This is a genomic window from Marinomonas sp. CT5 (assembly GCF_018336975.1).
In the GTDB taxonomy this organism is placed as follows: domain Bacteria; phylum Pseudomonadota; class Gammaproteobacteria; order Pseudomonadales; family Marinomonadaceae; genus Marinomonas.
In genome coordinates this window covers 3,946,965-4,004,635 of sequence record NZ_CP025572.1, presented here as the reverse complement: position 1 = coordinate 4,004,635, position 57,671 = coordinate 3,946,965, and the positions used below count along the sequence as shown (strand labels likewise).

53 protein-coding genes and 1 pseudogene (1 of these 54 only partly in view) are annotated in these 57,671 nt (G+C 42.6%); 31 read left to right on the top strand and 23 right to left on the bottom strand.

Features of this window, described 5'->3' with window-relative positions:
• Positions 1-794, bottom strand: the 5' portion of a protein-coding gene (locus C0J08_RS19110) for a DctP family TRAP transporter solute-binding subunit (protein ID WP_212653486.1). It extends 220 nt beyond the left edge of the window; only the first 794 of its 1,014 coding nucleotides appear in the window; its start codon is at positions 792-794; its stop codon lies beyond the left edge, outside the window.
• Positions 795-1,453: 659 nt separating this feature from the next.
• Between C0J08_RS19110 and C0J08_RS19105 the strand changes: the two genes are divergently transcribed.
• The 6 genes from C0J08_RS19105 (at position 1,454) to C0J08_RS19080 (ending at position 6,461) form a co-directional block, all read left to right on the top strand.
• Entirely contained in the window at positions 1,454-2,461 is a 1,008-nt protein-coding gene (locus C0J08_RS19105) for an amidohydrolase family protein (protein ID WP_212653485.1), read from the top strand.
• A gap of 29 nt (positions 2,462-2,490) precedes the next feature.
• Entirely contained in the window at positions 2,491-3,168 is a 678-nt protein-coding gene (locus tag C0J08_RS19100; protein ID WP_212653484.1) for a 4-carboxy-4-hydroxy-2-oxoadipate aldolase/oxaloacetate decarboxylase, read from the top strand.
• Positions 3,161-4,249, top strand: a complete 1,089-nt coding sequence (locus C0J08_RS19095; protein WP_212653483.1) for a 4-oxalomesaconate tautomerase — start codon at positions 3,161-3,163, stop codon at positions 4,247-4,249. Before C0J08_RS19100 ends, C0J08_RS19095 begins: the two co-directional genes overlap by 8 nt.
• An 82-nt stretch (positions 4,250-4,331) precedes the next feature.
• Positions 4,332-5,204 (top strand): amidohydrolase family protein, encoded by an 873-nt coding sequence (locus tag C0J08_RS19090; protein WP_212653482.1) that lies wholly within the window; start codon positions 4,332-4,334, stop codon positions 5,202-5,204.
• A gap of 46 nt (positions 5,205-5,250) precedes the next feature.
• Entirely contained in the window at positions 5,251-5,613 is a 363-nt protein-coding gene (locus C0J08_RS19085) for a protocatechuate 4,5-dioxygenase subunit alpha (protein WP_212653481.1), read from the top strand.
• Positions 5,613-6,461, top strand: a complete 849-nt coding sequence (locus C0J08_RS19080) for a class III extradiol dioxygenase family protein (RefSeq protein WP_212653480.1) — start codon at positions 5,613-5,615, stop codon at positions 6,459-6,461. The genes C0J08_RS19085 and C0J08_RS19080 overlap by 1 nt, the downstream gene beginning before the upstream one ends.
• Before the next feature lie 85 nt (positions 6,462-6,546).
• Here the strand turns inward: C0J08_RS19080 and C0J08_RS19075 are convergent, their stop codons facing one another.
• The 6 genes and pseudogenes from C0J08_RS19075 to C0J08_RS19055 form a co-directional block, all read right to left on the bottom strand.
• The gene (locus tag C0J08_RS19075) at positions 6,547-6,708 is read right to left on the bottom strand and encodes a hypothetical protein (protein WP_212653479.1); all 162 of its coding nucleotides are present in this window, start codon (positions 6,706-6,708) and stop codon (positions 6,547-6,549) included.
• A 6-nt stretch (positions 6,709-6,714) separates the two neighbouring features.
• Entirely contained in the window at positions 6,715-7,419 is a 705-nt protein-coding gene (locus C0J08_RS22935; RefSeq protein WP_502711635.1) for a methyl-accepting chemotaxis protein, read from the bottom strand.
• A pseudogene (locus C0J08_RS22930) lies at positions 7,417-8,184 on the bottom strand (MCP four helix bundle domain-containing protein); the annotation flags it as partial. The gene C0J08_RS22935 and the pseudogene C0J08_RS22930, both read right to left, overlap by 3 nt.
• A gap of 217 nt (positions 8,185-8,401) precedes the next feature.
• Complete coding sequence (locus C0J08_RS19065; RefSeq protein ID WP_212653477.1) at positions 8,402-9,703, bottom strand: methyl-accepting chemotaxis protein; 1,302 nt, start codon at positions 9,701-9,703, stop codon at positions 8,402-8,404.
• A 146-nt stretch (positions 9,704-9,849) separates the two neighbouring features.
• Entirely contained in the window at positions 9,850-11,154 is a 1,305-nt protein-coding gene (locus tag C0J08_RS19060; RefSeq protein ID WP_212653476.1) for a methyl-accepting chemotaxis protein, read from the bottom strand.
• 246 nt (positions 11,155-11,400) lie between these two features.
• A complete protein-coding gene (locus C0J08_RS19055; protein WP_212653475.1) occupies positions 11,401-12,363 on the bottom strand; it encodes a LysR family transcriptional regulator in 963 nt (320 codons plus the stop codon).
• 172 nt (positions 12,364-12,535) lie between these two features.
• Here C0J08_RS19055 and C0J08_RS19050 point away from each other — a divergent pair, with 172 nt between their 5' ends.
• Both C0J08_RS19050 and oadA read left to right on the top strand, forming a co-directional pair.
• The gene (locus C0J08_RS19050) at positions 12,536-13,951 is read left to right on the top strand and encodes an acetyl-CoA carboxylase biotin carboxylase subunit (RefSeq protein WP_212653474.1); all 1,416 of its coding nucleotides are present in this window, start codon (positions 12,536-12,538) and stop codon (positions 13,949-13,951) included.
• Between the two features lie 17 nt (positions 13,952-13,968).
• Entirely contained in the window at positions 13,969-15,777 is a 1,809-nt protein-coding gene (gene oadA / locus C0J08_RS19045) for a sodium-extruding oxaloacetate decarboxylase subunit alpha (protein WP_212653473.1), read from the top strand.
• A 90-nt stretch (positions 15,778-15,867) separates the two neighbouring features.
• Here oadA and C0J08_RS19040 read toward each other — a convergent pair whose 3' ends face one another.
• The 3 genes from C0J08_RS19040 to C0J08_RS19030 all read right to left on the bottom strand — a co-directional run bounded on the left by C0J08_RS19040 (position 15,868) and on the right by C0J08_RS19030 (position 19,238).
• On the bottom strand, positions 15,868-16,848 hold the full coding sequence (locus tag C0J08_RS19040; RefSeq protein ID WP_212653472.1) for an aldo/keto reductase: 981 nt from the start codon (positions 16,846-16,848) through the stop codon (positions 15,868-15,870).
• Positions 16,849-16,924: 76 nt separating this feature from the next.
• Positions 16,925-17,872 carry a Gfo/Idh/MocA family oxidoreductase gene (locus C0J08_RS19035; RefSeq protein ID WP_212653471.1) on the bottom strand — a complete coding sequence of 316 codons (948 nt, stop codon included), beginning with the start codon at positions 17,870-17,872 and terminating at the stop codon, positions 16,925-16,927.
• 151 nt (positions 17,873-18,023) lie between these two features.
• Positions 18,024-19,238, bottom strand: a complete 1,215-nt coding sequence (locus tag C0J08_RS19030) for a LysR family transcriptional regulator (RefSeq protein WP_212653470.1) — start codon at positions 19,236-19,238, stop codon at positions 18,024-18,026.
• A 491-nt stretch (positions 19,239-19,729) separates the two neighbouring features.
• On the opposite strand from C0J08_RS19030, the gene C0J08_RS19025 reads away from it, so the two are divergent.
• The 4 genes from C0J08_RS19025 to aroQ all read left to right on the top strand — a co-directional run bounded on the left by C0J08_RS19025 (position 19,730) and on the right by aroQ (position 22,957).
• Complete coding sequence (locus C0J08_RS19025) at positions 19,730-20,584, top strand: shikimate dehydrogenase family protein (RefSeq protein ID WP_212653469.1); 855 nt, start codon at positions 19,730-19,732, stop codon at positions 20,582-20,584.
• A gap of 136 nt (positions 20,585-20,720) precedes the next feature.
• Positions 20,721-21,428, top strand: a complete 708-nt coding sequence (locus C0J08_RS19020; RefSeq protein WP_212653468.1) for a GntR family transcriptional regulator — start codon at positions 20,721-20,723, stop codon at positions 21,426-21,428.
• A gap of 86 nt (positions 21,429-21,514) precedes the next feature.
• Positions 21,515-22,447 (top strand): AEC family transporter, encoded by a 933-nt coding sequence (locus tag C0J08_RS19015; RefSeq protein WP_212653467.1) that lies wholly within the window; start codon positions 21,515-21,517, stop codon positions 22,445-22,447.
• 57 nt (positions 22,448-22,504) lie between these two features.
• Positions 22,505-22,957: a type II 3-dehydroquinate dehydratase gene (gene aroQ, locus C0J08_RS19010; protein ID WP_212653466.1), complete on the top strand. Its 453-nt coding sequence runs from the start codon at positions 22,505-22,507 to the stop codon at positions 22,955-22,957.
• Positions 22,958-23,027: 70 nt separating this feature from the next.
• Here the strand turns inward: aroQ and pcaQ are convergent, their stop codons facing one another.
• Positions 23,028-23,990 (bottom strand): pca operon transcription factor PcaQ, encoded by a 963-nt coding sequence (pcaQ, locus tag C0J08_RS19005; RefSeq protein WP_212653465.1) that lies wholly within the window; start codon positions 23,988-23,990, stop codon positions 23,028-23,030.
• A 313-nt stretch (positions 23,991-24,303) separates the two neighbouring features.
• Between pcaQ and C0J08_RS19000 the strand changes: the two genes are divergently transcribed.
• Positions 24,304-26,157 (top strand): bifunctional sugar phosphate isomerase/epimerase/4-hydroxyphenylpyruvate dioxygenase family protein, encoded by a 1,854-nt coding sequence (locus C0J08_RS19000; protein ID WP_212653464.1) that lies wholly within the window; start codon positions 24,304-24,306, stop codon positions 26,155-26,157.
• Positions 26,158-26,274: 117 nt separating this feature from the next.
• Here C0J08_RS19000 and C0J08_RS18995 read toward each other — a convergent pair whose 3' ends face one another.
• The 4 genes from C0J08_RS18995 to C0J08_RS18980 all read right to left on the bottom strand — a co-directional run bounded on the left by C0J08_RS18995 (position 26,275) and on the right by C0J08_RS18980 (position 31,608).
• Positions 26,275-28,416: a methyl-accepting chemotaxis protein gene (locus C0J08_RS18995; protein WP_212653463.1), complete on the bottom strand. Its 2,142-nt coding sequence runs from the start codon at positions 28,414-28,416 to the stop codon at positions 26,275-26,277.
• 493 nt (positions 28,417-28,909) lie between these two features.
• Positions 28,910-30,199, bottom strand: a complete 1,290-nt coding sequence (gene pepQ, locus C0J08_RS18990; protein WP_249344382.1) for a Xaa-Pro dipeptidase — start codon at positions 30,197-30,199, stop codon at positions 28,910-28,912.
• A gap of 113 nt (positions 30,200-30,312) precedes the next feature.
• Positions 30,313-30,510: a hypothetical protein gene (locus tag C0J08_RS18985; RefSeq protein ID WP_212653461.1), complete on the bottom strand. Its 198-nt coding sequence runs from the start codon at positions 30,508-30,510 to the stop codon at positions 30,313-30,315.
• 66 nt (positions 30,511-30,576) lie between these two features.
• Positions 30,577-31,608 (bottom strand): AraC family transcriptional regulator, encoded by a 1,032-nt coding sequence (locus C0J08_RS18980; RefSeq protein ID WP_212653460.1) that lies wholly within the window; start codon positions 31,606-31,608, stop codon positions 30,577-30,579.
• Between the two features lie 235 nt (positions 31,609-31,843).
• On the opposite strand from C0J08_RS18980, the gene C0J08_RS18975 reads away from it, so the two are divergent.
• Positions 31,844-32,503 carry a cytochrome b/b6 domain-containing protein gene (locus C0J08_RS18975; RefSeq protein WP_212653459.1) on the top strand — a complete coding sequence of 220 codons (660 nt, stop codon included), beginning with the start codon at positions 31,844-31,846 and terminating at the stop codon, positions 32,501-32,503.
• A gap of 92 nt (positions 32,504-32,595) precedes the next feature.
• The gene (gene hutC, locus C0J08_RS18970; RefSeq protein WP_249344381.1) at positions 32,596-33,351 is read left to right on the top strand and encodes a histidine utilization transcriptional repressor HutC; all 756 of its coding nucleotides are present in this window, start codon (positions 32,596-32,598) and stop codon (positions 33,349-33,351) included.
• On the opposite strand, the gene C0J08_RS18965 is transcribed toward hutC, so the two are convergent.
• Entirely contained in the window at positions 33,348-33,929 is a 582-nt protein-coding gene (locus C0J08_RS18965; RefSeq protein ID WP_212653457.1) for a HutD/Ves family protein, read from the bottom strand. The genes hutC and C0J08_RS18965 overlap by 4 nt on opposite strands.
• A complete protein-coding gene (locus C0J08_RS18960) occupies positions 33,922-35,322 on the bottom strand; it encodes a formimidoylglutamate deiminase (protein ID WP_212653456.1) in 1,401 nt (466 codons plus the stop codon). Before C0J08_RS18960 ends, C0J08_RS18965 begins: the two co-directional genes overlap by 8 nt.
• Before the next feature lie 292 nt (positions 35,323-35,614).
• On the opposite strand from C0J08_RS18960, the gene hutU reads away from it, so the two are divergent.
• From hutU to C0J08_RS18910, 10 genes are all read left to right on the top strand, one after another.
• The gene (gene hutU, locus C0J08_RS18955) at positions 35,615-37,312 is read left to right on the top strand and encodes a urocanate hydratase (RefSeq protein ID WP_212653455.1); all 1,698 of its coding nucleotides are present in this window, start codon (positions 35,615-35,617) and stop codon (positions 37,310-37,312) included.
• A 97-nt stretch (positions 37,313-37,409) separates the two neighbouring features.
• Positions 37,410-38,945 (top strand): histidine ammonia-lyase, encoded by a 1,536-nt coding sequence (gene hutH / locus C0J08_RS18950; protein WP_212653454.1) that lies wholly within the window; start codon positions 37,410-37,412, stop codon positions 38,943-38,945.
• Between the two features lie 86 nt (positions 38,946-39,031).
• Positions 39,032-40,252 (top strand): imidazolonepropionase, encoded by a 1,221-nt coding sequence (gene hutI, locus C0J08_RS18945; RefSeq protein ID WP_212653453.1) that lies wholly within the window; start codon positions 39,032-39,034, stop codon positions 40,250-40,252.
• Positions 40,253-40,265: 13 nt separating this feature from the next.
• Positions 40,266-41,081 (top strand): N-formylglutamate deformylase, encoded by an 816-nt coding sequence (gene hutG, locus C0J08_RS18940; protein ID WP_212653452.1) that lies wholly within the window; start codon positions 40,266-40,268, stop codon positions 41,079-41,081.
• 245 nt (positions 41,082-41,326) lie between these two features.
• Positions 41,327-41,644, top strand: a complete 318-nt coding sequence (locus C0J08_RS18935; RefSeq protein WP_212653451.1) for a hypothetical protein — start codon at positions 41,327-41,329, stop codon at positions 41,642-41,644.
• Positions 41,641-41,931: a NadS family protein gene (gene nadS / locus C0J08_RS18930; protein ID WP_212653450.1), complete on the top strand. Its 291-nt coding sequence runs from the start codon at positions 41,641-41,643 to the stop codon at positions 41,929-41,931. The genes C0J08_RS18935 and nadS overlap by 4 nt, the downstream gene beginning before the upstream one ends.
• Before the next feature lie 77 nt (positions 41,932-42,008).
• Positions 42,009-42,545 carry a DUF924 family protein gene (locus C0J08_RS18925; protein WP_212653449.1) on the top strand — a complete coding sequence of 179 codons (537 nt, stop codon included), beginning with the start codon at positions 42,009-42,011 and terminating at the stop codon, positions 42,543-42,545.
• A gap of 149 nt (positions 42,546-42,694) precedes the next feature.
• Positions 42,695-43,801: a polysaccharide lyase family 20 protein gene (locus C0J08_RS18920; protein WP_212653448.1), complete on the top strand. Its 1,107-nt coding sequence runs from the start codon at positions 42,695-42,697 to the stop codon at positions 43,799-43,801.
• A 68-nt stretch (positions 43,802-43,869) separates the two neighbouring features.
• Entirely contained in the window at positions 43,870-44,409 is a 540-nt protein-coding gene (locus C0J08_RS18915) for a cysteine hydrolase family protein (RefSeq protein WP_212653447.1), read from the top strand.
• 287 nt (positions 44,410-44,696) lie between these two features.
• The gene (locus C0J08_RS18910; RefSeq protein WP_212653446.1) at positions 44,697-45,764 is read left to right on the top strand and encodes a GGDEF domain-containing protein; all 1,068 of its coding nucleotides are present in this window, start codon (positions 44,697-44,699) and stop codon (positions 45,762-45,764) included.
• 159 nt (positions 45,765-45,923) lie between these two features.
• Here the strand turns inward: C0J08_RS18910 and C0J08_RS18905 are convergent, their stop codons facing one another.
• On the bottom strand, positions 45,924-46,580 hold the full coding sequence (locus tag C0J08_RS18905) for a nitroreductase family protein (protein WP_212653445.1): 657 nt from the start codon (positions 46,578-46,580) through the stop codon (positions 45,924-45,926).
• A gap of 340 nt (positions 46,581-46,920) precedes the next feature.
• Here C0J08_RS18905 and C0J08_RS18900 point away from each other — a divergent pair, with 340 nt between their 5' ends.
• The 3 genes from C0J08_RS18900 to C0J08_RS18890 all read left to right on the top strand — a co-directional run bounded on the left by C0J08_RS18900 (position 46,921) and on the right by C0J08_RS18890 (position 50,372).
• Complete coding sequence (locus C0J08_RS18900) at positions 46,921-47,403, top strand: Hsp20 family protein (RefSeq protein WP_212653444.1); 483 nt, start codon at positions 46,921-46,923, stop codon at positions 47,401-47,403.
• A 168-nt stretch (positions 47,404-47,571) separates the two neighbouring features.
• Positions 47,572-48,810: an NAD(P)/FAD-dependent oxidoreductase gene (locus C0J08_RS18895; RefSeq protein ID WP_212653443.1), complete on the top strand. Its 1,239-nt coding sequence runs from the start codon at positions 47,572-47,574 to the stop codon at positions 48,808-48,810.
• A 113-nt stretch (positions 48,811-48,923) separates the two neighbouring features.
• The gene (locus C0J08_RS18890) at positions 48,924-50,372 is read left to right on the top strand and encodes a cache domain-containing protein (RefSeq protein WP_212653442.1); all 1,449 of its coding nucleotides are present in this window, start codon (positions 48,924-48,926) and stop codon (positions 50,370-50,372) included.
• On the opposite strand, the gene C0J08_RS18885 is transcribed toward C0J08_RS18890, so the two are convergent.
• The 5 genes from C0J08_RS18885 to msrA all read right to left on the bottom strand — a co-directional run bounded on the left by C0J08_RS18885 (position 50,369) and on the right by msrA (position 55,162).
• Positions 50,369-51,865: an EAL domain-containing protein gene (locus tag C0J08_RS18885; RefSeq protein ID WP_212653441.1), complete on the bottom strand. Its 1,497-nt coding sequence runs from the start codon at positions 51,863-51,865 to the stop codon at positions 50,369-50,371. The genes C0J08_RS18890 and C0J08_RS18885 overlap by 4 nt on opposite strands.
• A gap of 362 nt (positions 51,866-52,227) precedes the next feature.
• Positions 52,228-52,752: a peroxiredoxin gene (locus C0J08_RS18880; protein WP_212653440.1), complete on the bottom strand. Its 525-nt coding sequence runs from the start codon at positions 52,750-52,752 to the stop codon at positions 52,228-52,230.
• Between the two features lie 45 nt (positions 52,753-52,797).
• Entirely contained in the window at positions 52,798-53,535 is a 738-nt protein-coding gene (gene nfsA / locus C0J08_RS18875; RefSeq protein ID WP_249344379.1) for an oxygen-insensitive NADPH nitroreductase, read from the bottom strand.
• A gap of 144 nt (positions 53,536-53,679) precedes the next feature.
• Complete coding sequence (locus C0J08_RS18870) at positions 53,680-54,249, bottom strand: porin family protein (protein WP_212653438.1); 570 nt, start codon at positions 54,247-54,249, stop codon at positions 53,680-53,682.
• A gap of 289 nt (positions 54,250-54,538) precedes the next feature.
• On the bottom strand, positions 54,539-55,162 hold the full coding sequence (gene msrA / locus C0J08_RS18865) for a peptide-methionine (S)-S-oxide reductase MsrA (RefSeq protein ID WP_212653437.1): 624 nt from the start codon (positions 55,160-55,162) through the stop codon (positions 54,539-54,541).
• A 455-nt stretch (positions 55,163-55,617) separates the two neighbouring features.
• Here msrA and C0J08_RS18860 point away from each other — a divergent pair, with 455 nt between their 5' ends.
• From C0J08_RS18860 to C0J08_RS18850, 3 genes are all read left to right on the top strand, one after another.
• Positions 55,618-56,394: a ferredoxin--NADP reductase gene (locus tag C0J08_RS18860; protein WP_212653436.1), complete on the top strand. Its 777-nt coding sequence runs from the start codon at positions 55,618-55,620 to the stop codon at positions 56,392-56,394.
• Between the two features lie 43 nt (positions 56,395-56,437).
• Positions 56,438-57,301: a glutathione-dependent disulfide-bond oxidoreductase gene (gene yghU, locus C0J08_RS18855; protein ID WP_212653435.1), complete on the top strand. Its 864-nt coding sequence runs from the start codon at positions 56,438-56,440 to the stop codon at positions 57,299-57,301.
• A 120-nt stretch (positions 57,302-57,421) separates the two neighbouring features.
• On the top strand, positions 57,422-57,671 hold a 250-nt coding region (locus C0J08_RS18850; RefSeq protein ID WP_502711617.1), incomplete at its 3' end, for a hypothetical protein.

Here is a 57,671-nt window from a genome sequence, read left to right as displayed (position 1 = left end):
GCAACCTTCGCCGCACGGTCAATAATAGCACGGTCTTCATCACTCAGTGATTGATAAAGATCTTCATTGATTAATAAGAAATCGGTGCCGTAAACGTGGCCATCCAGTGTTAGGTATTTTTGGAATTCATAGAATTTATTTGCTTCGATAACACTGACTGGGTTTTCTTGTCCGTCAACAACGCCTGTGGTTAATGCGGATGGGACTTCAGGCCATGCAATTGGCGTTGGTTCTGCGCCCATTGCTTTCACCATTTCCACGTAGAGGGGGAGCGTTTGAACACGGATTTTTAAACCTGTTAAATCTTTTGGTTCTGCTACCGGACGTTTTGAGTTAGTAAAATTACGGAAACCTGTCTCACCATAAGCAAGAGTGCGTAGCCCACTTTCTTTTAAGCAATGTTCAGACAATGCTTTGCCGAAGTCACCATCGAGTACTTCCCAAGCAACAGGAGCAGAGGGGAATAGATAAGGAATTTCTAATACAGCCGCTTCTTTACAGACTTTAGCAAAGGCACCTGAAACCATCGTCATGCTTAATGTGCCATCTTGTGTGGACTGAACCAAGTCTGTCTCGCCACCAAGCTGACCGGACGGGTAAACATTGACTTCAATTCGGCCACCAGATTCTGCTTCCACAAGATTTTTGAAGACTTCAGTGGCCGCACCTTTTTTCGATGTGGTCCATTCTTGAGGATCAACGTGACCGATAGTAAGGGTGAGATCCGCTGCGCTCACGCTACTTACAGCGCCCGCTGCAATTAAACCCAGTGTAATTTTTTTTGTTAGATTCATTTTATCTCTCCAAGCTTGGGGGTCTTAGGTCCCAGTGATTTATTTTTGTATTTTCTACTTTTCTTCGTAGTAACGCAGCCAATCCTATCATTTAAGCAGCATCGTTGAGCTTGTAAATAATATAGGATCATTTTCAAAATACCCTATATTTTTTCTAAAAGCTCATAAAGTGTTAATGCGAACTTTGTCGACATTGGCACTTTGTATTCAATTCTTATCTGTATTTTTGGGCTGCTTTCTTGAGCTGCATCATCAAAATGTCGTAATTTCTGTCTTTTTAGAAATGAATTTTTTATGTCTCTCGTATATCGAAAAAGGAATACGAAAAAATACGAGGTACTTTGTGAATTTAAAAAAACTATATATATCAATATGATAATTGGGTTGTCGGTAATCAAAAACGAAGCTGTTTGGTGGAAGTATTTAAAATAAATAATAAAAATGACGAAATGTCACTGCTGTATTAAAAAGCAGCTATATCAAAATGCAATACCCTTTCGGCCAAAATGAAATAGCCAAATCGACACAGTGCAAGAATACTCTGGGATAGATTGTGATTGAGCGACTGTGTTCATAAAGTAAGTGTAAAGCATATGACAGATGCCATACTTTTTGCTTAGCAGCGTTTGTTACCCTAAATAAGAATAGAGAGTAGTAACATGATTATAGATTGCCACGGACATTATACGACGACACCACCAGGTGTCGGTGAATATCGCGATAAACAAAAAGCACAGGTTGCTAAAGATCCTGCTTTTGTGGGGGAAAAAGGTAAGGTCATTGTTTCTGACGACGAAATTCGTGACAGTATCGTGAAAAACCAATTACGTTTACAGCAAGAGCGTGGCACTGATCTAACTATCTTCTCTCCTCGTGCTAGCTGGATGGGTCATCATATTGGCAATGAATACACGAGCCAATATTGGACTGAGCACCAAAACGATTTGATTCGTCGTGTCTGTGATCTTTTCCCAGAAAACTTTGCCCCAGTTGCTCAGTTACCTCAATCTCCTGGTGTTGATCCAGGTAAATCAGTTGCTGAAATTGTGCGTACTGTTGAAGAAATGGGCTTCATTGGTATCAACTTGAACCCAGATCCAAGTGGTGGTTATTGGCAAGATCAATCTTTGGCTGATCGCTCTTTTTATCCTATCTACGAAAAAATGTGTGAATACGATATTCCTGCCATGATTCACGTGAGCGCGGCCTGTAACGATTGCTTCCACACAACGGGTTCACATTATTTGGGAGCGGATACCACAGGCTTCCAACAATTAATGATGTCGGATGTTTTTAAAGATTTCCCAGAATTAAAAATTATCATTCCGCATGGCGGTGGCGCTGTGCCTTATCACTGGGGACGTTTCCGCGGTATGGCACAGGATCAAGGCTTTGACCTTGCCGAACGCGTGTTAAACAACATTTATTTTGATACCTGTGTTTACCATCAGCGTGGTATCGATCTATTGCTCGACATTATTCCGACGAAAAACATCTTGTTTGCTTCTGAGATGATCGGCGCGGTACGCGGTATCGACCCAGAAACAGGTCATTATTTTGATGACACGAAACGCTATATCGATAACAACACAGTGTTATCCGCTGAGCAGAAACAAGCTATTTTTGAAGACAATGCTCGACGTGTATTTAGTCGTTTAAAAGCCTAAGACTCTCTATTAGGAGCGAGGAAAGAATCATGCGTAATAATGTAGTAGTGCAAAATATTGAACGTGCCGATCAAGCGGTGATTGATGGTTTGGCAGAGTGTGGTGTGGCCACCATTCACGAATCCCAAGGTCGTGTCGGTTTGTTGGCTCATTACATGCGTCCAATCCAGATGGATAAAACCATTGCGGGGTCAGCGATCACTATTTCAGGTGCCGCGGGTGATAACTGGATGATGCACGTGGCGATCGAACAGTGCAAAGCGGGAGATGTCATGGTGTTTGCGCCTACATCGCCTTCTAATCATGGTTTCTTCGGCGACTTGTTGGCGACATCAGCACAGTCTCGTGGCGTGGTTGGTTTGATCATCGAAGGGGGCGTTCGTGATACCCGTGATCTGCGTCAAATGAACTTCCCTGTTTGGTCGAAAGCGGTCTTTGCAGAGGGTACGATCAAAGAAACGGTTGGCTCTGTGAATGTGCCTATGGTTTGTGCTGACGCCTTGATTAATCCTGGTGATGTCATCGTGGCTGACGATGATGGTGTGGTGGTGGTTCGTCGTGAAAATGCCGCTGAGGTATTAGAGCTGTCACGTAAACGCATGGCGAATGAAGAGTCAAAACGTGTGCGTATGGCCAATGGTGAGTTGGGCTTAGATATTTATGAAATGCGTCCTCGCCTTAAAGAGAAAGGTCTGAAATATGTCTAAGCAGGCAGGCGTTTTAAAAAGTGCGCCTTGTATGTGGATGCGTGGCGGCACATCAAAAGGGGCGTATTTCTTAGCGGATGATTTGCCAGTCGATGTGGATGCTCGTGCGCAATTTTTATTGCGGGTGATGGGCTCCCCAGACGATCGTCAAATCGATGGTATTGGCGGTGCGGATCCATTGGCATCAAAAGTGGCGGTAGTGAAAAAATCAACCCGTGACGATGCTGATGTGGACTATTTGTTCCTGCAAGTATTTGTTGATCAAGCGGTTGTTACCGATGCACAAAACTGCGGCAATATTCTTGCTGGCGTGGCGCCTTTTGCTGTAGAGCGTGGTTTGGTTGCAGCACAAGAAGGCGAAACCTCTGTGCGCATCTTTATGGAAAATACTGGAAAAATTGCCGTAGCACGTGTCGCCATAAAAGACGGCGAAGTTCAATACGAAGGGGAAGCTCGTATCGACGGCGTTCCTGGATTTTCTGCCGCCGTTCCCATTGAGTTCAAAGATACCGCGGGTTCTAGCTGTGGCGCTTTGTTACCAACGGGGAATGTGGTTGATGTGATTGATGGTGTAGAAGTGACCTGTATCGATAACGGCATGCCTGTGGTGATTATGCGTGCAGCGGATATGGGGATTACGGGTACTGAATCACGCGAAGCGCTGGAAGCCAATGAAGCATTAAAAGCCAAACTGGAGTCGATTCGCTTACAAGTGGGTCCTATGATGAACTTGGGTGACGTGAAAGAAAAATCGGTTCCTAAAATGACCATGGTGAGTGCGGCTACGAATGGTGGCGCGATTTCAACGCGTACCTTTATTCCTCATCGCTGTCATGCCTCTATTGGTGTATTGGGAGCGGTAAGTGTGGCGACTGCGGCTATTTTGAAAGGTTCGCCAGCGAATGATGTCGCAAATTATGAACCGAGTGCTCGTATGACGCTGGATGTCGAGCATCCCATTGGTGCGATGACTGTGATTCTAGATCAAGAAGAAAATGGTGACTTAGGTTCAGCAGCTATTTTACGTACCGCGAGAAAGTTATTTGATGGGCAAGTGTTTGCTCACAGCAACGGGCTTTAGTGGCTGATCGAGTGATGATACAACGACCTGTCGAACAAATAGACAGGTTCATTAGAACGAATAATAAGACAGGTATTTGAACATGATGGACAAAGATTATATTCCATTTCACCCAAACCCAAGTAAGCCGAACTTCAAGGCACCCGCGGGCGCCGTCGATGCGCACTGCCACGTTTTTGGACCTGCTGATAAATTTCCTTATCATCCAAAACGTAAGTACACGCCTTGTGATGCTTCTAAAGAGCAGTTGTTTGCCTTACGTGACCATCTAGGTTTTGCTCGCAATGTTATTGTTCAGGCCTCTTGTCACAGTACCGATAACTCGGCTCTGATCGATGCTCTGGAAACCGCTGGAGATCTGGCTCGTGGCGTGGCATTTGTTGATGACTCGATCACCCATGAAGAGCTAGAAAAAATGCATGCGGCGGGTGTTCGCGGAGTGCGCTTTAATTTTGTAAAACGCCTTGTCGATAGCACACCAAGAGAAGTGTTTTTCTCAATTGCAGAGAAGATTCGTCCTTTCGGTTGGCACATTGTGGTGTATTTTGAAGCGGCGGATCTAGAAGATTTGATCCCCTTCTTGAAAGAATTGAATACCACGATAGTTGTGGACCACATGGGAACGCCAAACGTAGCCAATGGTGTTGATCACCCGGACTTCCAACGTTTTGTTAACTTCATGGCCGATAATGATAATGTGTGGTGTAAGGTCAGCTGCCCAGAGCGTTTAACTCAGCATGCGCCTGACTATTCAGATGTTTATCCTTTTGCTCGTACCTTGGTAGAAAAGTTCTCTGATCGAGTGTTATGGGGGACGGATTGGCCACACCCGAATATGAAAGTTGAAGCGCCAAATGATGGACATCTAGTGGATGTGATTCCTCATATTGCCCCAACATCAGAGCTACAACAGGCTTTGTTGGTGGATAATCCAATGCGCCTATATTGGTCATAGTAAGTTAACCGTATGGCGAATCAATAAAAATTAAAGGGTATTAGTCATGACAGCAAACGATCCGACTCAACCTATTCCGGGAACTTATTTGTTCAACGGAAAAATGGCAAAGAAAGGCTATGGGCTGAATAAAATGTGTTATTCCTTCAATGAGCAATCGGCTCGTGATGAGTTTAACAAAGACCCAGACGCTTATTGCGCTAAATTTGGCTTAACGGACGCGCAGATTAAAGCGATTCAAGAGCGCGATATCATTGGCTTATTGCAGCAAGGTGGCAGTATTTATTACGTGGCGAAGTTTGCTGGATTGCTTAAATTAAATATGCAAGATATCGGTGCGATTCAAACGGGTATGAGTCTTGAGGATTTCAAAGCCATGTTGGTTAGACGTGGCGCAGGAGAAGAATAATGGCGAATATTATTGGTGCAGTAACGACCTCACACATTCCTGCGATTGCTAATGCAATGGCAAATAAAGCGGAAGAAACGCCTTACTGGAAGCCATTTTTTGACGGTTATCCTCCAGTCCGTAAATGGTTAAATGAAAAGAAACCAGATGTGATTGTGTTGTTCTATAACGATCATGGTCTGGAGTTTTTTATTGATAAAAAGCCTACCTTTGCTATTGGTGTTGCGGATGAGTATCACAACTCAGATGAAGGCTGGGGAATTGCCACTATTCCACCAGTGACTGGAGAGTCAGAGTTGTCTTGGCATATTGCGAATAGCCTAGTTGAAGATGGTTTTGATATGACCATTTGCCAAGAAATGAAAGTCGATCATGGTTTGACAGTGCCCCTTAGCTTGATGTGGCCAGGTAATGATTACGGTCATGTAAAAGTTATTCCGGTTTGCATTAACTGTGAGCAACACCCAATGCCACAACCAAAACGCTGCTACGCATTAGGACAAGCAATTGGTAAAGCGATTGAATCTTACGATTCAGATATGACGGTGGCTATTTTTGGTACAGGTGGTCTATCTCACCAGCTAGATGGAGAAGCGGCAGGCACGCTTAATCGTAAGTTTGACCTTGAGTGTATGGACAAACTGGTAACGGACCCTGAAGAATTAACGAAATATTCCAATTTGGATTTGGTTAAAATGGGCGGCGCGCAAACAGTTGAGCTGAACATGTGGATTGCGATGCGTGGTGCATTACGCGGAAAAGTGACTGAGTTGCATCGTAATTATCATGCACCAATTTCCAACACTGGTGCTGGTCTTTTATTGCTTGAGCATGAAATGCCGAAATAATATATTTTCGTTTTTGAATAAAAATGTATTTGAAAAATGTATCCGCTATCTAGAAAACTAGATAGCGGATTTTTTTTGAAAAGGGTTAGTGAGTTTTGAGTATGAAATGGCTGGCCAACAGGCTTAAATGTTGGCTTTCATTGCTAAGCTCTTTAGAAGCTTGCTTAGCGAGCTGAGCGTTATCGTTAATACTTTTTGCGGCTAAGTGAATGTTGGCGATACTTTGGTTTAATGAAAGCGCCGCCATATTTTGTTATTCTGATGCTACCGCGGTTTGGGCATTCATGTCCGCAATTTGGTTGGTGGCATTCAGTATGTTTTCAATCGAGTTACCGGCCGCAATGGTTTTTTCAATGTCAGCTTGCATTTGCTGATGAGTGTTTTCCATTACCGTCCCTGCAATTTCGGCATTGTTTTGTAGGGTTTGGATCGTTTCATTTATCTGGCTAATAGACGTTTGAGTCTTTTGTGCTAGCTGTCTTACTTCATCGGCCACAACGGCAAAACCACGACCTGATTCTCCTGCTCTGGCGGCTTCAATTGCCGCATTCAATGCAAGCAAGTTAGTTTGGTCTGCTATGTTCGAGATGACCTCCGAGACATTGTTAATGGCCTGACTTTCTTGGCGTAGTTTGTCTATGACAGCCACAGCTTCTGTAATAGATTCGGCTAACTGTGTTGACTGTTTTATCGCGGCATTAACCGATTGATAAGTATTACTTGCTTCATTTTTCGCAATGTTCGCATCATTTGATGCTTGATTTATGTTACCAACGACCAATTCTAATCCTGCTTGCATTTGCGTTGTGGCAGAGGCTGTCTGTTCTATTTCGTGTTGTTGAATATCTAAGTTTTTTGCAGTCTCAGATAAGCGCTCATTAAAGGATAGTGAGGTGTTATCCAGTGTTTTAACGCTGTCTATTATTTTTTCCACAAGGTGAGTTAAGTCGCTTTGCATATTGGCAAAGGTGTGCGCCGCGTCGCCAATTTCGTCACGGCTAAACGATTGCATATTCAGCTCTACACTAAGGTCACCTTTGGCTACTTTTGTCATTTGTTTACTTAATAATGCGAGTGGTATTGTGACTTTACGGGTAATGATGATCGCTGAAAAAATTAAGAAAGTGAGTAAAACAACACCAAGTGCAGAGGTTGTATAAATAAGATTTTGGATGGTGTTAGATTCGGTTTCTTTTATATTTATGGCATCTTGTTTCAAATAATTTTGAAACTCAGTAAGAGAATCCACAATGTCATTAAATGGCGCGAGCATCGGACCTAACATAGTATTACGGGCTTGTTCTATATCGCCTTGATTAATTAAGTCGATATAGTTTTCTTGCATTTTTCGGTAACTTTGAATTTTTGTATTGTATGCTTTGACGAAACTATTTAATTCCGCAGTATCGCTGAGGGTGGCCATTGTTTTTTGTGTTGCGGCCACTTTTTTATTGTTGAAATCAATCGTTTGTAGGATTTTTTTGTGTTCGGATTTATCTTCGGTTAAGCCATAATCTAAGGCAAAACGGCGGTAAGAAACCGTATAAAAACGAAGATCAGAAACGGCGGACAATAAGTTTACATTTCTATTGACGACTGTTCCAAGTTGTTGTTTTACATCATCTATTGCCACCATGAGATACATCCCACAGGCTAAAGTAGAAATAAACAGTATGGAAAAGGTACTTTTTATCGCTTGGCTTATTGATAGTGATTTTAACATAATGCCCTCCTTGAACGCATAACATGCTATGAATTGAATGAGATTCATTGTCTTAGTTATTTAGGGAGGTAGCTAATTCAAAAACTATATCTGCATCATAGTTAGGACACATCAATGCCGTAAATTGCTATTTAGGAATACCGAACTTTATATTTAACGTGGTAGAAGACCCTTCGATTATTGTCTAGGGTCTTTAAAGGAAGGTTAGTATGTATGGTTAGCTTTTCTCAATATTCAATAGTTTGTTGACGGTATTCGAAACGTGTACTGCACCTTTTAGAATTTCGTCAATGATTCCAGAGGCTTCAACGATGAGTTGTGCGTTCTCGGTAGATTGCTCACTCACTTTGCTCATACTGGTTTTGGCCTGTCGGGTTAAGTGACTATTTTGTGCAACCATTTCTTCGATTTCTATTGTCGATTTACTGGTGCGAGACGCCAGAGTCCTGACCTCATCGGCTACGACGGCAAAGCCACGGCCATGTTCTCCGGCTCGTGCAGCCTCAATGGCGGCATTAAGAGCCAGTAAGTTGGTTTGGTCAGCAATGGAGCCAATAGTCGTAACTATTTTAGCGATACTTTCAGACTGGTGATTTAGTTGTTCAATTAGGTCGGTAGACACTTCTACATCGACAACAATTTTATCTGAAGTTTCGACCGTGCGACGTAAGATCTCAGCACCATTTTCAGAGACTTGGGCGGTTTCCACTGAGGTTGAGTGAGCCACTTCGGCTGCATGTTGAATCGCTAGTTGAGCGTTAACGCGCTCAGTAATGTCGGAGGCCACTTTAAGCACTTTGGTGACTTTGCCAAATTGGTCAAAAATAGGATTATAGCTGGCTTCTAACCAAACCGTCTGACCTTGTTTACTGATGCGCTCAAACTGCCCAGTTTTGAAATCGCCATTTGCTAGTTCACTCCAAAAGTTTGGGTTTTCTTCATAAAATTCATTTGTACAAAATTTACGATGCGGTTGGCCGATAATTTCTTTGCTGGACTGGTAACCCATTGCATTTAAAAAGTTATTATTAGCCGTAATAACTGTGCCATCGGGGGTGAATTCAATGGTGGCCGATGAACGATCAATGGCACTGTAAACCGCTAGCTGGCTGTCAGCTATTAACTTGTCTCTAGTGACATCAGAAGCAATTTTAATTACTTTTGCAACATTGCCATCAATTTCAACAGGAAAATAGGTGGCTTCCAGCCAAATTTCTGAACCATCTTTGTGTTTGCGAAGAAAAGTACCCTCTTTGCTTTTTCCGGCCGCTAGGTCGGGCCAAAAATTTTTATAGTCAGGGCTAGACGTTACTTGGCTAGGACAGAATAAGGCATGTTTTTGTCCTTTAACTTCTTCTAGAGAATAACCGACAGCATTAAGAAAAAGAGAATTTGCTTCCAGTACTGTGCCATCGGGAGAAAAGCTGATGGTCGCACAAAACTTATTCATCGCCTCTACAGTTGCATTATCGATAGATTTAACGGGTTTTGTTACGGCTTGCTTATTGCTGAAAAACATCTGGGCATTCTCCCTAAATTTTGATTCTTTTAGCACTTGCAAAGGAATTAACTACTTAGATCACTTTAAGTGCTACTCGTTTGTATTGCTGTAGTAAAAGTGTCCTAAAGTGTAATAATTAGTTATTTTAGACAGAGAAAAGGTCGCTATTTTTCTGTATTAAGTAATTCGTTCACTGTACTTGAAACGTGTTTTGCACCTTTCAATATTTCATCAATGATACCCGACGCCTCATTAATTAATTGTGCGTTTTCACTTGAGCGCTCGCTGACTTTGGTCATGCTGTTTTTCGCTTGGCGAGTTAAGTCGCTATTTTGTTTCACCATATCTTCAATTTCGACGGTGGATTTGCTCGTTCTTGCCGCGAGGGTTCTTACCTCATCAGCGACGACCGCAAATCCTCGACCATTTTCACCAGCACGCGCGGCTTCTATGGCAGCATTGAGGGCTAGGAGGTTGGTTTGGTCAGCAATAGATCCAATGGTAGAGACGATTTTTGCGATGCTTTCTGACTGATAGTTTAGCTGTTCAACAAGCCCTGTAGAAACTTCTACATCGGTTACGATTTTGTCTGATGTTTCGACGGTACGACGTAGAATCTCTGCGCCATTTTCAGAAACTTGAGCCGTTTCTACCGAGGTTGAGTGAGCCACTTCAGCGGCATTTTGAATCGCAAGCTGAATATTCACGCGTTCTGTGATGTCTGAAGCCACTTTAAGTATCTTAACAACGTGACCAAATTGATCAAAAATAGGGTTGTAGCTAGCTTCTAACCAAACGGTTTTGCCTTGTTTGCTGATACGTTCAAATTGTCCTGTTTTGAATTCACCACTCGCTAACTCAGCCCAAAAATTCGGGTGTTTTTCATAAAACTCTTTTGGACAAAATTTTCTATGGTGTTGCCCTATGATTTCTTTAGTGGACTGATAGCCCATCGTATTTAAAAAGTTTTGATTGGCAGTAATGATTGTGCCATCAGGAGTAAACTCAATGGTGGCCGATGAGCGATCGATAGAGTTGTAAACAGCAAGCTGGCTGTCTGCTATGAGCTTTGCTTTGGTCACATCGGAAGCAATTTTAATTACCTTTTCAATAGAGCCATTGATTTCGACGGGGAAATAGGTAGCTTCCAGCCAAAGATCTGAACCCTCTTTGTGCTTGCGTAAAAAAGTGCCTTGTTTACTTTTTCCAGCCGCTAAGTCAGCCCAAAAGTGTTTGTAATCCGAACTTTCCGTAACTTGTTTAGGGCAAAATAAAGTATGTTTTTTGCCTTGAATCTCTTCTAGTGAATAGCCGACTGTATTTAGGAATAGTGTATTGGCACTTAATATTGTGCCATCTGGTAGGAAGCTAATGGTGGCGCAAGACTTTTCCATTGCTTTTATTAACGCTCCATCTTCACTCTGAGGAATGGTCTCTTCGGTGACTTTATTTCGTTTACTAAAAAACATGGCAGTTCCTCGTTGAAGTATATTTTCAATGTTGCTAATGCATCCTCCTTGTTATATGTAGGCTTATTCCTACAGAACTGTACGAATTTTACACTGCAATATTTGGATTTGATGTATGCTAAATGTCATATACGTGTGAAGTTTGTTAACAGATCATGAGATCAAGGTAATACTTTGTCAGTGAAAGGTGTTTTTTGAACAAGAAATAATGGGAAAGAAGCTCTACCAATTAGATAGGTAAGTTATCTAATTGGTAGGTTGTGCTTCGGACATGCGAGAAAACATGACTTCAAATTGGCCAATATTTTGTTGGATATAATCAATAAAAGATTGCATCGCTGGAGTTGGATGATGGCCTTGAGGGTGTATTAAGCACCAAGAGCGACGTAGAGGAAAGTCTTTGATTGGAACCTCAACTAAAGCGCCAAGAGTCAGTTCAGAAAGAATGCCTAGCTTAGGTAAAACGGCTACACCAAGTCCTGCAATCACAGCATGTTTTATGGCGTCATTTGAACCAATTTCCATTTCTGGCTGTAAGCGAATACGTTGTTTTTGACAGTGTAGTTCTAGTGCTAGGCGGCTTCCAGATCCCGTTTCTCGCAACAATAAATTGTTTTCTAAAAAGGCGCTTAATGTAACGTCTTCTAAGCTTAGCAGTGGATGCTCACGAGGAGCGACAGCAATTAATTCATTATTGAGAAATGGAATACTAAACATGGGTTTATCATTTGGCACCATCCCCATGATGGCTAATTCATCGTGGTTTTCATTCAGTCGTTCAATCGCAGCAGCACGGTTCATGACTTTCACATTTATCGTCACGTTAGGATGTAGATTGGTATAAGCTCGCAGTAAGTACGGCACAACATACTGCGCCGTACTTACTGCGACCAAATTTAGTTCTCCTGCAATCAGTCCTGTTTCGGCTGATAAATCGTGTTGAAAATGTTGAATCTCTTCAAACATGGATTGTATGCATTCGGCCAATCGTTTGGCTGTTGCCGTGCTGTAAAGTTGACGGCCGACATATTCAAATAAAGGTTGCTCAAGAGTTTGCTCAAGCTGTCGTACTTGATTGCTGACGGCTGGTTGGCTTAATCCAAGCATGTCTCCAGCTCGGCTGTAACTATTTAACTCATAGACACTTTTAAATACTTGTAATTGTCTAAACGTGAGTCGATTGATTAAGTTATGAACGTTTTGAGGCATTGTTTTTGTTTTCTCATCTTCTATCCATCACGTATACCTTATACATAATTGTCGTAATATCAATTTTTACTTTGGTTAATCTTTGAGTAGTCTGAATATTCAGAGACATTTACACGGCGGCTGTACTCGTCACCTCGTGAATAGGTTTCTTTTAATAAGAAAGGAGTGACTCATGTTAAAAAAAGTGTTGATTGCAAACCGAGGCGAGATTGCGGTTCGTATCATTCGCGCTTGCTCAGAGGCTGGGATTCGCTCTGTTGCGATATTTACGGAACCGGATCGATATGCTCTACATGTTAAACGTGCAGACGAGTCTTATTCGTTAGGCGATGATCCACTTGCCGGTTATTTAGACCCTTTGCGTCTAGTGAACTTAGCCATAGAAACGGGTTGTGATGCGATTCATCCCGGTTATGGATTTTTGTCTGAAAATGCGCATTTTGCTGAATTGTGTGAACAAAAAGGTGTCGCTTTTATTGGGCCTCACTCATCTGTCATTCATAAAATGGGGGATAAAACACAGGCGCGTGACAGCATGCGTGCTGCTGGAATTCCGGTGACACCAGGCTCAGAAGGTAACTTAGAGAATCTTGATGAGGCTTTAACTTTAGCAGGAGAAATTGGTTACCCTGTAATGATTAAGGCGACTTCTGGCGGTGGTGGTCGTGGCATTCGCCGTTGTGATACCCCAGAAGAATTAACGTCTCAATATCCTAGGGTGATCTCGGAAGCGACCAAGGCTTTTGGTTCTGCGGAAGTATTTTTAGAAAAATGCATTGTCGATCCTTGCCATATTGAAGTCCAAGTATTGGCGGATTCTCAGGGTAGTGCGATTCATTTGTATGAACGTGACTGCTCGATTCAGCGCCGCAACCAAAAGCTGATCGAAATTGCTCCAAGCCCTCAACTGACTCCAGAGCAACGCCAATATATTTGTGATCTTGCGGTAAGGGCGGCCAAAGCGGTTGGTTATGTCAATGCCGGCACGGTGGAGTTCTTGTTGTCTGGCAATGAAGTCTATTTCATGGAAATGAATACACGGGTTCAGGTAGAGCACACGATTACCGAGCAAATTACCGGTGTTGATATTGTCCGGGAGCAATTGCGTATTGCTGCTGGCTTACCTCTTAGTTTCCGCCAAGAAGACATCGGCTACCGTGGTTATGCGATGCAATTCCGTATCAATGCGGAAGATCCGAAAAACGATTTCTTACCGAGTTTTGGTCGTATCACTCACTACTATGCACCGGGTGGCCCAGGGGTTCGTGTTGATACCGCAATTTATACAGGTTATGACATTCCTCCTTATTTTGACTCCATGTGTTTGAAGCTAGTGGTGTGGGCGTTGACATGGGATGAGATGGTTGCGCGTGGTCGCCGTGCCATTGATGATATGCGTTTGCATGGCATTAAAACCACCGCCAATTATTATCAGCAAATCCTTAAACACCCAGATTTTATTAAGGGGGAATTCAACACTGGGTTTGTTCCAGCGCACCCTGAATTATTAAATTATTCCGTTAAACGTGATCCAAGTGATATAGCACTCGTACTTGCCGCAGCCATTGCCGCGCATGTTGGTCGATAATCCGCAGGAGGAAGAAAATGAGTCAAGTTAAGCAAAAAATAGAAGTGACAGATGTTACCTTGCGTGATGCTCACCAATCACTTATTGCAACGCGTATGCGCACAGAGGATATGCTACCAATTTGTGAGAAACTCGACCAAGTGGGCTTTTGGTCTCTGGAAGTGTGGGGCGGGGCGACATTTGATGCGTGCGTACGCTTTTTAAAAGAAGACCCTTGGGAGCGTCTACGTCAATTGCGTGCGGCTTTGCCAAATACTCGTTTACAAATGCTGCTGCGTGGTCAGAACCTTCTCGGTTATCGTCATTATGCTGATGACGTGGTGGAAGCCTTTGTGCAAAAAGCGGCGGACAACGGCATCGACGTGTTCCGTGTTTTTGATGCCCTCAATGATCTGCGCAATATTGAAACCGCGATGAAAGCGGTGAAAAAAGCCGGTAAACATGCGCAAGGCACGATTTGTTATACGACTAGCCCAGTACATACGCCAGCTTTGTTTGTTGAGCAAGCCAAAGCCATGCAAGCCATGGGCGCGGATTCTATTGCCATTAAAGATATGGCGGGTCTATTAACTCCGTACGCCACATTTGATCTGGTTAAAGCGATTAAAGAGGCAGTCGATTTGCCACTGGTGGTTCATAGTCACTCAACGTCTGGTTTGGCGCCTTTGTGTCAGCTGAAAGCCATTGAAGCGGGGGCAGACCGTATTGATACAGCGGTTTCATCATTTGCTAGCGGTACGAGTCATCCTGCTACCGAGTCACAGGTCGCAGCTTTAAAAGATACGGACTATGATACTGGACTGGATTTGGCCTTGTTGTCTGAGATTGCTGATTACTTTCGAGAAGTGCGTAAAAAATACCATCAATTCGAAAGTGAGTTTACGCGTGAAGATGTGTCGGTACAAATCAACCAAGTACCGGGCGGCATGATGTCGAATTTGGCAAATCAGCTGAAAGAACAAAATGCTTTAGACAAGATCCGAGAGGTATTTGACGAAATTCCTCGTGTGCGCGCCGATCTCGGTTACCCTCCATTGGTGACCCCAACATCACAAATTGTGGGGACTCAAGCGGTTTATAACGTATTGGCGGGTCAGCGCTATAAAACCATCACCAATGAAGTAAAGCGTTATTTATTAGGTGGATATGGTCAGCCGCCTGCTGCTGTGAATGCCGAGGTACAGAAAAAGGCGGTTGGCAATGAGTCGGTTAACGATGCTCGCCCAGCCGATTCTTTATCACCAGAGCTTTATAAGTTGCGTAATGAAATTGGTGAATTGGCTACATCAGAAGAAGATGTACTGACTTTTGCTATGTTTCCTGAGTTAGGTCGTGAGTTTTTACAACAGCGTGCCGATGGAAACTTGGTTCCAGAGGTCTTGTTACCACCAGAGCAAGCAGGCCAAGGTGCGGCGGCGGGTGGCTTGGCGACCGAGTTTAAGATCGACGTACACGGAGAAGTCTATAACGTGGAAATCACGGGGGTTGGTGATTTTGGTGTAGGTAAACGTAAGTTGTACTTGTCTTTAGACGGTATGCCAGAAGAAGTGGTTTTTGAATCTCTGAACGAATACGTTGCGGAAGGTGGCGCTGGCCGTACTCGAGCTTCAGAGCCTGGCCACGTTAGTGCGGCAATGCCGGGTAATATCATTGATGTCTTGGTTCAAGAAGGAGATACAGTCACTGCTGGTCAAGCTGTGTTGGTGACAGAAGCCATGAAGATGGAAACCGAAGTGCATGCCAATGTGGCAGGTACGGTAAAAGGCGTTTATGTGAAAAAAGGCGATCGAGTCACACCGGGTGAAATGCTGATTGAGATTGTCTAAGCCCAACGGCGAGTAATATTGAAGAACGACGTTTAAACAACAAAAGCCCTTTTACTGGACGTAATAGTAAAAGGGCTTTTCTATTTGACGTTAGAATTCTTCAGTGTCTATTTCTGCTTGTTGTGCTTCTGTATAGCGTGGGCCATGGACATTATGTTGATTAATCATTTCATCCAACAAACTTACTTGTTTAGTATCCAATTTTAACTGCGCGGCTTCAAAATTGTCTTTCATATGATTAACCGAGCGAGTACCTGGGATAGGGACAATGTTTTCATCTTTTGCTGTCAGCCAAGCCAAAGCCAGTTGCGATGGGGTGCAGCCAATGTCTTTGGCAAGGGCAAAGTAGTCGTTTAACAGGGCAAGGTTATTTGGATAATGCTCGGCATTGAAGCGTGGCATGTTGTTACGAATATCTTTGGTTTCTAAATCGGCAACGTCTTTTAAGGTGCCGGTTAAGAACCCACGTGCTAATGGGCTAAAAGCAACAAAGGTAATACCGAGTTGTTTACAGGCTTCTAGCACGGCAATTTCAGGATTACGTGTCCATAAAGAATATTCGGATTGAATGGCTGTAATTGGAAATTCGTTATGGGCACGGGTTAATGTATCAGCCGAGACTTCTGACAAACCTACCGCGCCGATCTTGCCTTCTTTTACTAGATCTCCTAATGCGCCAACAGTTTCTTCGATTGGCACATTGAAGTCGCGGCGATGCAAATAATATAAATCGATGTGGTCTGTTTGTAGGCGTTTTAGACTGTCTTCACATTGTTGGCGAATGTTCTCTGGTCGGCCATTGATCTCTTTTTTGCCGTCTACCATTGCCATACCGCATTTACTGGCGAGGAAGAATTCATTTCGGCGGTCTTTCAGTGCCTTGCCAACTAATAGCTCATTTTTACCACCGCCGTATAGTGTGGCCGTATCAAAATGACGGTAACCCATTTCGAAGGCTTGATGAAGTGCTTTGATCGCTTGCTCTTCTGCTACGGGAGAGCCATAAGCATGAGAGAGGTTCATGCAGCCTAAACCGATATTGGGGTTTGCTAGGTGTGGGTGTTTTGACATAACAATATCCTTCATAAAAACAGGGAGCCGAAGCTCCCTATTTGCGTGTTGTTGAGTCACTTTAGAACATTGTGACTTAGGCTTCTAGGCATTCTTCAAGACGATGTAATGTTTCCATCGCTTCTATCGCCTGTGTCACACAAGCATTGGGTGCACGGCCTTCTTGGATAGCAGCAATAAATTCACGATCTTGTAGTTCGATGCCGTTATTTGAAACAGCGACACCGGAAAGGTCGATTTTATTTTCGTTGCCATCAAATAGGTCGTCATAACGGGCGATATAAGTGCCATTGTCACAAATATAACGGAAGAATGTGCCGAATGGGCCGTCGTTATTGAATGACAAAGACAGGGTACAAATTGCCCCGTTTGGTACTTTCATGCCAATACTCATGTCCATGGCAATGCCAAGTTCTGGATGAATTGGGCCTTGAAGGCCTTGTACTTTAGTCGCTGTTTCACCTGTTTGATATTGGAATAAATCCACAGTGTGGCAAGCATGGTGCCAAAGTAGATGGTCTGTCCAAGAGCGGGCTTTGCCTAGAGCATTTTTGTTTGAACGACGGAAGAAGTAAGTTTGTACGTCCATTTGTTGAACGTTTAATTCACCAGCCTGAATCTTGTTGTGAATCCACTGATGGGAAGGGTTGAAACGACGAGTGTGGCCGGCCATAGCAACAAGACCTGTTTTCTTCTTAACTTCCACTACTTTACGAGCATCTTCAATATTGTCTGCCATTGGGATTTCAGACATCACATGTTTGCCAGCTTCAAGACATTGAATGGTTTGTGCCGCATGCATCTGAGTGGGTGTTGCTAGGATGACGGCATCAACATCGTCGCGAGCAAGGCTTTCTGCTAGGTCAGTGGTGTAGTGAGGAACACCGCGCTCTTCAGCGAAAGCTTTAATAGCGTCGATTTTTGTGCCAACGACAGAAACGACTTCTGCACCTTCGATCGCCGCAATGGCGTCCATGTGTTTCATGCCGAAAGCGCCAGATGCGCCAGCGATACAAATTCTCATTAGTCTGCTCCTATTTTTTAAATCTCTTGTCGTTATTGTTAAACGAAATTTGGGTTTTATCTTGTTAACAAATCTAACATTCGACATCTAGTGGGGATAATCCATAAACCGCATAAGCTATTCATTTTTTGCAATGATGTCTTTGGGTATCTCACCTGAAACGCTCAGAAATATCTCTTAATAAACTAAGAAAATGTGACTGTGTTACTGTCGGAAGCCAGCTTTTTCGCACACATACGCCAATTGGGCGACGGGTATGTTCCAACGGAAAGTTGATGACATTGAGTAATTCAATATTAATTTCCCGCTCTACTTGGTTGGCTGAAATCAAAGTTAAACGATCACTTTCAATTAACAGTTCACGGATGAGTATCTGCGAACTGGACTCAACTAATCGTGTTGGTAAGGCAATATTGGCGTCTTTGAAAATGTCTTCGAAAGCTTGTCTTGTTGGTGTTCCTTTGGCGGGAACCACCCAAGCAAACTGTGTTAGGTCTTCAGCGCTAATGTTATTTTGATTGATCAAAGGGTGGCCTTTGCGAGCCACTATGGATAATGGTGGTGACCACAACTCTTCTTGAATCACATCATCTGCAGGTGTCGGATAACGTAGAGCGCCTAAGATAATATCAATGTCGCCTTGGCGTAGGTGATGAAGTAAGTCAGCATAAGGGCCTTCTGTGACATTAATATTCACATCAGGGTGGCGCTCGTTAAACTGCAAAATGGATTTGGGCAGAATGGTCATACGCGCCAAAGGCATGCTGCCAATGGTGATGGTACTGACATCTTTGAATTGCAGGGCATTGATCTCGTAAATACCTTGACGTAATTCACTGAAAGCCAATTTGGTTGCTTTCGCCAACGTTTGCGCGGCTTTGGTCGCACTGGTTCCAAGGCTGTTTTTTTCAAATAACACCACGCCAAGTAAGCGCTCTAAGTCTCGCGCAGCTCGATGTACAGAAGACTGTGAGACAGCTAAATTTCGGCTCGCAATACTGAAGTTTTGCGCTTCGCTGACCGCTATTAACGCTCTTAATTGTGTTGTACTAATTAAGGCAATGAGGTTTTTGGGTGAGCGTTCTTTTTGAGTCGTGTCTTTTACAACGTCTTGTGTGGCCGTTTGAATGTGGTCGATGGCACGACTAACACGCTTTTGCCAGACTTCACCCGATTGGGTGGGGTACATGCCATCAGAATGGCGTTCAAAGAGTGATGCGCCTAATAAACTCTCGAGTTTGGCAATCGCTTGGGTGATAGCAGGCTGAGATAAAAAGATACTTTCAGAAGCTCGGGTGATACTTTTTAGCTCTGCGACCGCAAGGAATACGCGCAGATGCCGTAAGTTGGGAATTGATATCTCCATAAGACCTCCTGTTTTTTTATAAACTATATCAAAAGTGAATACCAAAGAAATCAAGTTGAAGGATTAATTGTCAGCCTTTTCTGTATGTGGACTATATTTCTGTGTTTATTTAAGAAATAGTGAGATCGTGTATTCTATTTTTTTTATAGTGAGAGACCGTGATAGCTCGGCTTGTATAGGATTCGTTTGTTTTGGTATTCACTGCTTATTAAACTTTCCAATACTGATATAATTTTTTCAATCAAAATACATGTCAAATTGTCATACAACAAAGTGCGAGTTTTGTTATACGCTTCTTTTATCAAAGATAGAAGAAGCGTTTTTGTATGTGTGACGCGTATTCTTTCGATATGATTTAACAAGGGACGCTGTCTTAGAAAACCTATATATCGAAGCATTGAAATCTTGCCAGTGATGGCGTTTCTTATCTTTTATTACTTAATTATTAACGTTATGACATTCTTTTTTGGAATACGTTGGAGACAACTACAATGTTACATTTAGGTTTAATTGGTCAGGCTATTGCTGCTTCTCGATCCCCTTCTTTACATATGATGTTGGGTGAACTGAATCAGCTGCCTGTGGATTACCAGTTACAGGTGCCTGAAGACGAGACTGCAGAGTCCTTTAACGCCAAGCTTGCTGAAATTCGTGCTTTAGGGTTTGTCGGTACGAATGTCACTTTTCCTTATAAACAGGTTGCTATCGATAGTGCGGATGAAGTGAACGATGCTGTGAAGAAGGTGGGAGCCAGTAATACCTTGTTACTAAAGGACGGCAAAGTTTGCGCTTTCAATACGGATTATACTGGATTTATTCGTGGTTATAAGGGGCGAGTGGGGGAAGTGCCGGCAGGTAAGGTTCTGATGGTTGGTGCGGGTGGCGTTGGTCGAGCTATTGGTTTTGCCTTGTTTGAAGTGGGGGCAACCGAACTATTGGTTACCGATTTGAATGAGCACAGCGCACGTTCTCTCGTTGATGCAATTAATGCGGCTGGCTATAAAGCCCGTGTTATTGCTAAAGAAGATGTCGCGACAGCCGCTGCTGAAGCGGATGGATTGGTAAATTGTACTCCTGTTGGTCATTTGAAAAGCCCAGGTATGCCATTGTCTGCGGAACTGATTCAAGGTCAAAAATGGGCATTTGATGCTGTTTATACTCCAATGGATACAGAGTTTTTGGTGGAAGCGAATAAAAAGGGTCTACAAATTGTCTCAGGCTTTGACTTGTTTTTTTATCAAGGTATCGATGCTTTTGAGATTTTTACCGGGCAAAAGGTTACCGATGTGAAGCCAGTGTGGGATCAGTTTCGTGAAAAATACAATGTTGTCAGTTCATTGATCTAAAAATGGTTAGCTCTATAAAATAAATGACGAAAAGGCGTCTTAGGGCGTCTTTTTATTTGGCTATACATTAGATCGCCTTCGCTCATGTTATAGTGCTGATGTCTTATAAGAAAAAGAAAGGCTCTAAGAATTCTCTATGATGAACTCCGATGATCGTAAACTGGTTGGGCAATCTGTCTATGAACAGCTGCGTTCCGATATTGTGACAGGAACACTTTCACCAGGCGAAAAACTAAAGTTAAACGCTCTACGAATCCGTTATAGTGCCAGTGTGAATACCCTGCGTGAAACCTTGATGCGTCTCGTGTCTGATGGTTTTGTTTTATTTGTTGATCAAAAAGGCTTTTCAGTAAAGCCCGTTTCTACCTCAGATTTACATGAGTTATTAGAGCTCAGGCAGATGTTAGAACTGTCCGCTGTGCGTAAATCCATGGCAAATAAAGATGGGCAGATTGAATGGAAATCGGCGTTGATCAGTGCGCACTTCCGTTTGAACTGTGTTGAAAAAATGATGATGGAAGATGAAGTCAGTCATGTACAGGCATGGGAAAAGGCGGATCGAGATTTTCATATGACCATGGTGTCGCATTGTGGTTCTCAGCAGCTGATTCGCTATCATGCTTCGGTGATTGAGCTTTACATGCGTTATCAAGTGTTGGCTTTACATCGCCGTCCATTTCGCGGACAAGCCTCAGTAGAAGAGCACCAAGAATTGCTCAAACATCTGCTTGCAGATGACCTGGAATCTGTACTCGCTATTTTAGATTCGCATATCCAAAAAGGTTTAAGCTTGCCTGATTCGGAGACAGCCGTATTAGCCATGGAATCTAAAGTCATCGCTTAACATTTATTATTTAGGATTTTCTGCCAAATGAAACGCACAGGGACTCCATGCCAATCTATTCTAGATAACTCTGCTGGGAGGGTGGCGTGGAAACTATAATCAGCACGATCGCCCCGATTTTTTTTCTGATTCTCATCGGCTTTCTGAGTGTTCGATTTTCTTTTGTGCCTCAAGAGATCATTCCAAGCCTAAGTCGTTTTGTTTTATACCTTGCTCTACCTGCACTAATTTTTATTAAGCTCTCCAATATGGCTCTCCACGAAGTCCTACAGTTTGATTATATTGCTGTGTATGCTGCGGGAGGATTAGGTACTTTTTCAATTACGGTATTGCTTAGCTGGCGATTATTGAAAAGTGATTTGGTCGATGCTGGTGTTAGAGGTGTCGGAGCGACCATGTCAAACAGCGCCTTCATCGGCTTTCCTATTGTGTTGCAGTTTTTCGATCATTCTTTGACGCAGGCTTTTGTAATGTCACTAATGGTCGAAAATATAATTTTATTTCCGCTCTGTTTGATCTTCATCGAAACCATGTTGGGAAAGAGTGAAAGTCACGATAAAAACCTATTTAGGGTCGTGTTAAAACGAATTTCGACAAATCCATTATTGATAACTTTGGCTGCTGTCTTGTTGTTTTCATTGTTTGAATTGAGTCTGCCGAGTTTTATGTCCAAAGGCTTTGATTTACTGGCCGCAGGAGCGTCGTCCGCGGCATTGATTGTGATTGGCGGATCTCTGGTTGGCGTGACGATTAAAGGTCAATGGGCGCCTATATTGCTGGTGGCATTTGGTAAGTTGGTTTTATTTCCGGTTATCGTCGCTTTATGTTTAATACTGACTCCTAACATGTCTGATGAATTAAAAACTGCTGTGGTGATTTTTGCTTCGGTATCCATGTTCAGTTCTTATCCCATTGTTTGTGGGGAATACGGTGCTCGGAGTTTTTGTGCGAGTACTTTGCTAATTACTACCGTTTTGTCGTTTTTTTCCTTGAGTATTTTGCTGCACTTCTTTGTGTGATGGCATAGCGGTATAAGGTTAATTGAATATTTAAACTGTTTTATAGGAGAAATTATTATGTCTACCATCATGGTATTGAACGGGCCAAACTTAAATTTACTGGGGACTCGTGAGCCTGCGACTTACGGTTATGAGACGCTGGCGGATGTTGAGGTTATGTGTCGTGATGCTGCCGCGTCTTTAGGTCATGAGGTGGAATGTCATCAATCTAACCATGAAGGTGTGTTGATTGATCTAATTCATGAAGCAGGGCGTCGTATAAAAGCGGGTGAAGTGTTAGGTTTGGTCTTTAATCCAGGTGCTTACACTCATACCTCTGTTGCACTACATGATGCGATAAAGGGGGCTGATGTGCCAGTGATAGAAATTCATATTTCTAATGTTCACGCTCGCGAAGCTTTCCGTCATCATTCTTATATCTCACCTGCCGCGGCGGGCATTGTTGTTGGTATGGGAGTGCAAGGTTATGTTTTGGCGATTCAGGGGTTGGTGCATAAACTCAAAGGTTAAACATGGATTACGCTTGCAATACCTTTTCTGCGACGGTTCGTGTGTAAGATTGTTGCGAGCCTTGTAAGTCTTAAATCGCTGGATCTCCTTTGTGATGGTCAAGGGGCTTGTAATAAGTGTCTAAGGTTTGTGCCGTATCTCGAACGGCACTCATAAAGAGTTTTAGTGCCATGGAGGGAACTGAATCTGCTCGAGTGGTTAGGCCCACTGCGCCAAGTGTTTCTTTAGTATCGATAGGTAGTTCATCCAATTCACCATCCGCAATCTCTCGTGCGACGACGCCGCGCGAAATAATCCACACCGCATCGTTATTACGAATAAACTCTTTGCCAAATGAGTCGGAAACTGTATCGATTCTATCTGATAGATTGCCAACCCCTTGGGATAATAAGAAACGATCAACATAAGGGGCTGTAATAGAGCCTTTGGGTGGATAGAGGATGGTGTAGTTGGCAATGTCATTGATCTGAAAGTTTTCTTTCGTCAGTAAAGGGTGATTAGGGCGAACGGTAAAGGCGACTTGTTCAGAGTATAAATGCTGGAATGACAGCCCAGACATGGCTTCGGGAATCCCTAAACGACCGACGACTAAATCCAATTCGCCGACACGCAGTTGACTCATTAGCAGGGCATTTGGTCCAGAGACTAAATGTAGGCGTACATCAATTCCCCCAGTGCGAAAGCGCTTTACCGACTCTGGCAAAATACTCGTGGCCACCGTGGGCAATACGCCAATACTAATATGGCTGACACCTTTTTGTTGAGCTTGAGCGACCCGTTCCGCACCTTCTCGTAAAGCGGCGACACTGGTGCTGGCATGTTCCAAAAAGACGTTACCAAATGGCGTCAGTTCAACACCTTTTTTACTACGCTCTAATAGTCTAACGCCCAGAATGTCTTCGAGTTCTTTGAGTTTTTTTGAAACCGCGGGTTGGGTGAGTGCTAATACATCGGCAGCACGAACAACGCTACCTTGGCGGGTGACTTCTAAAAAACATTGTAGGTGACGATATTTAATACGGTTTTCTAACATAAAAAAGTGTCCCATCGTACACGTCTGGTTTTCGTTGTCGTTCAGCTGCCACTTATTAAAGAAACACGAAGGATTCAGGCTTAGAAGAGCGCTAAAAAGGAAATGATTTTCTAATATTACACTCTTATCTTTGAGTTTTGAAAAGATTCTATGTATTCCTTTTTCGATATATTTTTGGTGCTTTATTTCATTCTTAATAGGACTCTTAACGCTAAAATCTTGTGCTAGCATCAATTCAAAGCTTATAGAGAAATAAGGCTTTGTTTCTTATATATCGTTTTCGTTATGAAATTTGGACAATCAGGACTTAGGAATGAAAACAGCACTCGCAACCGTTACCCTATCTGGCACGCTAAGAGAAAAATTCGAAGCGGCGGCGAAAGCCGGTTTTCAGGGTGTGGAAATCTTCGAAAATGATCTCACTCAGTTCGATGGTTCGCCAAAAGATGCACGCCGTATGGCACAAGATTTAGGTTTGGAAATTATTGCTTTGCAGCCATTCCGTGATATGGAAGGTATGCCAGAGCCGTTGCGCTCGCAAAAATCCAATATGTTGAGGCAAAAGATGGAAGTCGCTCATGAGCTGGGGACGAATCGTCTGTTGTTTTGTTCTAACGTGCAACCTTACTCTTCTGCGGACCGTGATGTTTGTGCTGCAGACTTATTTAGTCTTGCGGAAATGGCTAAAAAAGAAGGCATTATGTTGGGGTATGAAGCCCTAGCTTGGGGTTACCATATTGCTGATTATCATGACGCCTGGGATCTTGTTAAGCGTGTCGATCACCCCAACTTGGGGATAATTTTAGACACTTTTCACATGTTTTCCCGAGGCAATACTTTGGATGTACTGCGTGATGATATTCCACTAAACAAGATTGCACTTGTGCAAGTCGCTGATGCGCCAAGTCTACAAATGGACGTGTTGCAATATAGTCGACACTTTCGCTGTTTCCCCGGTCAAGGAGACATGCCTGTGGTTGAGTTTTTACAGGTTTTGAAAGATAAGGGCTTTAATGATTATTTGTCTCATGAAATTTTTAACGATGAGTTTCGTTCTTCATCACCTTTAGAAAAAGCCGTTGATGGTATGCGTTCATTAATTTGGCTAGATGATCAGACTGTCAGTAAACGCGAGGAAAAAACGGCACCGATTGAAGCACCACAAGTGAGCGATGTGGAGTTCATTGAGTTCGCTATTGAAGGGGAAAGTGGAGAAGCCTTGATCAACACCTTAGCTCAGTTGGGGTTCCACGAGACCCATAAACATCGCTCTAAAAACGTCAGCTTGATGCGTCAGGGTAATATTAACCTGATTCTTAATCGTGAACCGAAAAGCCAAGCTCATGAGCATTTTCAGAAACATGGCGTATCGGTTTGTGCAATGGCATTTGCTTCTGAAGACGTTAAAGCGACATTGTCTCTTGCTGAACGTTATCGAGTGGAGCGCTTTGATAATCAGGCCGGCCCAGGAGAATTAAATATCCCGGCCTTGCGTGGTATTGGTGATAGCTTGGTGTATTTGGTATCCACTGATGCCGCCGTGCGTTTTTTTGAGGTGGACTTTAAACCGATTCAAGGGGTTCAAGGTGAAACAGGCGTGGGCTTAACTCGCTTTGACCACATCGGGCAAACGGTTTCCAATACTGACTTTTTGTCGGCGTCTTTTTTCTATAAATCCGTGTTTGGTTTTGATATCGATGCCAGCCAAGACTTGCCAGATATCCATGGTTTGGTTGTGAGTCGTACGGCGCTAAGCAAGGATAAGCGGGTGCGTATCCCATTGAATATGACCAACGCTCGGGATGCATCAGCTCAGCGTTTTATTCAAAAGTCCAAAGGCTCTGGTGTGCATCAGATTGCGTTCGCTTGTGATGATATTTTTGCGGCGGCAAAAAACATTGATAGCGAAAAACAGCTGCCCATTCCACAGAACTACTATCGTGATATTCAAGCACGCTTTGGTTTGTCTTCAGAGATGGTGAAAAAACTGCAGTCACACAACATTATGTATGACCAAAATGACGAAGGGGAGTTCTTCCATTTTTATACAGAAGAAGTTCATGGTGTGTTTTTTGAGGTCGTACAACGAGTAGGCGATTACAGCCGTTATGGCGAAGCAAATGCATTTGTTCGTCTTGCCTCACAGGCGCGCCAAGAGAAAAAGTAAATCATTGTCATTGCGGGGAATGATTTATTATTGGTGTACCCTTTTGTGAGGAAATTATGCCGGAGGAGGAAAGCTTCCTCCGGTTTTTTTTGCCTAAAAGGCCTCGCTATTAGGTTGTTATTTAGCCGTTACTTGGAACTGACCCACCAAGGAATCCAGTTTTAAAGCCGACAAGCCAACGCGAGACGATCGTCTTTGCAATGCTGCAATAGAACGCTGCATTTGCTCAGTTGCAGCGCCCATTTCATGAGCGGTTTTGGCATTTTCTTTGTTGCTTTCGTTGAGCAACAAAATTGCCTCAAACATGCGATCGACTAGAGCGTATAAAGCACTGTCTCCGGTGTTGGTTTGCTCATTGGCCATGAGGTTTTGATCAACATCTTCTGCGCCTTTTTCCATGAAGCTGACAGCACTGCGTGTTTCCTCCTGAATCCCTTCTAGCATGGCTTGTATTTCTTCTGCAGCGGCGGCTGTTTTAGACGCGAGACTACGTACTTCATCGGCTACAACAGAAAAACCACGCCCATGTTCACCTGCTCTTGCTGCTTCAATAGCGGCATTTAAGGCAAGTAGGTTGGTTTGGTTGGTTATGTCGGAAATGGTGGTAATGATGCCGGCTACTTCATTGGTTTTCTGATCCAATGATTTGACCGATTCGGCTGTGGTTCGAACCACATCGCGTATTTCTTGGGTGCCTGTTTTCGCGTCGAGCAAGCGCGATTGGGTTTCGGTAGCCACTTGATTCATGGCTTGCTTCAAATCATCCGCGGTTTTAGAGGCACTCTGTACTTCGTTTATTTGCTGTTGGAATACATTGAGCATGCTCTCCACTGTGGACTCAAGGTATTGCGAAGCTTGGCTGGCTTCTTCATTAGTACGAATCATAAAGTCATTCGACTTTTTGACATTGGTACTTGCTGAAATGACTTGCCCTATGGTGGTATCAAGGTTGTCAATAAAGCTGTTCATCCAACGTCCCATATCACCGGTTTCGTCATTGGCTAGTTCGCCGTCAAGTCGTTGTTTAAGATTACCTTCACCTTCCGCGATGGTTTGAATAACTTCTGTCATTCGGCTCATTCTACTGCTAATTCTTTTGCTGGTGAGCTTATTAAACAATAATCCAGCGACACCTAAACTAGCAAAGGCTACGACGCTCGTTAGAACAATGGATAGATTGGTATACGCTTGTAACGAGGTACTGACGATTAGTGGAACGCTGGAGGCTAGCAGATAGCTTTTCATTAATTTTAGGTTGATGGAGCGGCGGCGATAGACTTCTTCTAAGTCACCTTCACACATCATTCCCCAAGTATCTGGGCTACCTCTTAATTGAAAGGTAACGCCTTTGCCAATAACGGGAATGTGTCGGTAATCGGAATACCCAGGGTAAGTGACAAAGAGGTTTTGGCCATTCTTAATGGTTTCTCTTACGCCAGGGTGCAGCTCTTTTGTTGCCGGATCGGTAAAACGAATTTCAAATTCTGTGTGTTGTTGAACTTTGACGGTTCCCCATTTTGTCGTTATACCGCTTTTTAGGTTTTCGCCATGACTGAAGGTGTCATCTTCAAAACGAGAACGAGAAAGTGCCGTTCCGGGGAGTATGGATTTGTCTAGTTCAGATTTAACCATAAACAAATAGTTATCACCGGATTCTTTATAGATGTGTCCAGCTTCCCGTTGAATTAGGTCTCCTACCACATCATTGGGTACTCGAGCGCAAATCGCCCCAACGCAGACACCATTTTGTGTAATTGGCAGATAGAACATTAGGGTTACTGCATCATGAAATTTTGAGCTAGACGCACCTATTTTTAAGGTGTTTTGATCAAGGTATGGACCATGAAGGAATTCTTTCTTTAAGCCGGCTTCTAGTGCTTTAGGGTGTATGTCTGTCTTATTAACGCGGTCTTTTGTCGTGGATTTGAGTACTTTTCCTTGGGTATCAATGACAAAGTATTCAGACACGTCAGGCACGATATTTAAGCGCTCTTCTAGCGCCTCTTGTTCTATGTGTGGAAATGAGCGAGTGACAATTTCTAATAAAACATCGAGTTGTGACCACTGATTATTTACCCAAGTATTCAGTAGTTTTACTCTTGTGTTAGCGATGCTTTCGAAGGTTTTTTCGATATTCGCATAAGTGTTTTTATTTAAATAACACGACCAAAAGAGAGATAGTCGACCTGTATTGCCAAACCAAGGTAACCAATGACGTTCTTTTGATGAAAGTGACATCTGACTGCTTTTTAAACTCATACCAATATTGCTCCGTTGCATTAAGCACTACTTCGTTGCAGGCGCTTAGAGGAGTCTTTAAAAAAGCAATTTTTTTGCCACTGTTTTTTAAACTTAAAACTTTAGTTTGATATTCTGCTAACTTATAAAAAGGCATTATTATTCATCTGCATATTTTTAAAAAAGCAGTGATTTATTTAAAGTCGGGTTTTTTTGTCTGCACCAGAACTGTGATTTTTTGTAAATTTTTGCTTTATTTTGGTTCATTTTGACGAATAAAGACAACTATGTGGCGTTTAAAGATAAAAAAGTTTCGAGTGTTTCTTCAGGGTAATCGACGCTTTTCTGCTAAATCGAGCAAATAAAAAGTCGCCTAGCCCATCGAATTATGTATTTATACTCTGCAGAGTGATTGACGATATAACCAGTAGATAGAAGGCTTGGTTAGAAAAAATAATATAGAAGCTTCCATCAATACCTTTTGGGATATTGATGGAAAAGTCATCGATGTTATTTAAGCCTGATTTGAAAATGCCATGCGAGTGAGGTTTTCGGGTTGGTCGTTTTTCACAACAACATTATCTTCGATACGAATACCACCATAAGGTAAGAAGTGTTTTATGCGCGCCATGTCACAACCATGTTGTGTCACTTCGGATTGCATTTTATCTAGCAGCATAGGAATGAAGTACAAACCGGGTTCTATGGTGATTACCATGTTTTTTTCTAGGGTGCGTGTCAAACGTAAGAATGGCGCGCTGTCGTCCGGTTTGCGTAAGGTGCCAGCAGAATCAATCTGATGACCACCCACATCATGAACTTGTAAACCAAGTAAATGACCTAAGCCATGGGGAAAGAAGACTTGTGGAATGCGTTTGGCTAGTTGCTCTTCGACACTGAGAGAGCAAATTTTGTGTTCAAGCAATAGGTTCGCAATGCCTGCTAATGTGTCCTGATGCAAATCACGGTAGCTAACCCCAGACATTGCACTGTGACAAAGGGTTTGCTCCATTGTATCTAAGTCATTTATCAAGGCGTTAAAGTCGTCATCATGACGGGTAAAAGTACGGGTGATATCGCTAGCATAGCCGTGTTCGTTGGCCCCCGCATCAATAAGCAAAGTACGAGAGCTTGCGGCTTGTTCTATGGATTTATGTTCGTAATGCAGCACGGCTGCGTGCTCATCTAAACCGACAATGCCAGGGTAGGGTTCTTGGAAAGCATTTTGCTGACTGGCTTTTAAAAAGGCGAGATGAATTTCCAATTCGCTCTTGCCAGCTAAAAACGCTTCTTTCGCTGCAATGTGACCAGCTGCTCCGCGTTCGCTGGCTTTGCGCATAGCGGCAATTTCGAAGTCTGTTTTGACCGCTTTAGCAAAGTCCACATAGGCTTTTAAGCCCTCACAAGGAACAGCAAATGGCTGGGGTTGTGGTCCTAACCAAGCGGTTTGCTTAGGTACATCGGCATACCATTTATCGTCTTTACGAGCCGTGACAATATGCCAGTTTTGTTGCCAGTCGCCACTAGGAACTGGGTTAGGAGCGTGCCAAAAATCGTCACGAATAGGCCAAACTAAGGTTGGCTTTTCGCCATTTTTTAAGACGATATAGGTTTCTGCTCCGAGCGTAAATGGCAGCCACTGTTGCGCGCCAGAGTAGGCATGGAATGGGTGAGTGTGATCATCCTGAAAGTAATAACTTTTTTCCCCTGTGGCTAAAACAATGGCATCTAGACCAAAATGCACCATGGCATTTTCATAACGAGAGGTAAGAACAGCAAGATGTTCTTGGTAGAGTGTAGTCATAAAAGAACTCATATTGATTTGCTAGTGTTAACAAGAATGCAGACTTAATATCCATTTGGCCTGCATTGAGTATTCAGGGGGAGTGTTGCTAATAGGATACGCTAAATTGGTAATCAATCGGCACTATTTTTAGTGGTGATTTTATTGAAGACAAGCATGAAGACACGAAAAGTAATGAATCCACAAAGTACAGAAATGAAGGCCAATACTAAGTCGTTTTCAATCACAAAGAAGTGTTTGAAAACATAGAAAAAGACGATGGTCAGCATGATGCGTATCAAGCTATCAATGAGTGGATAAAGTTTTGTCACGTTTGTTTTTCCTTAAGTCTATCTAGCGAAAATAAAGACCTTCCCATAAAAAGACGTTTAAGCCAATTATTTGATGGGTAAGTAGACTGAAGTAATGTAGTCCTTTGAGTTACTTGTTTGTATTGGCCCAACTTCAAAAACTTCGATGCCGCAGTGTCGCCTATCACGTTTTAAGTTATGTAAGCGCATAAAGTTGTATAAAACATGCCATGCTAAAGAAAGGTTTTGGTAACAACCGACATAGCGTAAATGCAAATATTGTCCTTTCAAAACAATACGTTCAGGGCAAAGCTCACAAGGCACTATATTTTGCACTGGGATACCTAGTCGACCAGAGAAGTAATGATGGTTAATATCGGCCTTCTTATAAATGGCAAAACTAGGGCCCGCTGGTGGATTTTCAGGACCAAGTTCGGTGATCAAATCGTGGAAGCCCTGATCCATTTTTTGAGACATGGGCTGATGGTTGACCACAAAGGGTCTAGTTACGGCGTCAACATTGTCTAAGGTTGTTTTATCTAACCAGACAAATGCAGGTTCATGATATTCGTGATCGGATTGGGTGTTGTATTTGCCGAGATAAGAGAGCATTTTTAACAAGGCAAGCTCACCATCTTTATCGGCACGAAGCGCAAAAACTCTTTGCCTCCAACGTAATAAGAAAGGCAGTTGACCAATGACTTGTATCGTGATTAAGGTGCGATTCTTTTGTTTTGTTAGGTCGATGTTGAAATGCAGATCACAGGGGTAAAACGCGGGTGCTTCTAGGAGTGTATGGAAATAATGCGCACCGGGTCGAGAGGCTTTTAGGCTTATGTAGCCTTTTTTAATGGAGTCACCTTGCCATGATAAGCAAGATGGAAACACAGAGTGAACGCCGGAATTCAAATATTCATAGCTAACTTCTGCGTCAGGCTCGTACATAAGCCAAGGTAACCAGCTTTGCCAATTATTTAAGTCGCTTAACTCTTCAGAGATGACACCTATTGGCACATCTATAACTGCATTTTTTCGGCTAAAAAAACGGCCTCGAAAGCAAAATAGATACCCTAAAAATGCGATGACGAAAAACGTGACCAGTAGTAGTGTGACAAGCATACATGTTTTATCCTTCTGCTGAACGATAGAGGTGTCAGTCAAAACACGGTTTTATTTTGTCTTGATTGCCATGTCGTTTCAGTTTCTTAAATAAGCGTTTATTTGCTAATTGTTGCAAATAGGCCATGAGAATCTTGCTTTTCACAGCATAGTGTTTAATGTCACCTTTTAGCAAGAGTGTGTTTTGTACAACAACGAAATTTAGCGCTAACTTATCAGGCAGAGGAACATAATAATGAAATCGACATTAGTTTGGGATTGGCCTATACGAATTAGTCATTGGCTAATTGTGCTTTTGTTTACAGGCTTGATAATCACAGGAAAGTCGGAAGGCGATTATATTCAGTACCATTTTTATATGGGCTACAGCTTATCTGCCGTCATCATTGCGCGAGTCTTGTATGGTTTTTATGGTTCCTATTACGCCCGCTTTAGTCAGTTTATTAAAGGGCCAAAAGTGGCTTTCCGTTTTGCCAAATCACTGTTAACTGGTCGACCTAAACATTATTTAGGGCATAACCCGGTTGGTGCTCTGATGGTGGTTGTTTTATTAGCGGCCTTGTCTGTGCAGTGGGGAACAGGGTTATTTAGCAGTGATCAAATTTTTTGGTATGGCCCGTTTAATTCTCTGGTGTCGGAAGAGCTTGCTAGTCAGCTAGCATCGATACACCATTTTTTACCGAATGTATTGTTAGGTTTAGTGGCCATCCACGTACTTGCTGTGCTTTATCATGAACTCTGCCTGAAAGAGCGTCTTATTGAAGCCATGATTCATGGTCGTAAGAAGAGTGCTTTCGTGACTTCTGTGTCGGTAAAAACACCGCGTTGGGGCGTGATTTTTTCTTTGTTGATGGGACTTTCTTGGTTGGCCGCTCTGTGGCTGATCCCTGTTTAGTTCGCCTATTTAATAGTATAGACAGGCTCGTAATTTGATATTATGGCCTGTAGTTGTCTTTTTTATAAACAAATGAACAGATGGAAAACTCAGTGTCTGATGTCACAATTCACAATCTAGCCAATTTATTCGATGATTTGCCAGATGCGCCATTGCCAATTTACGCTAAGTTGAAGCAAGCCATCTCTTTGAAAATCTCCTCTGGTGAATGGCAGACCAATCAGCGTATTCCTTCGGAATCTGAAGTGGTGAAGGCGTTGGGCGTGAGCCGCATGACGGTGAATCGAGCGTTGCGTGAGTTAACTGCGGAAGGTTATCTGGTTCGTCACCAAGGGCTTGGGACTTTTGTTGCAGAGAAAAAAGCCCATTCGGCTCTTTTTGAAGTTCATAATATAGCGGAAGAAATCGCAGATCGAGGCCATCAACATCGCTCAGAACTATTGGTCTTAGAGTCCGCAAAAGCTACGATGGAAGAAGCCATGACGTTGGGTGTTCGTACCAATCATGAGATTTTTCGTTCTGTGGTGCTGCATTTTGAAAACGACTTACCAATCCAAATAGAAGAGCGCATTGTTAACGCGACGTTGGCACCTGACTACGATCAGCAAGACTTTGCTAAACACACATCTTATGAATACTTAATGAGCGTTGCGCCTATGACAGAAGGTGAGCATTTAGTGGAAGCGATCTTACCGAATGCGATTGAGTGTGAACGCTTACAAATTCAAGCCACAGAGCCTTGCTTGCAAATCAAACGTCGTACTTGGGCTGGGAATGATATCGTTACCGCTGCGCGATTATTACACCCCGGTTCGCGCTTCCAATTATTTGGCCATTTTGGTCGTTAATTTCGTTCTGTTATGCTGATCAAAATGCCCCGGCCTTGGTGTAAGGTAGCGCTGGCATTTTGATTGAAAATGATCATGCTGTGCGCTTTGAGCTGCAATTTGCCATGATTCTTCATCTCTAGCTCTGTGTCTTCACACCCATAAAAACCGCAAAATACTGTGTTGTTCGTTATCAATGATAATGAACAGGGAGCGCTATGAGTCGTAACGTCAGCTCGGGTGTCCTTGTCTCTCACCATTATATTTAGGTCTTCAATGTTGCCATTTTTCAGACTCGCGTAAGTGGTTTCTCCACCGGAAAACCTAGCGATATCTAAAGGTTTTTCTAGTCGGCTGATTGAGAGAGAGGCGTCAATTTTGTGTTCTAGCGTCATGCCTTCACCAGATAATAGAACCAAGGTGCGATGCAATCCATTGAAGTCTGAAAATACACCATCTTCAATGACAGAGGCTTGGCTGATACGAAAGCGCAGGCCATTTATGTCTTCTTGGCACTGTATTTCTAGGGTTTCACCAAGGCCATTTTTCCATGGCATTTTTTGATAGTGTGATTGCTCGATAATGATGAAATCAGACATGGTAGATGGCCTTTTTGATGGCTTGGGTAAAGGCGAGACGGCTGCTTTCTTCTTGCTGGTGGCGGAAGTTTTGAATGAGGTGTTGTCCAGCCACAAAAACATCTTTTATCAGGCTTTCATTGGTGGCGAACAACCAACGATTTAACAAGTCTTTTGCTTCGCTCGCCGCGATAAATGGGTGGGATTCATCCAGCACCATAAAGTCTGCTCGGTTGCCTACATTTAACCCTAGCGATACGTCGCAGGCTTGATTGCCACCCAATAACGCTTGTTGAAAAAGGTTGTCGCCAATGCTGGTTTGATCGGCGCGATAAAGGCGATTGCGCTGTTGATCGCGAAGGCGTTGCCCATATTCATAGGTGCGTAATTCTTCGACGATGGAAAGACTCACATGGCTGTCAGAACCAATCCCCCAACGGCCGCCTTCTTGTTCGAAAGCCACACCAGGGAACATTCCATCGCCCAAATTGGCTTCTGTCGTTGGGCACAAACCTGCAACAGCGTGTTTCTTAGCAATGGCTTGTCGTTCTGCCGCGGTTAAGTGAGTGGCGTGAACCAAACACCAGCGCTCATTTAAGCCTATTTCGTTATCTAGCCATTCCACAGGACGCTGTCCACTGAAGGCGATACTGTCTTGCACTTCCTTTTGTTGCTCCGCGATATGAATGTGAATAGGGCGATGCTTTGATAGCGTCTGTAAAACATTTTCTATTTGCGGTTTGGTGACAGCGCGTAAGGAGTGGAAGCAAATGCCCAATCTGTGTAGAGCCTGATTTTCTAGCGCTTTCTCACATGCTTGATGCAGTTCTAGATAGGACTCAGTCGAGTTGATGAAGCGTGCCTGTCCGGCATTGGGAGCTTGTCCGCCAAAACCGGAATGGGAATAGAGCACAGGCAATAAGGTGAGCCCAAGCCCAGAGTCGTTCGCTGCTGCGATGATCTGATTCGACATTTCACAAATCTGACCATAGTGTTTTCCGCCCCTATCATGATGCAGGTAATGGAACTCCCCAACTTGTGTGTAGCCGGCTTTGAGCATGTCGATATAGAGCTGTTTGGCAATGATATAAGCATCATCGGGTGAGAGTTTTTGCACCACTTTGTACATTAAATCGCGCCAGCTCCAGAAGCTGTCGTTTGGATTTAAGCTGACTTCCGCAGCACCCGCCATAACGCGCTGAAAAGCGTGGGAGTGGACATTTGCCAATGTGGGGAGAACGGGTCCAGATAAAACATGACTTGTGGTGGTGGGTGCGCTGTCTACGTCAATAGAAATGAATTGGCCATTTTGTACGGTCATTAGCACATTGTCTGCCCAGCCAGAGGAGAGTAAGGCACGTTCAGCAAAATAGAGTTGGGTGCTATCGCAATGAGAGGCATTTGGGCTAGTCACAAGTCATTTCCTAATCAGTGTTTATCAACTGAGTGTAATAGAAAAAATAATGTATATACAAGTTTGTTTTTATCTGCCTACATTTTTTAGGGTGTGTTGCTTGTTTTACTTGGTTTTTTAGCGTCTTTAATAAGGCGAGATGGGCGCGTATATCCTTATTACAGGCTATTTATTTTAAAAAATGCCTTGCATCTAGAAAAATAAGATTTTATCTTTTGATTAATTGTATATACATGTTCATTTAATCTTTCTTACAATCAGAATAAAAAGATACTCTTTAATAGGTGAAAAAATGACTAAGCAAACAATCTCTCAAAAACGCCATCGCGCTGGTGTCGTAAAGGCCGCAACAGGAACATCGCTAACGGCAAAATCTTGGTTTACAGAAGCGCCAATGCGCATGTTGATGAACAATCTTGATCCTGATGTGGCAGAAAACCCAGAGGAATTAGTGGTTTATGGTGGCATTGGGCGTGCAGCACGAGATTGGGAATGCTATGACAAAATCGTTGAATCCCTAAAAGAGCTAGAAGAAGACGAAACCTTGTTGGTGCAATCTGGCAAGCCCGTTGGTGTGTTTAAAACCCACAGCAACGCGCCGCGCGTATTGATCGCCAACTCAAACCTAGTGCCACACTGGGCCAATTGGGAACATTTTAACGAGCTAGATGCAAAAGGTTTGGCGATGTATGGCCAGATGACGGCGGGTTCTTGGATCTATATTGGTAGCCAAGGCATAGTGCAGGGCACTTATGAAACCTTCGTTGAAGCCGGTCGTCAGCATTATGACGGTAAACTGGCAGGACGTTGGGTATTAACCGCAGGATTGGGCGGAATGGGTGGTGCTCAACCACTGGCCGCGACTCTTGCTGGTGCGTGTTCTTTGAATATTGAATGTCAGCAAAGTCGAATCGATTTCCGTTTACGTACTCGTTATGTGGATGAGCAAGCGACCGACCTAGACGATGCCATGGCGCGCATTAAAAAATACACCGCAGAAGGCAAAGCGGTTTCGATCGCGCTGTGTGGCAATGCGGCAGAAATCCTACCTGAAATGGTTAAGCGTGGCATTCGTCCAGACATGGTGACCGACCAAACTTCCGCTCATGACCCGTTAAATGGTTACTTACCTATTGGCATGAGTTGGGAAGAGTACCGCGAGAAATCGCAAACTGAACCACAGGCGATTGTTAAAGCGGCAAAACAATCCATGGCGAAGCATGTCCAAGCCATGTTGGATTTCCAGAAAATGGGCATTCCTACCTTTGACTATGGTAACAATATTCGTCAAATGGCGATGGAAGAAGGGGTGGACAATGCCTTTGATTTCCCAGGCTTTGTACCAGCGTACATTCGCCCTCTATTTTGTCGTGGTATTGGGCCTTTCCGTTGGGCGGCTTTGTCGGGTGATCCTGAAGATATCTACAAAACCGATGCTAAGGTAAAAGAGTTGATTGCTGACGATGAACATTTGCATCATTGGCTAGACATGGCCCGTGAGCGCATTCAATTCCAAGGTTTGCCAGCCCGTATTTGTTGGGTAGGGCTGGGTCAGCGCGCCAAACTGGGCTTAGCTTTTAATGAAATGGTTCGCAGTGGTGAGCTGTCTGCACCCATTGTCATTGGTCGAGATCATTTAGATTCTGGTTCGGTAGCGAGTCCAAACCGTGAAACAGAAGGTATGCAAGATGGGTCTGATGCGGTATCTGACTGGCCATTATTGAATGCTTTATTGAACACCGCGTCTGGTGCGACTTGGGTGTCTTTGCACCATGGTGGCGGCGTTGGCATGGGCTTTTCACAACACTCGGGTATGGTGATTGTGTGTGATGGCAGTGATGATGCCGCTGAACGTATTGCGCGCGTGCTTCATAACGACCCTGCGACGGGCGTCATGCGCCATGCGGATGCAGGCTATGATATTGCCATCGATTGCGCGAAAGAGCAGGGGTTGAATTTACCTATGATCACGGGTGCTCAAGCTAAATAAGTTGCTCATAATGCTTATTAAGCCGATCGTTTAAAACATTAGTCATTAAAAACTTAAAATAATACGGCAGTACATCGCACAGAAACTGGAGAACACCATGTTTGAATTAACCATTAAACCAGGCAAATTGACGTTAAACGAGTTGCGCCAAATTAGCCGTCGTCATGTGAAATTGACACTAGACGAAAGCGCGTTTCCTGATATTCACGCCAGCACTCAAGTCGTCAATGATGTGATTGCAGAAAATCGCACCGTTTACGGAATTAACACGGGCTTTGGCTTGTTGGCGAATACGCGTATCGCCCCGGAAGATTTAGAGGAGTTACAACGCAGTATTGTACTGTCTCACGCGGCAGGCATTGGTGATTTGATGGCAGACAGAACCGTTAAATTAATCATGGCCTTGAAGGTCAATAGTCTTGCCCGTGGCTTTTCAGGGATCCGCTTGGAAGTGATTCAAGCGCTTCTCACCCTGATTAATAAAGAAGTCTACCCATGTATTCCTAAAAAAGGCTCAGTCGGTGCATCTGGTGATTTAGCGCCTTTGGCCCACATGAGTACAATTTTGTTGGGCGAAGGCAAGGCTCGTTACCGTGGCGAAGTGATTTCAGGCCAAGCAGCGTTGTCTATTGCCGGTCTTGAACCAATCACTTTAGCGCCTAAAGAAGGTTTGGCGTTGTTAAACGGTACGCAAGCTTCGACCGCGTTTGCTCTTGAAGGATTGTTTGAAGCCGAGGATTTATTTGCTTCTGCTGTGACTTGTGGTGCTTTATCTGTGGAGGCCGCATTGGGGAGTCGTAGCCCATTTGATGCACGCATTCATGAAGTACGTGGTCATCAAACGCAGATCGATGCCGCAGCGGCATATCGCCATTTGTTGGGTGACAGCAGTGAACTGGGGGATTCTCATCAAGGCTGTGAAAAAGTCCAAGACCCATATTCCTTACGTTGCCAGCCTCAGGTGATGGGCGCTTGTCTAGAGCAAATCCGTAATGCGGCCCGTGTTTTGTGTGTAGAAGCAAACTCGGTATCGGACAATCCATTAGTATTTGCTGCCGAAGGCGACATTATTTCTGGTGGTAATTTCCATGCTGAACCGGTTGCTATGGCCGCGGATAATCTTGCTCTTGCGATTGCGGAAATTGGCAGTTTATCTGAGCGTCGTATGGCGTTGTTGATTGATAGTAACTTAAGCAAATTGCCACCTTTCCTAGTCGATAACGGCGGCGTGAACTCTGGTTTTATGATTGCTCAAGTAACGGCCGCAGCATTGGCGAGTGAAAACAAAACCTATGCGCATCCCGCGTCGGTAGACAGCTTGCCAACCTCGGCGAACCAAGAAGATCATGTTTCGATGGCGACTTTTGCTGCTCGTCGCCTGAAAGATATGGCGGAAAATACCCGTGGCATCTTGGCGGTAGAGATTTTGTCTGCGGTTCAAGGTTTGGACTTCCGCGCCCCATTGAAATCCAGCAAACGTCTTGAACATGCTCGAACCACTTTACGTGCTCGTGTGCCTTTCTACGATAAAGACCGCTACTTCGCACCAGACATTGAAAAGGCCAATGAGTTGTTACTAGAAGCGGTGCATAACGACACTATGCCGGAAGGGCTATTACCTAGTGTTAAATAGCCTAGCGTTAAATTGCCTAGTGTTAAAAGCCTAGGGTAAAAGAAGCCAAGTGTTTAAGTGAAAAGCGAAGCATTAACAGGACAGCTATGACAAACGATACTCCAATGAAATTAGACAGTTTGTGGCGTGGTGCGCATGCTGCCACCATGAAAAACGGCTTGTATAGCGTGATTGAAAACGCTGCGATCGGTGTGGTCGGCGGTCGTATCGTTTGGATTGGCGAAGAGAAGGACCTTCCTGATTATCTCACTCAACAGGAACAGGATTTAGGTGGTGGCTGGATCACCCCCGGATTGATTGATTGCCATACGCACTTGGTTTTTGGTGGTAATCGTGCGGGGGAATTTGAACAACGGCTCAATGGTGTGAGTTATCAGGAGATTGCTCAGCAGGGCGGTGGTATTGCTTCGTCGGTGAAGGCCACTCGTGACGCCAGCGAAGCAGAGCTGATTGCCAGCGCGGCGCGGCGTTTAAAAAGCTTGATGGCAGATGGCGTGACCACGGTTGAGATCAAATCAGGTTATGGGTTATCACTGGATGCTGAGTTGAAAATGCTGCGTGTAGCAGGTCAACTAGGTAACGATTTTCCAGTGACTGTAAAGCGGACTTGTCTGGCGGCACACGCCATGCCTCCTGAATTTAAGGACAAAGACGACTACATAGATTACTTATGCGAGACCTTGTTGCCGAAGGCCGCTAAGCTGGGAATGGCGGATGCCGTGGACGCCTTTTGTGAAGGCATTGCTTTTAGTACGGAACAAGTTGCCCGCTATTTTAAAACGGCAGAGTTTTTGGGCTTACCAGTGAAAATTCATGCGGAGCAGTTGTCGTCATTAGGTGGAACAGCCATGGCCGCGTCCTTCAAAGCCTTGTCGGCGGATCATATCGAATTTATTGAAGAATCAGATGTTAAAGCCATGGCTGAATCGGGCACCGTGGCCGTGTTATTGCCTGGGGCATTTTTTACCCTAAAAGAAACTCAGCGTCCTCCGATTGATTTACTTCGACAATATGGCGTTCCCATGGCGGTTGCTACGGACGCTAACCCTGGTACTTCGCCAGCTTTATCGCTGCGGCTTATGATGAATATGTCTTGTACTTTGTTTGCTCTGACGCCTGAAGAAGCCCTTGCCGGTGCAACCATTTATGCGGCAAAAGCATTGGGCATTGCAGACACTCATGGTAGTTTAGAAGTTGGTAAGGTCGCCGACTTTGTGTGCTGGGAGGTGGAAAGTCCCGGTGAATTAAGCTATTGGTTAGGTGGTGATTTATTAAAAACTCGCGTTTACCAAGGCGAGAAAAAATAAGGGGCAAGATAAGATGACAACGCACAATACGCTGGATGTAACGGCATTTGATTTTGTACAAGGAGACTCACCCATATTGGTCAGCATGCCTCACTCAGGTTTGAACCTGACTGATGAAGTGCAAGCTGGAATCACTGAACAGGCAAACAAGCTGCCTGATACCGACTGGTTTATTCCTGAGCTTTATGACTTTTTAGCGTCTCTAGATATTGGGGTTATTAAGGCAAATTACTCTCGATATGTGATTGATCTTAATCGCCCTTATGACGACAAGCCTCTCTACGAAAGCAAAACAACGGGCTTGTTTCCGGATATTTTGTTCGATGAAAGCCCTATTTATGCTGAAGGCAAAACGCCAAGTGATGAGCATCGAACCTTTTGCAAAGAACAGATTTGGAAACCGTATCACGAGACGATTGAGCAAGAATTGGCTCGATTAAAAGCCAAATTCGGCTACGCGATCTTATTTGATGCCCACAGTATTGCTGCCGAAGTGCCGATGTTGTTTGACGGAACATTGTCTGATTTCAATTGGGGTACTAACGAAGGTAAATCCTGCGACGAATTACTCGCTAATACCGTCACCCAAGTCCTACGACCTAATTATACTCAGATACTGAATGGACGTTTTAAAGGCGGCTACATTACTCGCCACTTTGGGCAACCCGAAAACCATATTCACGCCATTCAGCTAGAGTTGTCTCAGGCGACTTATTTAAACGATGAGCTAGCGAAACAGTCGGTTTATCAGCTTGATGGAATGAAACTGCCGTTGATTAAACAGCAGCTGCATGAAGTGATTGAGGCTTGTCAGCACCTTCGTTTTTGATATCTGACGTTTATCGTTTAAGAGTCCTCATATTGTGAAAATGATATGGGGATTTTTTTTGCAAATGAATTCCTAGCCCCATTGTCTTGATGATACTGTAATTGGGGCATTGTTATTGTGTTAAACCTTATAAGAAAAGGATTTCTTATGTTCAAAGGCTATTTCTTAGCGGACTCTTCTTCTACCTTTTGTTGTTCAATTATTAATCGACAGATTACGCCAATGGCGTATAATTTGGAGGTGTCATGGTAATTGTTGAAACGCCTATTTTTACCAAACTCATTAACGAAATAATGAGCGACGATGAATACAAGGAGTTGCAGGAGGCTTTGGTTATAAAGCCCGATCTTGGTGTATTGATTAAAAACAGTGGCGTATTAAGGAAAATTTGCTGGTCTATGGATAGTGGTGGAAAAAGGGGCGGCGTACGAATCATCTATTACTGGATGACAACGAATGAGCAACTTTACATGATGTATATTTTTCCCAAAAGCACTCAAGAGAATTTAACCGATGCGCAAACCAAAGCGCTAAGACAAATAGTAGAAAGGTGGTCACAATGAATGACGACATGTTCAATGAATTGCTAGAAAGCGTACAACAAGCTGACAGCATTATAAAAGGCCAAGCCTCGGCAGCACGCATCACAGAATTTGTAGACCCAGAAGTAAAGGCAATTCGCACCAAAACAGGTTTAAGCCAAAGTCGCTTTGCTAACCTGCTTGGTGTGAGCAAGCGTACGCTAGAAAACTGGGAGCAAGGTCGTCGTCATCCAACAGGACCAGCTCGCGCCTTACTAAAAATTGTCGAGGCAGACCCTGAATATGCGCTAAAAACGCTGCATGGGTAGGTTTAGCATATAGTCATTGGCATCTCTTGATGCCAAGCACTATATTTTAAGTTACTTGGTAGTTTGAGGCTGATGTTATGTATCAAAGAGTATTGGATTTCTGGTTTAACGATATTGAGCCAAAACAATGGTTTCAGAAAGACACCGACTTTGATAATAAAATCCTCACTCGATTTGGCAAGCTCCATCGCCAAGCCGTTCAAGGGGAGCTGTCTTCTTGGCGTTATTCTGCCAAAAGTGCTTTGGCGGAAATCATCGTGCTTGATCAATTTTCTCGTAATATTTATCGCGATCAGCCCGAGTCCTTTGCGGCTGACCCAATGGCTTTAGCCTTGGCGCAAGTGGCTATTTTCAAAGGTTTTGACCAAGCGCTGACGCAAACTGAGCGAAGCTTTTTGTATATGCCGTTTATGCATAGTGAGTCCGCTGTGATTCATGAAGAAGCGGTAAAGCTCTTTAGAGATTTGGGAATTGTTAACAACTTGGATTTCGAATTAAAACACAAAAAAATTGTGGATCGTTTTGGCCGTTATCCACATAGAAACGCCATTTTAGGTCGAACATCTACCCCTGAGGAATTAGCCTTTTTGGCTGGACCAAACTCAAGTTTCTAAGCCTCATTAGCTCTCTCTTTATGTATTTATTTTTTATCCAGTGTTCATTTTTATAATGTAATGAGTGTTTTTTAATCAATAATAAATCAATCTGAAAAAAGGCTAGTTTATTAGATTGATAAAACGCTTTTTTTTTCATGGGGAAATTGATGAATCGGATTAAAATATTACTGATTCTAAGCAGCTTTTTATTTCTGAGTGCTTGTAGTTCAGTTGGACCAGATTCAAATTTATCTTTAACGAAGGCGAGTCCAATAGGTTTCAAATCTTATGGAGTGACAACAGCGTATGTAGCTGATGGTGAGCCAGTTAGGACAGGTGATTCTTCTTTGCGTTTTGAAGTAAGAAATGGTGATTGCGGGAGAAGCCAAAGTTGGAATGATTGCTTAAAAGATCGTCAGCGTCATGAGTATGTTTCTGAAAACTTTAATGGTGAAATATGGTTTAATTGGTCTATTTATATCCCCAAAGAGCTTGAAAGTATTTCGCCTGCAACTGTCACTTTAGGGCAATTCCATCAACGAGATACCTTTTCCCCTCCATTTATGTTTCAAACCTCTGCAATCCATTCTGGTCAAAAGAGCGGTTACAATATTGATCGACAGATGCATGGGTCCACTTTAGAAAACAAGCCGCTATTAACCGATGCCGAAATGCGAGGTCGTTGGACGGATATTCTAGTCCATGCTAATTGGAAACCTGATTACAGAGGCTTTTTCCGAATTTATGTGAATGGTGAAACGGTGCCAAGATACCAATATGTTGGGCCAACTAGAGATAAAAAAGGAGGCTCACCCTATTTTAAATTTGGCATCTACCAGTCTCATATTAGTCGCTATCTCAATCGACAAGGAAAAGACGCGAAAACCCCAACACAGATTGTTTATTTCGATGATGTATTCAAGGGCTCTTCGTGTGACAAAGCCTCGGTGTATTTTGACTGTACCGTCATAGAAGCGAAACTTGATACATTAGAACAACCTGTTCCCCCACCTGTATATGATCGCAGTAGCAAAGGTTTAAAACAACGTTTCGCATGCTGGATGGAGAATGCCTCAGCGCATTCTCTACCTAATCTACCAACGCAAGATAAGATTTTGGCATTAACCAATTACTTAGAAGGAAAAAGTGATTTTGTCTCGCATTTTCGTATGCGTCGTATATTGGGAAGTGAAGTGATAACTGAGCATAAGGCTGCTTTAGTGGATATTGCTAATTATGTTGGCTCTAGTGAAGAATATTGTGCGTCTTTGTGATTGATTTGTTGGTGGCTTTTATAAAGATTTAATAGAATAGAATTTTTCATCACAAAGGGAAGGGGTTTATGAAATCGGCCATTCTTATCATTGATGTTCAAAGTCTCTTATTCGATCCCTCTCCTCGACCTTTTGAGGCTGATCTTGTTGTTGGGCGGATAAACCGTGTTACGTCTTGGGCGCGTGCTAACGATGTTACGGTGATCCATGTGCAGCATGAACAAGCAGGCTCCGAGATTGAGTTTGGTTCCCTTGGTTGGCAGTTGCAGGCGGGGTTAAAGGTAGAAGAGGGCGATGAATTTATTCGCAAGACGACGCCGGATTCTTTTTTGCGAACTGATCTAGAAGCTTTATTAAAGCATCATGGTATTGAGCATTTGATTGTCTGTGGTTATGCCTCTGAGTTTTGTGTCGATACAACTATTAGACGTGCGGCAGGTTTAGGTTATTCGGTTGACCTCGTTTCTAATGCACATACAACCCATGATAAACCTCATGCACGTGCAGAGCAGATTAGAGCGCATCACAATGCCACTCTGTCGAATATAGCGAGCTTTGGTGTCAAAATATCTGCGACTACGACCGATGAACTGATTTCTTTTAAGTAAAACCATGAGTAAAAACTTAAAGAAAGAGCAAGCTAATTTCCTGCTAGTAAAACAGTCTTTTATTACATAGCTGTCAGCTCCTTCGTTTTTGATATCCGCAGTTTATAGTTTAAGAGTCTCTATGTTGTGAAAACGATGTGGGGATTTTTTATGTCATTTATGCTGGTTAAGATAGCACGTTAGAAAAATACTAATTTATTGCTCCACTTGTTTGACCCTGAGCATAGAAAACCGAACAATAGGTGGGTGATATATATTCTTATTATTCCAAATAACGGATTAGAAATATGATAGAAAGAATAGGAAGTTGGTTGCTTGGAAGTAAGGATAACCCGCAGCAATATATTCAGCATGCGGTGCAATTAATCGTCTCAGTAGCTTTCTTGTATGCCGCAGCGATTAACTACGTCACTGGCGCATCTGGTTATTTAAATATTGGCATACAGTTAGCTATGTCCGCCGGTACATTATGCGTTTGGTATCGCTCTCGTTGGTATAATGATTATCAGCGTATGGCTGTTATCTTTATGGTGATGATTACGACGATCACATTACCTATTAATTGGTTCTTAAATAGTGGTTCTTATGGACCAACCTTTTTCTTAAATATCTGTGTTTTCATGTACATCTCTGTGGCATTTCGAAACCATCCACCGTATCGATATTTTGGCCAGTTTTTTTCTGTTTTTGTCCCCATCCCATTGGTTACTATTGAATACTATTACCCTGAACTAATTTCGCCTTACCCGGATAACGAAACGCGTTTAATTGATCTTGCTTCGACTTCTATTGTGACAAGTATTTTTATGCTGTTAATGATGGAAAGTTTGACTAAAAAGTTTCTGTTAAGACAGTCTAAAGTAGAGCAATTATCAGAACAGCTTAGGCAATTATCTGAGCAAGATTCATTGACGGGGTTACTTAATCGTCGAACCTTTGTAAATAGCTTTGTCGAATGGAAGGAAACTAAAGAGTATTTCACTATTGCGGCAGTAGATATTGATTTCTTTAAACAGGTTAACGATCAATGGGGCCATCAATATGGTGATGAGGTGCTTATAAAAGCTTCTACTTTATTAGCTGAAATGGCTAAAGAAAATAATGCATTAGCGTTTCGTACCGGCGGCGAAGAGTTTATGTTAATGATGCCATTTACACTTCATGATGCTTATCAAAAAATGCAAATGCTCCATGACCGATTCGCCAGTATGACACTGCAAAATGGCCCTATTTCATTCAGTTCTGGCTTGGCTGAAGTTAAACCAGAAGAAACCCAAGACCAACTTCTGAAGCGAGTTGATGATCTTTTATATAAAGCAAAAAGCTTAGGTCGAAATCGTACCCTTATTGAATAGTCTAAAACTGGGCGTGCTGCTGGATTTTGCCAAATATATCGAGTTTTGGCGTAAACACATTTGATACTTTGGCAGTTGAAGAGTCTCTTCTATCAAGATGTATGAAAAAAGGGCAAGTCGCTTTTATGACTTACCCTTTTTGGTGTTCAAAATAGGTTGTTAAAGAACAGTTACTACATTATTCATTGCTAGGCGAGACTTAGGCAATGCAGCGTTGTAGTCTTCGTCTTTATGGTGATAGCCGATGGCGAGCGCTACGTCACATTGGTAACCTTCTAATTCTGCGCTGAAGATTTCTCCGATCAATTCTGGGTCAACACCTTCCATAGGTGTGGAATCAATACCAAGGCGAGCTGCTGTGTGCATTAGGTTGCCAAGAGCAATGTACACTTGAGATTTTGTCCACCCTGAGGTGTTGCCATTCTCATCCATGTTCATTTCTACGAAAGCAAAACCACCAAATGCTTGCTCTCTGTTTTCAGGCTTGGTGCGACCATCTTCAATACCTTTATCGACAACTTTTGCGTAGTCCTCGCGGTTATAGTGAGTTTTGTGCGCTAAAAGGATGATATGAGAGGCTTCTTTAGCGTGCTTTTGATTGAACTGGAATTTGTTGGCAAAAGTATCATGGAAACGCTGTTTTGCTGTATCGCTTTCAATCACGATAAATTTCCATGGCTGTGAGTTAATAGAAGAAGGTGATAGGCGCATTGCTTCGTAGATCACTTCTAAATCAGCTTGCGGAATGCGTTTGGACGCATCGTAGTGTTTTGTTGTATAGCGTTTTTCTAGATCAGTAATAATCTGGTGTGACATGGTTGTCTCCATAAATAGTGCCGCTTTAAACAACGAATGTTCAAAGTAATATTGAGTAATTTGCCGTTATGGTAGCGTTTATCAAGAAGGAGAAATACACAGTAATTGTTGAGCTATTAGTCAATGATTGTTGATGATGAATTGGTGAGCTAGTAGGTTGAATCGATATTGTGTTTATAAAAATTAGCTCTAAAAATAGGACGTTTTTTCTAAAAGAACGCCTTGAAAATTTTTTTGTTGATCCTATTTTTAGCAATGTAACGGGTTCGTCTTAGTTAAAAGGGAGTGTCTGTTACAACTTTTGATGATTAGTATTTTGCTTCAATTAGGAGGATTTATTATGAACTCAATCGATTTTACCCCTCTATATCGCAGCAGTATTGGTTTTGATCGTTTAGCGTCTTTACTTGATAGTGCGCTAACAGCTGATAATGTCTCTGCGGGTTACCCACCTTATAATATCGAAGTGGTTGATGATAACCGCTACGCCATTTCGCTTGCTTTAGCGGGTTTTGAAGAAGGTGATTTGGATATTAAGGTGGAAAAAAATGTGCTCACTGTTCGTGGTGAAAAAGCGGACTCTGGGGAGCACAAATATCTCCATCAAGGCATTGCCAACCGTGCGTTTGAGCGCAAATTTAATCTTGCCGATTACGTTGAGGTGACCGGTGCTGAGCTTAAGAACGGATTACTGACCATTAGTTTGGTGAAAGAAATTCCTGAGGCGATGAAACCAAGAAGCATTGCCATCAACCAAGCAAGTAATGGTGTGCTTGAGTACCAAAAAGATGGCTCAGGAGAAAGTAAGTCCAAAGTTGCTTAGGCTAATCTTGTTTATTACGTGTAAGGGCTGTGTTTTTTCACGGCCCTTTTTTGTTTTTATGCTTTTTAATTTAGGTCACTGATTTATTACTGACTGTCTCGTCTATACTTTTATTGAGATTTGGAGAGTGTTTTTCCATTATGATGGCATCGAGATCGAGGTAGATATATGGCAGAGTTTATTGTTCTAGGTGCAGGTATGGTGGGAGTGAGCACGGCTTTGGCGCTTCAGGCTAGTGGTCATCAGGTAACCATTGTCGATAAAAGGGATGCGGGCCTTGAAACCAGTTATGGCAACGCGGGCATGATTCAAGTGGAAGCGGCTGAGCCATATGCTTTACCTAGAGATATAGCGACCTTGTGCAAATACGCTTTCGAGATCAGTAATGATGTGACTTGGAAAATGAGCGGAGCGCTACAAATGGCACCGGCTTTGTGGTCTTATTTTCGTCATTCAGCCGCAGAAAAGCACGCAAAAATATCTCGCATCCACTCACAATTAACCTTTCGCTCTACCGCAGATCATGATCCTCTTATTCACGCGTCAGGGTCTGAGCATTTAATTGATCATTGCGGTTTGGTTATGTTGCATCGTGACAAGAGAGTGTTTGAGAAAGCCGTCAGAAAAGCCGAGTTTTTGATGGCCGAGTATGGGGTTACATCCAACATTTATGATGGAAAAAGTTATCTGCACAAAGAGCCGGCTCTTAAGAAAGCGCCTGCTGGAGCGGTGCATTATACGCAAAGCTGGAGCTGTTCTTCTCCTGGTGATTTAACCAAGGCTTACTGTGATTTATTTGTTAAACAAGGCGGCCGTTTGGTTTCTGGCGATGCCAGCACCTTGCAGCATACGGTGTCTGGCTGGCAAATTCTAACCAGTGATGGTGAGCTTAAAGCTGAGCAAGTGGTCGTGGCACTAGGGCCTTGGTCTCCAGAATTGTTAAAACGTTTTGGCTATCACATACCTATGGTTTACAAACGCGGTTATCATGGTCATTTTAATGCGCCCAATACACTCCAAAGGCCATTTTTAGATGTAGCGAATGGTGTGTTGGCTGCGCCAATGGTAAAAGGGTTAAGAGTCACTACAGGGGCGGCATTGGTTCCGTTTGATTCCGCCATAGACACAAAACAATTAAAGCGCGGCGCTAAGGCATTGAATGAGATCATCGACTTAGGTGAGCAAGTAGTAGAGCCTCAATGGGTAGGAACTCGTCCTTGTATGCCGGATATGTTGCCTTTGGTCGGTGAAGCACCAAATCATAAAGGTTTATGGTTTCATTTTGGCCATGGTCACCAAGGTTTTACACTTGGTCCAACAACGGCGCGGCTATTGATCCGAGCTATGGAGGGTGAGTCTAATGAATTGCTTAGGGCATTATCCCCAACGCAACGCCTTTCTTCTTAATATGCTTTTCATTTATAGTTTCCTTTATGTGTAATAGGTAAATAGCTATTTATTTAATTGCCTAGAAATGTATAGTGATTTAATGACGATTTATTCTTTTTAGGTGATTAGGTATGAAGCTTTCTAAGAAAATTGGTGTAATTGTTTGTTTATTGGCAATTACGATGTTTTTTTTCTATATCTTTGCCGTTAATACATTAAAGAATCAATTAATTGAAGCTAGAAAGCATGAGATACAATCGATTTTAACCTTCTCTGTTAATCAAGCCCGTCATTTTGTCGAGTTAGAGCAAGCTAATAAAATGTCACGAGAGGAAGCGGAAGAAAATGTTATTCGTTTACTCTCAAGTGTGCGAGATGGTAACAATTTTTTATGGGCGAATGATGCGAATGGTATCGCTCGTGTGCATGTTAAAAACAAGGTAGTCGGTGTTTTTCAACGGTCTTATGTGAAGTACATTGATTATTTGAACAAGCATGATTTTATGTTTGTGGTGGGCGAGAGTGAAAAAGCCGATTCTAATGCCTTATTCGTCAAAGTGAATGGTATGACGTTACTGCCGCAATGGAAGTGGATGTTGGGCATGGGGGTGTATGTTGATGACCTTGAGGCGGAAGCCAATCAGTTAGCCAGTTACTTTATTTTGGCGTCGGCGGCGATGCTTTTGGTGATATTAGCTGGAATATTCTGGGTGTATCGAAGCATTATTCATCAATTAGGAGATGATCCGCAGAATGTCATACGTTTCGCTGAGCAATTCGAAAACGAAGGGCTTCAAGCTGTAAAAAACAAGTCTTACCCAAAAAACAGCTTGTTATTTATGTTGGTCAACCTCTATCAATACATACAGTGTATTTTCGATTCTTTACGCCATCAAACACAAACAATAGCAGAGCATAGCGTTAAATTAAGCAACGTGAGCAAAGAGTTGGAAACATTTATTGATGTGATGGATCAAGAGGAAAAGCAAATTAGCATAGGATTGGCCGACAATAAGAAATGCATTCAAGAAGCCTATTCAGAACTGACGAAAAGTGAACAATATTTGGATATGGTGGCGAGTCGGTTCTCTGATAATACCCTTATTCATTCGAATAATGAGAAAGAGTTGACGAAAATAGCCGGGGGAATCAGCAATGACGCCAAGCAATTACAAGTGTTACGCCATAAGGTAAGTCAACTTGAAGAGAAGTTAGTTGCTTCTGATAATGCATTTTCTCAACACTCTGTGTTAAGCGACACGAAGGCTTCTTTAAATGAACTTGATGATGACATTGCCTTCATTGAAAGCTCGGTCAGTCAGTCTGATCGAGAATTAATCGAGGCTTTAGATGCGTTTAGTAAACAACGTGTATCTTTAGAGTCTTTTATTGAGCACATAGTGAGCATTAAGCTGCAATTGGCACAGGTGAAAAGCGTATTACTGCGTGAATTCCCAAATGAGATAGACTTAAATATCGATGATATTTCATCTTCACTGTCGGCGATTATGGCGCTTACTACAGAGCTGAAAAAGAGCGCAGACAAAATTAGCTACGACTTAGGCTGTATCAAACTTTAGTCTTTTTTATCGGCTAGGTAAGAGGAATCCATATAAGGTTGAGTTTTTAGGAGTTCCTCTAAGGTGTCTATATCAACAGCTTTGGAGTACAACCAACCTTGGCCTACGGCATTAGGAGAAAATTGAAGAATGTAATCCACTTCATTGGTGGATTCTATTCCCTCAAAGACAAGGTTTACGTTTAAACTACCCACCAATTGAAAAATTCCATTTAATGCAATCTGACTGACGGTCTGCGTCCCAATTGATTGAACAAACATCTTATCTATTTTTATTTCATTTGGCTCAAATGTTGTAAGCCAAGATAAATTCGAAAATCCGGTACCAAAATCATCGAGTGATATTTTATAGCCTTTGCGTAAAAAGCTTTTCGTCGCATTTTTAAGGGTATTATTTTGAGCCGCCGAGCGCTCGGTTACCTCAAAAATAATTTGCTCGGTATTGATGCCATTTCTTTTTACTTGCCTATCGATAAAGTTGAGAAAATCTTGATCCGATAAGTCTTTTACCGTGAGGTTTATGCTAAGTGAGAATTGTGCGTCTTGTTTTAAAAAAGGGCCTATTTGTTGTAAGTTTTTAATAATGAGGTTTTTGGTTAATTTGCTAATGATATTGTGAGATTCAGCGCACTCAATAAAGCGGTCTGGTGATACACTTCCTAATTCTTTATCGTCCCACCTTGCTAGTGCTTCTACACCAATAATTCTTCCAGTTTTTAGGTGTATTTTGGGTTGATATAAAGAATAGATGTCATTCATTCTAATGGCATATTTCAAGCGGTAAATAAGTGTGCGTCGATTTGAAATTAAAAGTGTGATGGCAAAAGACAAGATGACACCAATACAGACGCCATATAGCACCATTTTTATCCAATCCACCAAGCTCATATCGTAAATACCGACTTTGCTGTCTATGCCCGCGACACAAAACTCGTAATTGGTCGGGCAACTTTTAGTGATCAACAATGAATTTGGTGTTGTCAGCCAAGGTAATTTGGTCGAGCCATTAGCAATGACTTGTTGTGCTTTTTGGTAAGTAATATCGTCAAAGATTTGGTAAATCTTTTTCGTCTGTTTTACATAAATAACGCTGCCGATTTTTGACGAGTGTCGGGAGATGCCTAAGAAGGTAATGGGCGATGCAACGGCAAAAGTGTTGCCATTACTAAACACAGCGCGTATTTGATTTGGTGAGAATAAGCCTCTGACTAATGGCCAAGTTCTTTCGAAGTTTGTGTCTTTGATGTGATTGTCAGGAAGCTTTTTTGGCTCTGATATCTTACCCCATAAGACGCTACAAAGTACTTCGTTATCTTTTGATAATTTCCCTAAATCGTTGATATAGGGATAGTTTGCTAAAATCTGCCTTAATGAATGAATGTCTTTAGGTGAGCAAACGGCAGCGTCGACTTGATTGGCAAGATTAATGGCTGTTTTCATTTGAAAGGAAGATTGTGTTACCCGATTGGTAATGTTTTTTACATAGTTGCTCAACTGTCTTTCTTCAGTGACTAATTGATTCCAGTTATGAAGTAAAATGCTGAGGAAAACCGAAATGCTGATGAAAAAGAGTAGGCTCTTCCAGGAAGGTTTAACAAGAGAAGAGAAGATCATGTCTAATATTATGGATTTATTCCTAATATAATTTAACATCCTTAATACCTTATGATGTCTTCACTTAAGTCACTTTGATATTTTAAATACATAAATTTTTCTTATTATAATTGAGCGTTGTAAAACTAGAAGAATTTAATTGTGTTATTTTTTGTGTTCACTATAAAGTAGAGTTGATTAAAAAAGGGAACATGCTTTAAGCATGTTCCCTTCTATTATAGTTGAAATGCAAGGAATAAAATTTAATTTCCTTTTAAGTAGTTCAACATAGTGTCTGCATCCGATACCTCGAATGGGTCGTTTGGTGCATCGTCTTGGTAGCCTGCTTCAGCAAACATTTTCTTGATTTCACCATTTTCAACCAGCATAGAGTAGCGCCAGCTACGCATACCAAAACCTAGGTTTTCTTTCTTAACCAACATACCCATTTGGCGAGTGAAGTCACCGTTGCCGTCAGGTAATAAGAATACGTTTTTCGCATTTTGGCTTTTGCCCCACTGGAACATAACAAAGGCATCGTTTACAGACACACAGATTACCGCATCAACACCTTGTGCTTTAAATTCTTCGTAAAGTTCTTCGTAGCGTGGAAGGTGAGAGGTTGAACAAGTTGGTGTAAAGGCACCTGGTAAAGAAAAAACAACGACTTTTTTATTGTCGAACAAGTCGGCTGTTGTTACATCTTTCCATTCAAATGGGTTTGGGCCACCTAGCTCTTCATTACGAACACGTGTTTTAAAGACAACATTAGGTACTGTAGTGATCATGTTTTTTCCTTTTATCTAGGTTAATGATGATTTCATGCTTTTGTATTAGCGCTTTAAGAAGCCGCGCTGCTGCAAGAAGCTTAGCATATGTTCACGTTTCTTTTTCTGCACAGCGGCAGCCGTTTGTTCAGACCAATTACTATTTTTCTGATTATCGCCACGGCTTTCATAGTAAGCCTGCATTTGATTATCGTAGGCTTTTACATCTTCGGCGCAGCGGTTGTTATCATAACTGTCTTTGTGAAGGATCACCTCTACTGGCAGTCTGGGTTTGAGATCTGGTTGGGTATCTGGGTAACCAAGGCAAAGTCCAAAAATGGGGTAAACTTGCTCTGGTAAGTTTAATAGCTCGGCGACCTGCTCTGGATCGTTACGAATACCGCCAATAAATACCGCGCCAAGGCCAACGGATTCCGCCCCCAGCATGAGATTTTGCGCAAAAAAAGTCGCGTCGGTGGTGGCGGCAATAAAGTGTTCTGTGTTGCCTTCTAGTGCCCCTAGACCTTGCTCAACACAGCAATGTTGAACACGAGTTAGGTCGGCACAAATAATAAAAAACTCTGCGGCTGATTCCACCCATTTTTGACCACCGGCCAGAGTGGCAATTTTTTGGCGGTTTTCTTTATTGGTTACTTGGACAAGGGAATAAGCTTGAATAAAGCTGGAGGAAGCGGCGCCTTGTGCGGATTGGATGAGCTGTTTTAGTAAGGCTTCATCAATGGCTTTGTTTGTATACTGTCGAATGGATTTGTGGTTTGACTGAGCTTCAAGAATTGGGTTCATAGTTGGCATCTTCTTCAAATGAGATGTCTAGATACTAGAGGCTTAGTGAGGAAGGGTCAAAGAGCTTCTCGTTAAGAAAGTTGCAGAAACAAAGGAAAGGCTTAGCCAATTGGGCCAAACCTTTCTTTAGGGAAACGTAATGATTTAGAAGCGATATTCTGCACCGACACTGGCTTGATTGAAGTCTGTTTCGAATTTTGAATCAGAAGAAACGTTGTCCGCATTTAGGTCGACGTCATACCAAGTGTATTGGGCATTCAGCAATAAATTTTCTGTTACGTTGAAGTTTACACCAGCGCCTGCGAACAAACTTCTATCATCGGAACTGCCTTTAACTGAGGCAATGTTGTAATCCGTTTCGTGCCATAGTTGACCTGCTTTGACAAACAGTTCGGTTGTTTGAGTGACAGGCAAAGTACCTTTTAATGCCGCGGTATAACCTGTTGTCGATGCGCTTGCTGCGCTGCCGCCGTACTTACCAAAGTCAATGTAACTACCTTCTAAAGCAAGGAAAGAGTTGAAGCGATAACCGACAATACCTTGTACTACGTCGTTGTTATCGTCAAAGTCATCTTCACTTTCTACTTTTAGATAGCCATAGTTACCACCAACATAAAGGCCACTGTTATTGTCATAAGTGTCTTCTGCTTTGGCTACGTTACTTAGAGAGGCTAAAGCAATGCTACCAGCGATAATTGGGATAAGCTTTTTCATTGTATAACTCCTTTTAGTTACTTTTTGAGTACTTCGTGAGTTGCGGTATTAATCTGGCTTATCGTAGTGTTAATGGCTAGAGTTTTGCTGGGAATTGCCAATTTGCTTCATTTTCTATGCGTTAAACCTAGTTAAAAAACGCTTTATTGATACTTAGGTAGAGCGAAATATTGGCAAGAAGAGTGGCGTTAAATACAAAAATGCCAGCCATTAAAATTAATGCTGACATTTATTCGTCTTCGATACAGTGCCTATTGAAGGCGATTACATTGAGGGTAATCAGTGATAGTTAATGGTCTTGATGACTTTCTACTTCACCCCATAAGCTTTCAATACGATTATCTCGACCGCAGCTAGTACGATAAAAGGCGTAGCGAATAGGGTTTTTCTTGTAGTAGCTCTGATGGTATTCCTCTGCAGGATAAAACGTTTTGGACGGAAGAATCTCAGTAACAATTGTGTCTTTAAAAGGTTTTGTTTTTTTTACCTTCGCGAGAGAAGCGTCAAAAACGGCCTTCTGGTGGTCATCTTGGTAAAACATCGCCGTTTTGTATGGAGAGCCCTTATCGCAAAATTGGCCCTCAGCATCGGTGGGGTCAATGGTTTTCCAGTAATAGTCTGCTAAGGCTGCAAGAGAAACTATGTCATCATCAAAATGAATCATGACGGCTTCAAAGTGACCTGTTTTTTTTGAAGAAACCTGACGGTAGGTTGGGTTTTCTGTATGCCCTCCCGTATAGCCAGAAACAACATCACTGACGCCTTGGACTGATTCAAAATCAGATTCTACGCACCAGAAGCAGCCGCCAGCGACAATCATGGTTTGTGGTGAGGCTTGTGAAACATGGCTAAACGTCGCCATGCTGCTAACAAATAGCAACCCTAAAAGCTTAAGAGTATATCGAGTAATCATTTAGAAAGTCCTTTGATTATTAGAAAAGGTATTTTGGTAATTTTTTCTCCGGTTTAGAAATTAGTCGTTGCTGGTGGCATTTTTCTTACTTTTCATTTCAGAAGATAGTCGTTTTTCGAAAATCTGTTGGGGATTTTCGATACTCGCTTTGTCAGTTTAATACTCTATCTTCCTATTTAATGACCTATTTTTTGTACATTTGGGTGGCAGACTAAGTCTCGTTTCAAGATTAGCCATTATTTGCTTTTATATATGCTGAGCATATTAAAGACATCTAGATAATCAATTAAACAAATAAAGAGTTGTCTTATAGTATGTTTGCTAATCAATTCAACTCTCGCTTATTCATGGATTCGACCACCAATCACTCACATAGCTGGGTAGATTCATTTTACTACTGCGTGGTTTTGAGATTTGAAAAGAAAAATTTCGCTAAAAATTTTAATGGGGTAATCATGAGTGCATTTGTTACTGAGCGCGTTTTGAGCGTTCACCACTGGGATGACAATTTATTTAGTTTTAAAACCACGCGTAATCCAAGCTTACGTTTCGATAATGGTCAATTTGTCATGATTGGCTTAGAAACCGAAACGCGACCTTTGATGCGCGCCTACAGTATTGCTAGCCCAAACTACGAGGAGCATTTAGAGTTTTTCAGTATTAAAGTGCCAAATGGACCACTTACTTCGCGTTTACAACATTTACAGGTTGGTGATGATGTCTTAGTCAGTCGTAAGCCAACAGGCACTTTAGTGACTCGTGATTTACATCCAGGTAAACACTTGTACTTATTGTCTACAGGGACAGGTTTGGCACCTTTTCTAAGTGTTATTCAAGATTTTGATGCTTATGAGCAATACGAAAAAATTATCCTAATTCATGGTGTTCGTCATGTTAGTGAGTTGGCGTATGCTGATTTTATTGAAAAAGAATTGCCTGAAAATGAATTCTTTGGTGAACAGGTGAAAGACAAACTAGTCTATTATCCAACCGTAACGCGCGAGCCGTTTCGCAATCAAGGACGTCTTACTGACCTAATTCGCAGTGGTAAGTTAGCCGCTGATATTGGCTTGCCTCAGTTGAATCCTGCTCACGATAGAGCCATGATTTGTGGTAGCCCGAGTATGCTAAAAGATACATCCGCTTTACTTGATGAGCTCGGCTTTAAAGAATCACCTAAAATTGGCGTACCAGGAGATTATGTAATCGAACGAGCTTTTGTCGAACATTAATCGCTGGGATGCCTCACGCTGGCAAATATTTTAAGGAGATATTATGAGTTCTGATTCTATGAAAAATGAAGACTATGTCCCACCCAAAGTATGGCAATGGAATCCCGATAATGGTGGTAAATTTTCCAGTACCAACCGCCCAACAGCAGGCGCAACGCACAACAAAGAATTACCAGTTGGTAAGCACTCGCTACAGCTACATTCTTTGGCGACACCCAATGGTCAAAAAGTAACTATCATGCTGGAAGAGCTGTTGGCTCTAGGTATCAATGCTGCAGAATACGATGCTTATTTAATAAATATAGGTGAAGGTGATCAGTTTGGTTCAGGCTTTGTTGAAATTAACCCTAACTCCAAAATTCCAGCCTTAATGGATCACAGCACCACACCGCCAACACGTGTATTTGAATCTGGGTCTATCTTGCAATACTTGGCCGAAAAATTCGATGCCTTGGTACCGAAAGATTTTGTTGCTAAAACCGAATGTCGTAATTGGCTATTTTGGCAAATGGGATCGGCTCCCTATTTAGGTGGTGGTTTTGGGCATTTTTACGCCTATGCACCAACCAAGATGCAATATCCAATAGATCGCTTTTCTATGGAAACTAAGCGTCAGTTAGATGTGCTAGATAAGCATTTAGCACACAACACTTACATGGCTGGTGAAGAATATTCTATTGCCGATATCGCGATTTGGCCTTGGTATGGCAACTTGGTGTTAGGTAATTTGTATGATGCTGCAGAGTTTTTGGATGTCACTAGTTATAAACATGTTTTACGTTGGGCAAAAGCGATTGAACAACGTCCGGCCGTTCAGCGTGGCCGAATTGTGAATAAATCTTTTGGTGATGGTGCCCAGCTACAAGAGCGACACGATTCGTCAGACTTTGATGACATTTTTAACTAAAGACGAAGATAAAAAATAGTGCTTTCTAACGAAAAAGTAGAGGCATTAAAAAAGCCTAGATGGGAGTCACTTTGAAGTGACCCCCAATAGTTGGACTATCCAATTACTGGGGGTCTTTTTATGTCTAAATACCACAGAGCGTTTAAGTTAAAATTAGCCACACTTGCTCAATATGAAAGTTCAAGAGAACTCGGTCGTAAATTCGGAGTGTCATCAGGACAAATCCGTTACTGGTCATTAGTTTTTCAAATACATGGCGTTGAAAGTTTTCGTCATAAAGGCCATCCTTATTCATCTCACTTCAAGTTAAACGCATTGAAATCCATGCAAGCAAATCAATGGTCTCTTGCTTATTGCTGTGCTTATTTTG

Coding starts and splice junctions, on each gene's coding strand:
- C0J08_RS19105 (WP_212653485.1), top strand. CDS start 1,454: ATGATTATAGATTGCCACGGACATTATACGACGACACCACCAGGTGTC.
- C0J08_RS19100 (WP_212653484.1), top strand. CDS start 2,491: ATGCGTAATAATGTAGTAGTGCAAAATATTGAACGTGCCGATCAAGCG.
- C0J08_RS19095 (WP_212653483.1), top strand. CDS start 3,161: ATGTCTAAGCAGGCAGGCGTTTTAAAAAGTGCGCCTTGTATGTGGATG.
- C0J08_RS19090 (WP_212653482.1), top strand. CDS start 4,332: ATGATGGACAAAGATTATATTCCATTTCACCCAAACCCAAGTAAGCCG.
- C0J08_RS19085 (WP_212653481.1), top strand. CDS start 5,251: ATGACAGCAAACGATCCGACTCAACCTATTCCGGGAACTTATTTGTTC.
- C0J08_RS19080 (WP_212653480.1), top strand. CDS start 5,613: ATGGCGAATATTATTGGTGCAGTAACGACCTCACACATTCCTGCGATT.
- C0J08_RS19075 (WP_212653479.1), bottom strand. CDS start 6,708: ATGGCGGCGCTTTCATTAAACCAAAGTATCGCCAACATTCACTTAGCC.
- C0J08_RS22935 (WP_502711635.1), bottom strand. CDS start 7,419: ATGCAAAGCGACTTAACTCACCTTGTGGAAAAAATAATAGACAGCGTT.
- C0J08_RS19065 (WP_212653477.1), bottom strand. CDS start 9,703: ATGTTTTTCAGCAATAAGCAAGCCGTAACAAAACCCGTTAAATCTATC.
- C0J08_RS19060 (WP_212653476.1), bottom strand. CDS start 11,154: ATGTTTTTTAGTAAACGAAATAAAGTCACCGAAGAGACCATTCCTCAG.
- C0J08_RS19055 (WP_212653475.1), bottom strand. CDS start 12,363: ATGCCTCAAAACGTTCATAACTTAATCAATCGACTCACGTTTAGACAA.
- C0J08_RS19050 (WP_212653474.1), top strand. CDS start 12,536: ATGTTAAAAAAAGTGTTGATTGCAAACCGAGGCGAGATTGCGGTTCGT.
- oadA (WP_212653473.1), top strand. CDS start 13,969: ATGAGTCAAGTTAAGCAAAAAATAGAAGTGACAGATGTTACCTTGCGT.
- C0J08_RS19040 (WP_212653472.1), bottom strand. CDS start 16,848: ATGTCAAAACACCCACACCTAGCAAACCCCAATATCGGTTTAGGCTGC.
- C0J08_RS19035 (WP_212653471.1), bottom strand. CDS start 17,872: ATGAGAATTTGTATCGCTGGCGCATCTGGCGCTTTCGGCATGAAACAC.
- C0J08_RS19030 (WP_212653470.1), bottom strand. CDS start 19,238: ATGGAGATATCAATTCCCAACTTACGGCATCTGCGCGTATTCCTTGCG.
- C0J08_RS19025 (WP_212653469.1), top strand. CDS start 19,730: ATGTTACATTTAGGTTTAATTGGTCAGGCTATTGCTGCTTCTCGATCC.
- C0J08_RS19020 (WP_212653468.1), top strand. CDS start 20,721: ATGATGAACTCCGATGATCGTAAACTGGTTGGGCAATCTGTCTATGAA.
- aroQ (WP_212653466.1), top strand. CDS start 22,505: ATGTCTACCATCATGGTATTGAACGGGCCAAACTTAAATTTACTGGGG.
- pcaQ (WP_212653465.1), bottom strand. CDS start 23,990: ATGTTAGAAAACCGTATTAAATATCGTCACCTACAATGTTTTTTAGAA.
- C0J08_RS19000 (WP_212653464.1), top strand. CDS start 24,304: ATGAAAACAGCACTCGCAACCGTTACCCTATCTGGCACGCTAAGAGAA.
- C0J08_RS18995 (WP_212653463.1), bottom strand. CDS start 28,416: ATGAGTTTAAAAAGCAGTCAGATGTCACTTTCATCAAAAGAACGTCAT.
- pepQ (WP_249344382.1), bottom strand. CDS start 30,199: ATGACTACACTCTACCAAGAACATCTTGCTGTTCTTACCTCTCGTTAT.
- C0J08_RS18980 (WP_212653460.1), bottom strand. CDS start 31,608: ATGCTTGTCACACTACTACTGGTCACGTTTTTCGTCATCGCATTTTTA.
- C0J08_RS18975 (WP_212653459.1), top strand. CDS start 31,844: ATGAAATCGACATTAGTTTGGGATTGGCCTATACGAATTAGTCATTGG.
- C0J08_RS18965 (WP_212653457.1), bottom strand. CDS start 33,929: ATGTCTGATTTCATCATTATCGAGCAATCACACTATCAAAAAATGCCA.
- hutU (WP_212653455.1), top strand. CDS start 35,615: ATGACTAAGCAAACAATCTCTCAAAAACGCCATCGCGCTGGTGTCGTA.
- hutH (WP_212653454.1), top strand. CDS start 37,410: ATGTTTGAATTAACCATTAAACCAGGCAAATTGACGTTAAACGAGTTG.
- hutI (WP_212653453.1), top strand. CDS start 39,032: ATGACAAACGATACTCCAATGAAATTAGACAGTTTGTGGCGTGGTGCG.
- hutG (WP_212653452.1), top strand. CDS start 40,266: ATGACAACGCACAATACGCTGGATGTAACGGCATTTGATTTTGTACAA.
- C0J08_RS18935 (WP_212653451.1), top strand. CDS start 41,327: ATGGTAATTGTTGAAACGCCTATTTTTACCAAACTCATTAACGAAATA.
- nadS (WP_212653450.1), top strand. CDS start 41,641: ATGAATGACGACATGTTCAATGAATTGCTAGAAAGCGTACAACAAGCT.
- C0J08_RS18925 (WP_212653449.1), top strand. CDS start 42,009: ATGTATCAAAGAGTATTGGATTTCTGGTTTAACGATATTGAGCCAAAA.
- C0J08_RS18920 (WP_212653448.1), top strand. CDS start 42,695: ATGAATCGGATTAAAATATTACTGATTCTAAGCAGCTTTTTATTTCTG.
- C0J08_RS18915 (WP_212653447.1), top strand. CDS start 43,870: ATGAAATCGGCCATTCTTATCATTGATGTTCAAAGTCTCTTATTCGAT.
- C0J08_RS18910 (WP_212653446.1), top strand. CDS start 44,697: ATGATAGAAAGAATAGGAAGTTGGTTGCTTGGAAGTAAGGATAACCCG.
- C0J08_RS18905 (WP_212653445.1), bottom strand. CDS start 46,580: ATGTCACACCAGATTATTACTGATCTAGAAAAACGCTATACAACAAAA.
- C0J08_RS18900 (WP_212653444.1), top strand. CDS start 46,921: ATGAACTCAATCGATTTTACCCCTCTATATCGCAGCAGTATTGGTTTT.
- C0J08_RS18895 (WP_212653443.1), top strand. CDS start 47,572: ATGGCAGAGTTTATTGTTCTAGGTGCAGGTATGGTGGGAGTGAGCACG.
- C0J08_RS18890 (WP_212653442.1), top strand. CDS start 48,924: ATGAAGCTTTCTAAGAAAATTGGTGTAATTGTTTGTTTATTGGCAATT.
- C0J08_RS18880 (WP_212653440.1), bottom strand. CDS start 52,752: ATGATCACTACAGTACCTAATGTTGTCTTTAAAACACGTGTTCGTAAT.
- nfsA (WP_249344379.1), bottom strand. CDS start 53,535: ATGAACCCAATTCTTGAAGCTCAGTCAAACCACAAATCCATTCGACAG.
- C0J08_RS18870 (WP_212653438.1), bottom strand. CDS start 54,249: ATGAAAAAGCTTATCCCAATTATCGCTGGTAGCATTGCTTTAGCCTCT.
- msrA (WP_212653437.1), bottom strand. CDS start 55,162: ATGATTACTCGATATACTCTTAAGCTTTTAGGGTTGCTATTTGTTAGC.
- C0J08_RS18860 (WP_212653436.1), top strand. CDS start 55,618: ATGAGTGCATTTGTTACTGAGCGCGTTTTGAGCGTTCACCACTGGGAT.
- yghU (WP_212653435.1), top strand. CDS start 56,438: ATGAGTTCTGATTCTATGAAAAATGAAGACTATGTCCCACCCAAAGTA.